The organism is Bacillus sp. NH11B (assembly GCF_001884205.1).
Lineage (GTDB): Bacteria > Bacillota > Bacilli > Bacillales > Bacillaceae_G > Bacillus_A > Bacillus_A proteolyticus.
Map to the genome: position 1 here is coordinate 57,672 of NZ_MAOG01000088.1, position 57,671 is coordinate 115,342.

Here is a 57,671-nt window from a genome sequence, read left to right on the forward strand (position 1 = left end):
GTGAAACAATGACATAATTCGTTACATATAAAAGCAAAAACTTTCCTCTTCGCTTTATATTTTCAATTGTCTCGCCTCTTAGCATTTCTTTAAAGATTTCTGCATCATCCGGTCGTTTTACTATTTTAGGATAAGTAATAACAACATCTTCAATCGTTTTTCCTGTTACAAGATTTTCAAGCGTCCGTCTAACATTTTCAACCTCTGGTAATTCAGGCATTTCATCACGTCCTTATTTCGCGTCGTACCAAGTTGGACCGTAAGAATAATCAACTTTCAATGGAACTGCTAGTTCAATTGCATGCTCCATTACTTCAGGTACAAGCTTCTCTAATATTTCAATTTCTTCTTTTGGTGCTTCAAATATCAATTCATCGTGTACTTGCAGAAGAAGACGTGCTTGTAATCCTTCTTCTTCTAGACGATCTGCCATAATAATCATCGCTTTTTTAATAATATCAGCCGCACTACCTTGAATTGGTGTATTCATAGCTGTACGCTCAGCAAAGCTACGTAAATTGAAATTACGACTCGTAATTTCCGGAATATAACGGCGACGATTTAATAATGTAACCACATACCCTTTTTGTTTCGCATCTTTTACGATTTCATCCATGTATTCTTGTACACCAGGGAAACTTTCTAAATACTTTTCAATAAATTCCGCTGCTGCTTTTCTTGTAATTCCTAAGTTTTGCGAAAGACCATAATCACTAATCCCATACACAATTCCGAAGTTAACTGCTTTTGCTTGTCGTCTCATGTTAGATGTTACTTCATCTTTCCCAACACCAAATACATCCATAGCTGTTTTCGTATGAATATCCATGTCATGTTGGAACGCTTCAACTAACCCAGGATCATTTGCAATATGAGCAAGCACACGAAGTTCGATTTGTGAATAATCAGCCGCGTACATGATCCATCCTTCTTCTGATGGAACGAATGCCTGACGAATCTTTCTTCCTTCTTCTAATCGAATCGGGATATTTTGTAAGTTCGGATCTGTTGAACTTAATCGACCTGTTTGCGTTAACACTTGATTGAAACGAGTATGGATTTTAGATGAATCTTCATGTACAACTTTCAATAAACCTTCAATGTAAGTTGAATTTAGCTTCCCTAATTGACGATAATGTAAAATATTAGGGATAATTTCATGATGATCCATAAGTTTATCTAATACATCCGCTGACGTAGAATAACCTGTTTTCGTCTTTTTAATAACTGGTAAGTTTAAGTTCTCAAACAGAATAACTCCAAGTTGCTTCGGTGAATTAATGTTAAATTCCGTTCCTGCAAGCTTATAAATTTCCTGTTCCATTTCCTTTAATCTACCTGCAAGTTCTTCTCCCATATTACGAAGACGCTCCGTATCAACTTTTACACCTTTTACTTCCATATCAGCTAATACACGTGCAAGTGGTAATTCTAACTCTGTAAACAGTTCATATTGCTCATTCTTTTTTAACTCTTCAATGAATGTTTGCTTTACATCATATAATACATGCACTTTACGAGCTACATGCTCCGCTACTACATCTAACTCTGGAACTGCACGCTTCGCACCTTTTCCGTAAACTTCTTCATCAGATTTCACGGCATGTGTTTCTTTCATTTTTGCTACGGCACGAAAATCTTTATCTGTATCAGCTGGATCAAGTAGATAAGCAGCAATTAATAAATCAAAATCAATTCCTTGAATATCTACACCTTTCCACTTAAGAGCAACGATAGCTCGCTTCGCATCAAATGTATGCTTTCTCATTTCTCCATTTGCAAGCCATGCTTTGAAAGTATCTGATTTAAGAGCAATGTCTGCCGAAATAAAGTAACAACCATTTTCATTTTGAATACCAAAACCTTGAATATCCGCTTTATGATAGTTATCTTCTTGCACTTCTACAATAAGCGCACTATCTTGCTGAAGCATTTCTTCTGTAACTTCTTCCACAATATCAAATGTAATATCATCTAATTCAGCTGGAGCTGTTTCTTCAGGCGTAACGCCTAACTTATTTAAAAGAGATGTAAATCCTAAATTCTCAAACATTGGAATAACATCACTTGGTTCATACCCTTTATATTCCATATCATCTACATGCACAGTAATTGGTGCATCTGTAATAATAGTCGCAAGTTTTTTACTCATAAGAGCTTGTTCTTTATTTGCTTCTAACTTTTCTTTTAATTTCTTTCCGCTCACTTGATCTAAGTTTTCATATACTGCTTCAACCGTTTCAAATTGCGTTAATAATTTAATGGCTGTCTTCTCACCAACACCTGGTACACCTGGAATGTTATCTGACTGGTCTCCCATTAAACCTTTCATATCGATAATTTGCTTTGGTGATAAGCTATATTTCTCAAATAAAGCTTCTGTCGTATATTCATCTACTTCTGTAATCCCTTTGCGCGGAATACATACAAGTGTATTATCGGAAACAAGTTGAAGTAAGTCTTTATCTCCTGAAATAACTTTTACATAAGCCCCTTGCTCACTCGCTTCCTTCGCTAGCGTTCCCATAATGTCATCCGCTTCATAGTTTTCTAATTCATAGCGCGGAACATTAAATGCATCAAGCATCTCACGAATAAACGGGAATTGCTCTGATAACTCTGGTGGAGTCTTTTGACGTCCTCCCTTGTAATCACTATACGTTTTATGACGGAATGTTGTTTTCCCCGCATCAAACGCCACAAGCATATGTGTCGGTTTTTCTTCCTCTAGTATCCTCATTAACATCATTGTAAAACCATAAATTGCGTTCGTATGTATACCTTTGTCGTTATTTAAAAGCGGTAGTGCAAAGAAAGCACGATACGCGATATTATTACCATCTACTAATACGACTTTTTTTTCCAAACTACAAACCTCCCCATACATATTTGAAACGATTTTTTCCACAGAAAAAAAACCGTTCCTGTCCTCTCTCTATATTAACATGACTAATAGAGAGAAGAAAAATAACGGCTATTTTCTATCATATATACAAACGTTTACTAACATAAAAGGGAAGTGACGAGAACAGCATAACTATTCTCGTCCAAAATTACTCCTTGGATGAAGGGGTTTTCATCTATTATATTAACAGAGCTTTATTAATATTTAATTAAGCCAATGTTAATATATTGTAAATATCCTTCATCCTATTTTTCAGTAGCTGATTTTGGTAAAACAACTGTAAATGTCGTTCCTTCCCCAACCTCACTATCCACCGTAATCGTACCTTGATGTGCTTCAACTAAATGTTTCACAATTGATAAACCAAGACCCGTTCCACCCGTATTCCTACTTCTCGCTTTATCAACTCGATAAAAACGTTCAAATATACGAGGGATTTCTTCTTTACTAATACCAATTCCAGTATCCGACACCTTTATATACGCATTATATTTATCCTCTAATAATTCAACTGAAACAACGCCGCCAGCCGGCGTATATACGATTGCATTATTAATTAAATTAATAAAGATTTGTTTTAAGCGGCTCGGATCTCCAATAACGGAAACTCGTTTCAATACATTCACTTGTAAAGAGATTTCTTTTTCTCCCGCTTTATTATCGAGCACCATGTGAATGTCTTCAAGAATCCCCTTCATATCAACCGTACCCATATTTAGTCTAAACCCTTGCTGCTCGATTTTTGATAAATCTAATAAATCTTCAATTAATCCTTGCATGCGCTCACTTTCTTTTAAAATAATATGTAAGAAATGTTCGCAGAATTTTTTATTATCCATCGCTCCGTCCAAGAGTGTTTCTGAAAAACCTTTAATAGAAGTAATCGGTGTCTTTAGTTCATGAGAAACATTCGCTAAAAAGTCTTTTCTCATTTGTTCTAATTTCTTTAGCTCAGTAATGTCATGGAATACAAGGACAATCCCTTTCCATTCATGGTTCGTCCCGATAATCGGTGCTCCATATACTTCGAAATGCTTTCGCTCAATTCCAAGCGGCAATAACATTTGTTTACGCACTTTCACTTCTGTCATAAAGATTTCTTCTACGAGCTCAATAATTTCCGTATGATGAAACGACTCATAGTATAAACGGTCTAAATATTCTTCGTCTGTTACGTGGAAGGTCTCCTTATAAGAACGGTTTACAAGGTTTATATAACCACGACTATCAATTAAAATCATTCCACTTCCCATATTTTCAATTAATGTATGCAAACGATCTTGTTGCATTTCTTGCTCAAGTGTCATCTCTTGTAAATTACGTGCTAAAATATTAATTGCTTTACTTAGCATTCCTGTTTCATCCGAATGACTTTCATAAGCGCGTGCTTTATAATTTCCCTTCGCTAATTCAATAGCCACTTTCGTAACGGATTCAATCGGCCTAATATATTGCCCTGTAATTTTCATACCTAAAAATACGACAACGAGACACGCGATAACAAATCCGATAATTAATAATCCCCACGTTTTTTGGTGAACGTCCCTCAAAGTATCGATTGTACTTTTCACCAAAATATATCCTTGTTTCCCTGCTACATCCTGAACGAACACAGCATGATAAAATTCATTCTTTTGATCCGTTTCTTTCGTAATAACTTTATTTCTTTGTTTTGCTGTTTCAGAAGAAAGTTCTTTAATCATCTCTTGACTAAATGCAGATTGTTGCCCTCCGCTATATTGAACTTTATTTTTTTCATCAACAAATATAATAGAAGCTGGTATTTGTTCTTCTAACTTTTCAAATACATACGGCTTTTTTAAAACAGATTCAAACCCTTGCTCCTCTGCTAATACAGCAACATATCTTGTCTCTTTTACCATTCTCTCTTTAGCATGATCTATATAGTAATTTTCAAATACAGTTTCTAATAATACACCTAGTCCAACTAAAATAAAAACGATAAGAGAAACAAATGTAAAAAGAAGCCTGGAGCGAAATTTATTCATCCCCTTTTGGCTCCTCTAATTTATAACCTAAACCACGTATCGTTTTAATGTACGTCGGTTTTTTCGTATTTTGTTCAATTTTATCGCGCAAATGGCTAATATGGACATCAACAATTCGAGTATCACCGGCAAAATCATAATTCCATACAGCACTCAATAATTGGTCACGAGTTAATACACGACTTTTATTTTTCGCGAGATACACAAGTAGTTCAAATTCTTTTGGTGTTAATTCAAGCTTTCTTCCTTGGAAATAAGCCTCATAAAACTCCGGTAAAATTTTAAGTTCTGCAATTATGATGCTATCTTCATCTGGTGCTTCTGCAACTTGTTCTTCTTGTTGTAATTTCGTACGGCGCAAAATCGCCTTCACACGAGCAACAACTTCCCTTGGACTAAACGGCTTCGTCATATAATCATCCGCCCCAAGTTCAAGACCGAGTACCTTATCAAATTCATCATCTTTTGCTGTTAACATTAAAATCGGTGTCATGACACGTTGCAATCGTAATTCTTTACAAACTTCCATACCATCCATTTTCGGAAGCATTAAATCTAATATAATTAAATCTGGACGTTCTGTTGTCGCTTTTTGAAGCGCCATTTCTCCATCCATCGCTGTTATAACTTCAAACCCAGCTTGTTGTAAATTAAATTCAATTAAAGTTAAGATAAATTCCTCATCATCAACTACTAAAATACGATTGTTCATTCTTTTCCTCCAAGTTATAGACTTGAAACCTTCTTCATCCTAGTATTTTCCCCGTTATTCTCATCATACTAGAAAACAAGGTCCCTCTCAATATAATTGTCTATTCATGGATTCAGATTGTGCTATCTTTATTCCATAATCGCGTTCCCCTCAGTTATCAAGTGGTTACCCAGACTTTATAGATACATCTATCCTTTTTAAAGTCTTTTTCCGTATGAACTATAAATTCTCTCTCTTGTCCTAAGAAAAATGCAAGAGCATACGCTATTTTATAATCCGGTGTTTCATATCCATCAAATACTCTCCCGTACATTTCATTCGCGATTGAATCGGCCCACACCTCAGCTTCTCTTATCGTTTCAAAGATTATGTCTTCTCTTTTCCATTTCACAGTCATACTGTTCACCCCCGTTTAAACAAAAAGTAGCGCTAGCATACCCTTAATAAGAATATGACCAGCGCTACTTTTATATCATTCTAACTTTCATTTTTAAAAATTATCTAATGCTTTTTCCATAATAGAAACAGATTTAAAAGGCGGTGTTACTGTTAATGAGCCTTTCACAACAGTATCTCCTTTTTCATCATGAGCAGATACAAGCATATCAATTGTATGTTCCTCCTCTGAAACAGCCACAACTTCAAAGTGGATTTGTAACGTTTCATAATGGTGAACATGTTTCACGAACGTAAGATCCTTCCTAGTAATATGACTACCTGGACCTGGTAAATATTTCGTAACCGCCGTTGTAATCAGCCCTGTTAGCATAATGCTTGGTACAATCGGCTTTTCATACGGAGTTTGGGATGCGTAATCATGCTGAATATATAATGGATTGGCATCATTCGTTAAACCTAAGTACAATAACAAATCTTTATCCTCAATTTTTTCAGTGATAGATAATTTCTCTCCTACTGTAATTTCATCCATTCTACGACCAATTTGAACTTTTTTCTTTAACATGTTACAACCCCCTCCGATTTTTTCACCTTATTATCCTACTAAAAGCGATACCTTATCCGAAATTTACTATGATGAGGGCAATATATAGTATAAGTCTATAGTTTCATTATAGGACACACTAAATGATAGCGTTTTCATATTATTTCAAAAAAACATTTCAATAAATAGTAGAAAAAGATTCGGGGCCCCGAATCTTTTTCCGCTTATATTTAATTATTAAACAAGAACTTTCATAACGTTACGTACAGATTCTACAGAGCGATCTAACGCTTCTTTTTCATCTTCAAGAAGTTCTAATTCAATAATTTTTTCAATTCCGTTACCACCTAGAATTACTGGTACCCCTAAGTAAAGGTCACTATAACCATACTCACCTTCAAGGTATGCAATAGCAGGTAATACACGGCGTTGATCTTTCAAGATTGCTTCTGTCATTTCAACTAAAGAAGCTGCTGGCGCATAATATGCACTACCGTTTCCTAATAAGCCTACAATTTCACCGCCACCTTTACGTGTACGTTCTACGATTGCTTCTAAACGCTCTTTTGGAATTAATGTTTCTAACGGAATGCCACCTGCATAGGAATAGCGTACAAGAGGTACCATATCGTCACCATGTCCACCAAGAACAAATCCTGTAATGTCTTTTACAGAAAGATTTAATTCTTGTGAAATGAATGTACGGAAACGAGCTGTATCTAATACGCCCGATTGACCGATAACACGCTCTTTCGGGAATCCTGCTTCTTTAAATACAGAATATGTCATTGCATCAACCGGATTTGTTAATACAACAATAATCGCATTTGGTGAATGTTTTGCAATGTCGCGCGTAATACTTTTCATAATTTTAGAGTTTGTTGCTACTAAATCATCACGGCTCATACCAGGCTTACGCGCAATACCAGCTGTAATAACGACAACGTCAGAATCAGCAGTATCTGCGTAATCAGATGTACCAATAATGTTAGCATCAAAACCTTGTACTGGGCTCGCTTCTAACATATCTAACGCTTTCCCTTTTGTTGGATTTTCCAGCTGTGGAATGTCCACTAATACAACATCTGCAAGTTCTTTTTGTGCTAATAAGAATGCCGTTGTTGCTCCTGTAAATCCTGCACCGATGACTGAAACTTTCTTGCGTTTGATTGTCATAATTTACCCCCCGCTTTAATTATGCGTTTTTGATTATCGCTACATCCATGTTTTTAATAAGTTCATTAGCGAACTCAGAACATTTCACTTCTGTTGCACCTTCCATTAAGCGTGCGAAATCATATGTTACTACTTTTGAAGCAATTGTTTTCTCAACTGAATCAGTTACTAAATTCGCAGCTTCGTTCCATCCTAAGTGCTCTAATAATAGTACACCTGAAAGAAGAACTGAAGATGGGTTTACTTTATCTAAACCTGCATATTTTGGAGCTGTACCATGTGTAGCTTCAAAGATAGCATGTCCAGTCACATAGTTAATGTTTGCACCAGGTGCAATACCAATTCCACCTACTTGTGCAGCAAGTGCATCAGAGATGTAGTCTCCGTTTAAGTTCATTGTTGCAACAACATCAAACTCACGTGGACGAGTTAAAATTTGTTGTAAGAAGATATCTGCAATAGAATCTTTTACGATGATTTTCCCAGCCACTTCTGCGTCTGCCATCGCTTTATTCGCTGCATCTTTTCCATCTTTTTCAACGATACGATCATATTCAGCCCAAGTAAATACTTTGTCGCCGAATTCTTGTTCCGCTACTTCGTAACCCCAGTTTTTGAAAGCACCTTCTGTAAATTTCATAATGTTTCCTTTATGAACTAATGTAACAGAAGAGCGTTTTTCGTTAATTGCATATTGAATTGCAGCACGAACAAGACGCTTTGTCCCTTCTTCTGAGATTGGTTTAATACCAATGCCAGATGTTTCTGGGAAGCGGATTTTATTAACACCCATTGCTTCTTTTAAGAAAGCAAGAACTTTTTCTGCTTCTGGAGAACCTTGTGCATATTCAATTCCAGCATAAATGTCTTCTGTATTTTCACGGAAAATAACCATATCAGTATCTTCCGGACGTTTTACAGGTGAAGGAACACCTTCAAAGTAACGAACTGGACGTAGACATACATATAAATCTAATTCTTGACGAAGTGCTACGTTTAGAGAACGAATACCACCGCCAACTGGAGTTGTAAGTGGACCTTTAATTGCGATTAAATATTCGCGAATTAAATTTAAAGTCTCTTCAGGTAACCACTCGCCTGTTTGGTTGAATGCTTTTTCCCCTGCAAGCACTTCTTTCCAAACGATTTTCTTCTCACCATCATATGCTTTCTCAACTGCTGCTTCTAGTACGCGAGATGCTGCTGCCCAAATATCAGGACCAATTCCATCTCCTTCGATAAATGGAATAATCGGATTGTTTGGTACATTCATAACACCATTAGTTACAGTAATTTTTTCACCTGTCGTCAATGTGATAACCCCCATGTTTGAAATTTCATATGTATGAAACTGAGGGAATAACCCCTCAGTTCAAACCGTTAGTCAAATTAAAATATTCTAATCATTACATCTTCCCAAAAAAATCAGACTTTTGAAAGCGTATTTTCACTATCAAAATAGTGTTTTTCGCTTATCGTTGTGCGATTGGAACATATACTTGATGCGTAGGTCCATTATAATCAGCACGCGGACGAATTAAACGGTTGTTTTCATATTGTTCTAGAATATGAGCTAACCAGCCTGACATACGGCTAATCGCAAAGATAGGTGTAAATAAGTCATGGTCAACTCCTAAACAGTGGTATACAGAAGCTGAATAGAAATCAACATTTGGTGGAAGACCTTTTTCTTTTGTTACAATGTCTTCAATTTTGATAGACATATTATACCATTTGTCTTCTCCTAAAAGCACGCATAATCTCTTAGACATTTCGCGTAAGTGTTTCGCGCGTGGATCACCATGCTCATATACGCGATGGCCAAATCCCATAATTTTCACTTTATTTTGAAGAGCATTATGAATATATGATTCTACATTTTCTTCTTCGCCAATTTCAGTTAACATCTTCATTACATTTTCATTTGCCCCGCCGTGAAGAGGACCTTTTAATGCGCCGATTGCTGCTGTAATACCAGAATACACATCTGAAAGTGTAGCTACGCAAACACGTGCAGTAAATGTAGAAGCGTTTAACTCATGATCTGCATGAAGTACAAGCGCCTTATCAAAAGCCTCAATTTCAACTTCATTTGGCTCACGATCATTTAACATGTACAAGAAGTTTCCAGCTAACGATAGATCTTTTCTTGGCTCAACAACATCTAAACCTTTGCGAATTCTTGCATAAGCAGCAATTAAAGTTCCTACTTGAGCCTGTAATTTAACCGCTTTCAAATAATTGGACTTCTCATCCATAATTTCAGCGCTCTCATCGTATAATGATAGCATGGAAATCGCAGTTCGTAAAACAGACATCGGATGCGCGATTTTTAAATCTACTTGTTTCAAATATGTTAAAATTTCACCTGGTACTTTATAGTATTCAGATACAGTTGCACTAAATTCCGCTAGTTCTTTTTCGTTAGGAAGCTTGCGGTGCCATAATAAGTACACTACTTCTTCAAATGTAGCATTCTCAGCTAAATCATCAATATTATACCCAACATAAGTTAATGTATCATCAATAATAGAGCTCACAGATGATGTTGTTGCTACTACCCCTTCTAAACCTCGAATAACAGTCATGACATTCTCTCCTTTTCCTGAAAATTCTCCCAACCTTGCTCCTTATATCTATTTGCTCCCCTTATAAATTATGAACGCTCGTTCACTCTTTAGGCAAGCAAAATGCACGTTCATGCAAATTTGTTGCGATGTTCCCCTCTTATTGTCCATTGCTACATGGAAAGCATGAGCGTGAATGTCTCCCCGAATCCTCACGCTCAGAACAACAAGTTAGTGAGGAAAATGAATCCCGAAGAGTTTATGATAAAAACAACATAAAACAATATCATTATAAAATTGTTTTATGTTGTTTTTATTTTATCTGGTGTATAGTCTCTGCTGTTATGTAACTTTTCAAAGTTTCTAATCCTATTATAAACAATTATCTGACTTTTGTGAACAGAAAGAATTCAAAAATTTTATATTACTATAAAATTCCTTATTTAAACATTTGTATAATACTCATAACTGCATAGGCAATTCCAGCCCCAATTAATGGACCTACAGCGACTCCATTAAATAAAGCTACAGCTATAATTGTCCCAAAAACAAGTGCAGTTGTAATATGAGGATCCGTCGTTAATAATTGCACCCCACCTTTCGCCAACAAAGCAACTGCCACTCCTGAGGCTAAAGCAATCCATGCATAGTATGATTTCGCCGCTTCTCCGAGTTGTTTAAACCCTATTTCCCCCGTCGCAATTGGGACGAGCACCGCAATTGTAATAACCGTCACACCAAGGTTAATTCCTTTCGTTTGTAAATAAGGAAAGACTTTATCACCTAAAAACGTAAACTTCAATAAAAATAAAACTCCAACAGCTACGGTAAGCGATTGGTTTTTAGCAATTAATCCTATAATAAGTAGTATGAATAAAAATAACGTTGACTGACTAATCATGATTGTACTTCCTTTCTGAAAATAATGAACTTGTTTCCAAACCAAAATACCTTTAAACCTATCGTTATACATGTCATATCGATGTCTATTTGCCAATGAGAATAAGCCAACAATTTCATTTTTGTATGCATTTTTAACTTACAAAATGAGACTGTAACCAAAAAAAATCAAAGCATATATACATTTTTGAAAACGATGGTCTCTCCTTTCTTTTCTAACAAGAAACAGGTAAAATAAAAAGAAGAGAAAATGAAGTTTTTACCATATAGTAGAAGCATCATCAACAAGCTTTTACAGTCGTTCATGTACTGAAAAAGCAGGAAAAATCCATCATTCCACTATAACATAAAGCGAAACTTTAATCAGTGAATCTCACTCGTTATAAGTTGAACGAATTAGGATAATACAAATTGGAATGGGAGGTACACATCTTTGAATCGAAACTTACTATATATGATATTGCGACTCATATTTGTCATTGTAGCAACGGTAGTTGGGTTCTATGTATTACTGTACATGTCAGGACTTATCTATCCTTTTATTATTGCTTTTGCATTCGCTTATTTGATTAATCCTGTCGTCAATTTCCTTAATCAAAAACTACAATTCCCTCGTGCATTAGCAGTACTCGTTAGCTTAATTCTCGTATTCGGGGCTATCGTCGGACTTGTTACATACCTTGTAACTGAAGCAATATCCGCCACAACATACTTACTTCAAATTGTTACAGTGAAGTTCCCAGATATCGTTGCATTCGCTCAACAATTTGCGCTTAATCATATTATGCCTCTCTACGATGATTTAATCTCTAAATTTAATCATCTCGGCGAACCACAACGATATACTATCACACAAAACATTCAAAACTTAGGCACTGAAGCAACGACACAAATGAAAGAACTTTTAACCGCTATTATAAGTGGATTAACAAATTTCATTAGCGCATTACCAACAACTTTAACTGTCCTTGTATTCATTTTATTGGCAACTTTCTTCATTAGTTACGATTGGCACCATCTTGCTCATAAAGTAAGAAAGCTTTTACCTAATCGTGTACACGGATACGGAAAAACTATTTTTGTCGATTTAAGAAAAGCTTTGTTTGGTTTTGTTAAAGCACAACTTACACTCGTATCTATGACAACTGTCATTGTACTAATCGGCCTTTTAATATTACGCGTGCCATACGCAATTACGATCGCGATTATTACAGGAGTTGTAGATTTACTCCCATACTTAGGAACTGGAGCCGTCTTCGTCCCTTGGGTTATATACGTATTTTTCACAGGCGACACCGCATTCGCCATCGGTCTTCTCATCTTATACATCGTCGTGATTGTCCAAAGACAAATCATGGAGCCGAAAGTACTTTCATCTAATATTGGACTTGATCCATTAGCGACACTCATCGCTTTATTTGTCGGCTTTAAGCTCTTTGGTTTTTTAGGATTAATCATCGGTCCAGTCACATTAGTACTACTTAACACATTACACAAAGCCCACGTTTTCCATGACTTATGGAAATTCATTAAAGGCTCACCATCAAAATAATATTTTCTAATTCACATACAACAAAAAACTTAACTGTAATCAGTGGGAATTTCCCACTGATTATTCATTGTACTTATTTTTATACTAACTACATTTCAAACGAGAGGATTTCCTAAAAAAGGATAATTTTCTTGTTTTTTTCATGAAAAACGCATATTTCGCGGTATTTTTACATTTTTATTCTATTTAATTTATAATTATTACTTACATTTATTACTTTTTATGTAAATGAATAAATATACAAAACAGAGCGAAATACTCCTTTAATCAGTAGTTTTTTCTCTCATCTAACTTTTTTCACACTAACAACACAAAAAAATATTACCCTGATGTAAAACTTCCAATCCGTAACCCCTGTATTCTACCTAGCATTAACTACCAGAGGTATAAATAGAAAATACAATAAAAAAATAACACTTAGATCGCTATAATCTAAGTGTTATTTCTGAACAATAATAGTAGCCTTCTTTCTCAATTTCCAATCAATCCATTTCATAACAATTGGCTTCAATAAAGCCCTCGTTACTGGGATAACAAAGATAAAACCTATTATATCCGTCACATATCCAGGAAGTACTAAAAGAATACCTCCTATAAAGACGAAAATACCATCCAGGACGGCATCACCCGGCATTTCTCCTCTATTTAACCTAAATTGAATCTCTCTAACTATTTTAAACCCTTGTCGTTTCGCCAAATACACGCCTACAATACCTGTAAATACAATCATAGCGAACGTAGACCATAAACCTATTACATGACTTGATCCAATTAAGACTGTAATTTCAATCGCCGGTATTAAAATAAGCAAGAATAGTAACCACTTCATAGCTCGCACTCCTTCATATTTCATTTCAAAGGTTTAAGTATCTTCCTTTCACCTTACCAACCCTCTTCTAAGCCCCTTACAACACCCATATAAGCCTCACAATAGATAAACAACCCTCTTCCGATGAACGTTATAACAAACGTTTCCTGGAGTGATTTCAGGCGTTTAAAGCTATCTCTATCTTTTTTTGTGTAAAAAAAAGAGAAGGACTCCGCTCCTTCTCTCCGTATTACTTCTTATAGCACTTCCGCATGTCCATTATAAACAATTCCGCGTGCTGCATCAACTGTTACTTCTTGGCCATTTTTTAAAGTTGTTGTTACGCTGTTTACACCAACGATAACAGGAATACCGATAGATACACCTACAACAGCCGCATGGCTTGTTAAGCCACCTTCTTCAACAACTAAAGCAGCAGCTTTTTCAATAGCAGGAATCATATCTTTATCAGTGCTTGTTGTAACAAGGATATCACCTTTGTTTACGTTCGCTACAGCTTCAGCAGCTGTTTTTGCTACAACTACTTTACCTTTTGCAGCTTTACGACCAATTCCTTGTCCTTTAGCAACTTCTTCACCAACAACGTGGATCTTCATTAAGTTTGTTGTACCAGTTTCAGCAACTGGAACACCAGCAGTGATTACTACAGTATCTCCAAGTCCGATTAGACCTGCATCCATACCTGTTTGAATTGCAGTATCTAACATTTCATCAGTAGACGCTGCACGTTTTCCAGCCATAAATGCTTGTACACCCCAAACAAGTGCAAGACGACGTCCTACTTGCTCATCAGTTGTTACAGCTACGATTGGAGATTTCGGACGGTATTTAGAGATCATTTTCGCAGTATATCCACTTTCTGTTGGAGCTACGATTGCAGCTACATCAAGAGCAAGTGCTGTGTGCGCAACAGATTGACTAATTGCATCTGTAATTGTTGGAGTGAACTCTTTAATACGTTTTTTGAACATATCTTCATATTGTAATGATTTTTCAACACGCACTGCAATGTTAGCCATCATTGTTACAGCTTCTACTGGGTATTGACCCGCAGCAGTTTCACCTGAAAGCATAATTGCATCTGTACCATCGAAGATTGCGTTAGCTACGTCACTTGCTTCCGCACGAGTTGGACGTGGGTTACGTTGCATAGAATCTAACATTTGCGTTGCAGTAATAACTGGTTTGCCTAATACGTTACATTTTTTGATTAGACGTTTTTGCACTAATGGTACTTCTTCTGGTGGAATTTCTACACCCATATCACCACGAGCAACCATTAAACCGTCAGAAACTTCTAAGATTGAATCGATATTGTCGATACCTTCTTGGTTTTCGATTTTCGGTACGATTTGGATGTATTGAGCGTCATGTCCTTCTAATAATTCACGAATTTCTAATACGTCAGATGCTTTACGCACGAAAGATGCTGCGATGAAATCAACTTTTTGTTCGATACCGAAAACGATATCTTTTACGTCTTTTTCAGTGATACCAGGAAGCTTAATGCTTACGTTTGGTACGTTAACACCTTTTTTATTTTTTACAGTTCCGCTGTTTAATACTTTTGTGCGGATGTTTCCGTCAGCTTTTTCGATTACTTCTAGTTCGATAAGACCGTCATCGATTAGAATACGAGAACCTGGGTCAACATCATCATAAAGACCAGCATAAGATACAGAGAATTTCTCTGCAGTACCTAATACTTGCTCAGTAGAAAGAACTACTTCTGCACCTGTTACAAGCTCAGCTTGTCCGTCTACGAAGTCATGAGTACGGATTTCTGGACCTTTTGTATCAAGTAAGATACCAACTGTTTTACCAGTTTTCTTTGAAGCTTCACGAATGTTTTTAATACGAGCGCCGTGCTCTTCATGGCTACCATGAGAGAAGTTTAAACGAGCAACGTTCATACCCGCTTCAATTAATTGCTCTAATTTCTCAATACTTTCACTAGCAGGACCTATAGTACATACAATTTTAGTTTTACGCATATTGCACCTCCGAAAATTATGAAACCGTTCCCAAATACAAGGCATTAAGCCGATTAGATGGATAATTCTTTAGATAATTGATACATATCTTTATCGATTGTATGCTTTTGAGCTAACGCTTCGATAATGTCATGATCAACAAGTTTATTGTTTTGGATACCTACACAGCGTCCACCTCTGCCATCAATTAGCAATTCAACTGCGCGCGCGCCAAGGCGACTTGCTAATACACGGTCTTGTGCACTTGGTGATCCACCACGTTGTACGTGACCTAATACAGTTACACGAGTATCAAAGCTTGTTGCTTCTTCAATGTGCTTACCGATGTCAATTGCACTTCCAACACCTTCAGCTACAACGATAATACTGTGCTTTTTGCCACGTTCACTACCGCGTTTCAGACGAGCGATAACATCTTCCATGTCATACTCTTCTTCTGGAATTAAGATTGTTTCTGCACCATCAGCTAAACCAGCCCATAATGCGATATCTCCAGCATGACGTCCCATTACTTCGATAACATATGTACGTTCATGAGATGTAGCTGTGTCACGAATTTTATCAATTGCATCAATAACAGTATTTAAAGCTGTATCGAAACCAATTGTGAAGTCTGTTCCAGGGATATCATTGTCGATTGTACCTGGTACACCTACACATGGGAATCCTTGCTCAGTTAATTTTTTTGCGCCTTGGTAAGAACCATCTCCACCAATAACAACAAGTCCTTCAATACCATGTTTCTTTAATTGCTCGATTCCTTTTAGTCGTACTTCTGGGTCTTTAAACTCAGGACATCTCGCTGTATATAATTTTGTACCACCACGGTGGATAATATCGCCAACAGAACCAAGTTCTAATTTTTCAATATGACCAGAAATTAAACCAGCGTATCCATGGTAAATACCATATACTTCAATATCATGGAAAATCGCTTTACGAACAACTGCACGAATGGCAGCATTCATACCAGGTGAATCTCCACCACTTGTTAATACACCAATACGTTTCATTTGTACTCACCTCATAAAGATTATTTGCCTTATAATAAAATAACACGAAAAAATATAAAAACACAATGGAGAAGATGTGTCTTTTCATAATAAAAACGTGCATTCGCGAAGAGGAACGCACGCTTTTCTTATTTTATCCCAATGGAAGCGTTTGAAAACGAAACTTGCCCAATTTTCATATATTTTTCATAACGTTTTTCGATTAATTCATCTTTCGAAATTCCGTTTAATTGTTCAAAAGTTTTTCTAATCATTAAGTCTATATTTTCTGACTGTTTTAAAAGATTACGGTGAGCTCCACCTTTTGCCTCTGGAATAATTTCATCAATTACACCTAATTCTTTCAAATCTGCTGCCGTAATTTTCATTGCTTCTGCAGCTTCCTTCGCTTTCCCCGCATCTTTCCAAAGAATTGCCGCTGCACCCTCTGGTGTAATAACAGAATAAGTGGAATTTTCTAGCATATGAATGTAATCTCCTACTCCAAGACCTAGCGCACCACCGCTACCACCTTCACCGATAACGATACAAATAACAGGTACCGTTAAACCTGCCATCTCAAATAGATTGCGGGCAATTGCTTCACTTTGTCCACGTTCTTCAGCTGCTTTACCAGGATAAGCTCCCTTCGTATCGATGAAACAAATAATAGGACGATTAAACTTTTCCGCTTGTTTCATGAGACGCAGTGCTTTTCGATATCCTTCTGGATGAGGCATCCCAAAATTACGACGAATATTTTCTTTCGTATCTTTTCCGCGTTGATGCCCAATTACAGTTACAGGCATCCCCTTATATTTCGCAATGCCGCCGACAATCGCTGCATCATCACCAAATAGGCGATCTCCATGACATTCAAAAAAATCAGTAAATAAGTGCTCAATATAATCGAGCGTTGTCGGTCGTTCTGCATGACGAGCAATTTGAACACGGTCCCATACTTTCATATTGCCGTATATATCTTCCTCTAAATTTTCTAGCTTGTCTTCCAAAATACGAATCTCCTCACTGAAGTCCATCTGGCTGTTTTTCGTATAGTCTTTCAGTTCACGAATCTTATTTCTTAGCTCAACAACTGGTTTTTCAAATTCTAGCTCTGCCATACAGCCATTTCCCCTCCTTGATGAACTTCTAAAATCTTGCGAAGTGATTCTTTCATATCATCACGATGCACAACCGCATCTAATTGACCATGGTCTAGTAAAAATTCTGCCGTTTGGAAATCCTCTGGTAGCTTCTCACGCACCGTTTGTTCAATTACACGTCTACCAGCAAATCCGATAAGTGCACCTGGCTCTGCAAGATTATAATCACCAAGTGAAGCGAAACTCGCTGAAACCCCGCCCGTCGTCGGGTGAGTCATAACAGAAATAAATAGTCCTCCTGCATTACTATGCTTTTTCAAAGCTACGCTTGTTTTTGCCATTTGCATTAAACTTAATATCCCCTCTTGCATACGGGCACCACCCGAAGCAGTAAAGATAATAAATGGAACTTGTAAGTCGTATGCCTTTTCAACCGCACGGGCAATTTTTTCTCCTACAACAGAGCCCATGCTCCCCATTCGAAAACGAGAATCCATTACTGCAATAACAACAAGCATGTCATCAATTGTTCCTTCACCAGTTACAACCGCTTCATTCAACTCAGTCTTCTTACGATCGTTTTCTAGTTTCTCTTCATATCCTGGAAACTCAAGTGGATTTAATGAAACCATCTCTTTGTCATACTCACGAAATGAGCCTTCGTCCAATATACTATTAAGGCGTTCCCATGCATTCATAGGATGATGATATCCACAGTTCACACATACTTTTAAATTTTTTAGAACTTCTTTCGTATACATGATTTTTTTACATTTCGGACATTTTGTCATAACGCCATCCGGTACATCTTTCCGTACTTGTTCTGAAGGTATTGCAGCGTACTTTTTCTTTTTCACGAATAAATCTCTTAGCACAATTTGACCCCCTTCGTTGAGAGCTAAGGTTAGCGTAAGAAGAAAATGGGGCTAACACCAAAGTTTGATGTTAGCCTTATCTTCTCAATCTGTCTAATAACCTCTCTCTTTACGTTTAACTTTAACCGCTATGCGGTAGAATGTTTGTCATAACGTGTCATGGTCATTTCGACAAATTTTATACATTACGAGTGAAACTGTATATTCTCTACTAATTCATCGTAAATTTTTAGTGCATCATTTTCTTGTTGCTCTTTCAAAGCAGCATAAAGCTTTCTATATATTTCGATAGAATCTCCTGAAATTTCACAAGAAAGCGTTGCAACGTAATCATTTACGATCATCCAAATGCGATAAAGTAAATAATTATCGAATTGTTCAATAAGTGTTTTAAAGAACGTTTGATGGAGCATTGGAATTGAGCTTTCATTTTCTTCAAGCACTTGGTGTAATTTACTTAGCACTTTAGAAAACGTTTCTTTCGGCAAATTACATACAATTCGAATCATATCTTTCTCAAGCAATCGTTTTGTTTGTAATAAATCACGAATTGTTTTCTCATCTTGCAGCAAGAACGGAGCAATTAATTGTACAAGGCCGTTATCGTAAAAGTTTCGAATAAACGTCCCCTCACCACGTCTCGTTTCAATTAACCCTACAAGTTCTAAAGCACGCAATGCTTCTCTTACAGAGGAACGTCCAACGTTTAAGCGTGAACTTAACTCACGCTCAGATGGCAAACGATCCCCCGCTACTAAACCATCCTCTTCCATTATGGAACGGATTTTTTTTACAATTTCGAGATATACTTTTGTATTTGATGATGTCAATGGAAATTCCTCGCTTATTCTTTACCAATCAGCGCTAATTGTTTTGTTTTCTCAGCGACTTCATTTGGATCTACTTGACGGCGAGCTACTCCTGTCTCCATTGCTGCTTTCGCAACGTAAGCCGCTACTTGAGGCGCTACACGCGCGTCAAATGGCGCCGGAATGATATGGTCCGCATTCAACTCATCCTCTGATACAAGCTCTGCAATAGCTTGTACAGCTGCCATCTTCATTTCTTCATTAATTTGTGTCGCATGTACATCAAGTGCACCGCGGAAAATACCAGGGAACGCTAGTACATTATTTACTTGGTTCGGGAAGTCAGAACGACCTGTTCCAACAACAGCTGCGCCCGCTGCTTTTGCCAATTCTGGCATAATTTCTGGAACCGGATTCGCCATTGCAAAAATAATTGCATCGTCATTCATTGTACGAACCATCTCTTCAGTTAATGCACCTGCTGCAGATACACCAATGAATACGTCCGCACCTTGTAAAACGTCAGCTAAAGAACCTTCAATACGATTCTTATTTGTATATTTTGCAACTTCATCTTTCACCGGATTCATACCTGTAGGGCGACCTTCATAGATTGCGCCTTTACGGTCACACATAATAACGTCACGTACACCATAGCGATATAAAAGTTTAATGATTGCAATACCCGCTGCACCTGCGCCATTTGCGACAACTTTAATGTCAGACATTTTCTTTCCAACTAATTTCAGCGCGTTCACAAGGCCCGCTACTGTTACGATAGCTGTTCCGTGTTGATCATCATGGAAGATAGGAATATTTGTTTCTTTTTTCAAACGTTCTTCAATAACGAAGCAGTTTGGTGCTGCAATATCTTCTAAGTTTACACCGCCAAAAGTTGGCTCCATTAATTTTACAGTTTCAACAATTTTATCTACATCGTTTGTATTTAAGGCAATCGGGAATGCATCTACACCAGCAAAGCTCTTGAATAATACAGCTTTACCTTCCATTACTGGAAGAGATGCTTCAGGTCCAATGTTACCAAGACCAAGTACAGCCGTTCCATCTGTAACAACTGCTACCATATTTCCCTTCATTGTATATTCATATACCTTACTTTTATCGTCATAAATTTCTTTACAAGGCTCTGCAACCCCTGGAGAATATGCAAGACTTAAATCTTTTGCATTTTCTACTTTTACTTTTGATACAGTTTCTAATTTTCCTTGATGCACTTTATGCATGTGAAGTGCTTCTTCACGAAGTGTTGACAAACTATCCACTCTCCTCAAATTATTCTTGCTGATATCAATTTCTCCAAGTGGTCTGACCACGAACACTACTACTATAATAATCGAAGTGTAGGGAAATTGTCCATTACATTTTCACAACGACATTTTCGTCGCCGACAATTTCACGAAGTGCTCCCAGACATTCTTCACTCGGATGAATTGATAAACTTCGAGATAATTGTACCATTTTATGTTCCTTTTCATAATAAATTAGTACTTTCGCAAAACCTGAATAGTCAAACAATATTTTTGTAACTTGATTTACAAGCTTTTTTTCATATTGAGACGGCAATTTCACGTAAACAGATGCGTATTTCATTTCTTCATAAACATCCATTTCTTCCAGCGGATATACTCCATTCACAATCCATTGCAACTTATGGTTTCTGTTCTCGATCGTACCATCAACTAAAACAATTGCCCCTTCTTGTAACCTGTCCGAAAAATGTATATACGTTTCCGGAAAAATAACGGCTTCCATTTCATCATTTTGATCACAGAATGTAATAAACGCCATCTTTTGCAACTTTTTCGTACGAATCACTTTTACACTTGTTATATATACGATCGCTCTTTGTACTTTTTTCTTATGTCGCATCGCCTGAGCGAGAGATGGGATTTCTAATTCTTTTCCTAACTTCGCATACTGCGCTGTCGGGTAGCTAGATAAATAAAAACCGAGGGCTTCTTTCTCTTTATTTAACTGTTCAATAAAGGATAGCTCTTCTCCTTGTACATATTTTGATTTTGGAACAGCATCTCCTAAATCACGTGCAAGGTTCGCGTACTCTAGCGCTCCTTTAAGACTTTTCCATAAATTCGTTCTCGAAACACCAAAATCGTCAAAACATCCCGACCAAACAAACGCTTCTAAATTTCGCTCCGTTACAAACTTTGATGGCATACGAAGACAAAATTCAAATAAATCTTCGAACATTTTCCCCTCACGTTCTTCGAGTAACGCCGTCACTGTAGCCATCCCGATATTTCGAATTGAAAGTAAGCTGTAACGTATCGCATTCCCTTCTATTTGGAAGTTATAACCACTTCTCTGAAGAGACGGCGGCAAAACATGAAACCCTTTTCGTTTCGTTTCTCGTATATACTGCACAATCTTATCTTCATTTCCAATTGCACTTGATAATAGTGCTGTCATAAATTCCAGCGTATAATTCGCTTTTAAGTAGGCAAGCTGATATCCGATCATACTGTAAGCTACAGCGTGACTTCGGTTAAAACCGTAATTCGCAAATCTTACAATTAAATCGTAAATTTGTTCTGAAGCCGTCTCATCGTATCCATTTTTCAAACACCCTTGAACAAAATGCTTACGTTCTTGATCTAAAATATCACGATTCTTTTTACTCACTGCACGGCGCAGTAAATCCGCTTCTCCAAGCGAAAACCCGGCTAACTTCGATGCAATTTGCATAATTTGCTCTTGATATACAATTACGCCATATGTTCTTTCTAAAATCGGCTTTAAGTCTGGATGTAAATATTCAATTCGTCGTTTTCCGTGCTTCGATTCAATAAAGGTTGGAATTTGTTCCATCGGTCCCGGTCTGTATAACGAGTTAACAGCAACTATATCTTCAAATTCATTCGGTTTTAACCCACGAAGCACATTTCGCATACCACCTGATTCAAGCTGGAACACACCTGTTGTATCCCCTCTTCCTAACAATTGAAACGTTTTTTCATCTTGAAGAGGTAAATTTCTTATATCAATGTGTTTCCCCGTTTTTTTCACAATAAACTTTATAATATTTTCAAGTAACGTTAAATTACGTAATCCTAAAAAATCCATCTTGAGCAACCCAAGCTCTTCTAATGCATCAGCTGGATATTGCGTAACATAAACATCGTTATGCCCTTCTTGAATTGCTACACTTCCCGTTAACGGTTCTTGACTCATAATAACGCCGGCTGCATGAATAGACGTATGACGCGGTAATCCCTCTACACGTTTTGCGATTTCAAACACACGCTCATGCAAAAGATTCCCTTGTATAAACTCGCGGAGTGACTGAGATTCCTCATATGCATCTTTTAACGTTATACCAAGCTTTGATGGGATAAGTTTTGAAAATATATCAATATCTCTTGGCGGAAGCCCCATTACGCGAGCGATGTCCCTAATTGCGGCTTTCGCTGCAAGAGTTCCGAACGTTACAATTTGAGCAACACGAAGCTGACCATATTTATCTTTCACATATCGAATCATCTCATCACGTCTTATATCTGGAAAATCAATATCAATATCTGGAAGTGTCACACGTTCAGGATTTAAAAACCTTTCAAATAGTAAGTCATATTCAATCGGATCAATATCTGTAATTTCTAATACGTAAGAAACGAGTGAACCAGCTGCCGATCCACGTCCTGGTCCTGTTAAAATATGATTTTCATGTGCGTATTTCATAAAGTCCCATACGATGAGGAAATAGTCACTAAATCCCATACTAGAAATCACATGTAATTCATGATTCAAACGCTGTATATGTACTTCTTTCGGCGTACCATATCGCTTACGCAAACCTTCTTCACAAATACGGCGCAAATACGTATCATTCGTCTCGTTAGATGGAACAGGAAATTTCGGTAATTGATTTACATGGAAAGGAATTTCTACTCGGCAACGCTCCGCGATTTTTATTGTATTTTGAATCGCTTCCTCAGCATGAGAAAATAGTGCTTCCATTTCATCCGATGACTTTAAATAATACTGATCCGTTTTCATTCTCGGCCTATCTGGATCAGTCATTTTTGTTCCGCCTTCAACAGACAATAAACATTCATGAACGAGTGCATCGCTTTGATTAATGTAGCGCACATCATTTGTTGCAACGACTGGAACGTTTACCTTATTAATAAATTCAGGCAGCTTTTCTTGTAAAAGCAGTTCATCTTGAATCGCATGATGCTGCAAACTTATATAAAAATTGCTGAACATATTTTGATACGTATGAGCTACTTCTTCAGCCTGACTCTCTTTGTCTTCTAATAATAACTGTTCAATCTCTCCGTCTTTCCCTGGTGAAATTGCAATTAATCCTTTCGCATAATGAGCCAGCCATTTCTTTGGAATACCCTCTTTTGACTTCGTCATAATGCTGCTAGAAATTTTCAATAAATTTTGATAGCCTATTTCATTCTCAGCAAGTAAGACGAGTGGATAAGACTTTTCTTCTTCTTCACTAAAAATAGAAGCTGTTAAGCCGATAATAGGCTGTATACCATTTTTCTTGCATGCTTTATAAAATGGAATAACTCCATACATAACATTTTCATCTGTAATGGCCAGCGATGAAAATCCAAGATCTTTCGCCCGAATGACAAGCTCATCAATTTTACAAGCACTTTTTAACAAACTAAAAACGGTTTGACATTGTAAATGCACAAACTTCACTGTTGTACCCTCTCTTTACCTATTTGACTACTTTTATTATAGGTGATGAGGAAAGCGGAAATCAAAACATACTTCTCATACTTTGTCCATATATATGAAGAAGAAAGGGGAATGACGATGGATGTAAGAGAACATACTTTTTTCTCTCTGCTTATTATTAGTTACTTTATTGCCTTTGGAGTTATACTTGGGGGTTCATTAATTGGCGGATTTGGTGCATTTCTCATTGGAAAACCAGCTCTAACTTATATTAATCAATTTGCCCAAAATTTAAGAATTTGGGCACTCGTTGCAGCGATTGGTGGAACGTTCGATACCTTTTATAGCTTTGAAAGAAGCTTCTTTGGCGGAGATATGAAAGATATCGTAAAACAAATTCTCCTTATTTTTTTTGCAACTGGTGGTATGCAAACTGGTCTTATTATTATTAAATGGCTGACGCAGGAACATGTATGAGAGTACCAAGTGCCAATACAGCCAAAAGATGGTATTTAGTTTTAGCAGGTGCTGCTGTTGGAGGCGTTTTGAGCTGGTTTATTTTTTTGTACATATATGGTGTTTTTCAGCAGGAACAAGCTAGTAAAATAGCGGAACAAAGAGAAATTATAGAAAAGCAAGAAGCAAAACTCCACGTCCTTCTCGAAGATCAAGAGAAATTGAATACAGAAAATAAGCGGCTCTTAACAATTCAAGAAATTAAAATAAAAATTATAAATCGAGAAAAATATGATTTAGACAACCTTACACTCGAAAACATGACCACTTCTATCCATAATGATCTCCAGCATCTTTTAACGAAAAACATTCAAAGCATCGCAAAAAATAAGGACCTACTCAAAAAAGTGATCGAAAATAAAACGTACAAACATTACGATCGTATATATCGCTTTAAAGTAGACACAGTCTCTTTTGATACCGTACTGGAAATTAGTATTGTTATAGAGAAAGAAAAATAAAGAAGGAGGGCCTCAGCGCCCTCCTTCTCTTTCGTCCAACATCCAATTTTTATCTACACAGCTCACGTAAATCAGCAAAAAGACGATCCGCTTCTTCCCAAGAAGATGCTTTTGCACCAGAAGCCATCGGATGTCCTCCGCCATTATATTGCATTGCTAATTTATTTATCACTGGTCCTTTTGAGCGAAGACGAACACGAATCACATCGTCTTCCTCTAAAAATAGAACCCATGCCTTTAATCCGTCAATATTACCAAGTGCTCCAACAACGCCGGATGCCTCAGAAGGAAGTACATCAAACTTTTCTAATACTTCTTTCGTTAATTTAATGTAAGCTGCCCCTTCTTCTACCATCGTAAAGTTTTGTAAAATATAACCGTTTAAACGAGCAATCTTTTCTTTCGTCTTATACATTTCATTGTATAAATCTGTGAATTTCACATCCATATCAACAAGCTCACTTACGTAACGAAGTGTTTTTGCTGTTGTATTCGGGAATAAGAAACGACCTGTATCTCCAACAATTCCTGCTAAAATAAGGCGGGCTGCTTCTTTTGTTATTTTTAATCCTTTATCTTTTCCATAGTTATAAAACTCATAGATCATTTCACTTGTAGAACTCGCTGTCGTATCTACCCACGTAATATCTCCGTACGGATCTTCATTTGGATGATGATCAATTTTAATTAACATCTTCCCTTTTGTATAGCGTTGATCATCAACACGTTCTTGGTTTGCTGTATCACAAACGATAACAAGCGCATTTTCGTATACACTATCTTCAATATCATCCATTACTCGTAAATATGCTAATGACGGTTCATTGTACCCAACCGTATAAATATTTTTCTCTGGAAACGATTCTTGTAGAATTGTACTAAGACCGCCCTGTGAACCTAATGCATCTGGATCCGGACGTACGTGACGATGAATAATAATCGTATCAAACTCTTTAATTGCTCCTAAAATTTGCTCATGCATATGTATAATCTCCTTTTTATTCAACTTCTTCACTTTATCCCCCATTATAACGGAAAATATTTCATACATGCGAACAATTGCTTTATAATAAAAGTTAGAAAGTTTAGATATTTCTTTTTCTTTGCCATTTTATACGAAGTGATGGGAGTGTGCATTATGCCAGTATTAGTCTTTTGTATTATCGTCTCATTTATGTTGTATCTTTTCTATAAAACAAAATTCTTTCGTACAAACCGTCCGATGGAGAAAGGGTGGCTCTCCGGAAAATCCGCAATGGCACTCGGCTTATTCGTCCTATTTTTCGGGATAAACCAATTCTTTTTAGAACTTTCAACTGCCCGTATTATTGTTGGTATTTTGTTTATTTTATTTGGCAGCGTGAGTACATTTAATGGATTCCGCCAATATAAACACTTTCTACCATTGGCAGTCAAAGAAGCCGAATCTTATAAAACAACGTAAAAAAGCATCAATATTGTGATGCTTTTTTACGTCCCTTAACTTTCAAAATCATATATGCAACAAACGCAGATGGTATATTAAAGGGATTGCCTTGTACGTGAAAATGTAATTGTTCTTCCTCAAAAGACATTTTTTCATATAGTTCTCGCTGAGATAATCCTGTTCGTTTCTTTTTTTCATGTAAACCTTGTAAGTATAAATACTGAAGCGGTATCATCACAAGAAAGTAAAATAGTGCGATTCCACCAAAAAAGAGTAATTCTGATGACATAAGGCATACCACCTTTCGAAACCCATTATCTTACAATACAATCATAACATAGTATAAACTCCAATTAAATTAATATTCTGTTTTTTAACCATATAATTACTTCCCCACATATGTATCCTGCTACTTCTTTGTCTTCCAGCTAAAATCCTCCCATATCTTTAGCAACAGCTTCAAAACCCAATAAAACAAAATAAAGTTAAAGAAAAACCCTAATGGATTAAACCAGACTTCCCAACCACTATAATAAACAAACGTTTCAGCTGGTACACCAAAATAAAGAAAATCAGACTCATTTTCTCCTACTATAGGAATAAAGGCGCCAATACTTGCGAAAATCAAACTTACAAAATACAATTTCTTTTTAATAACATTCATTCTTCTATGTGTTAATACATGAACAATTATGATACATACGACAACTAAAAAGAAAATTACCCCTCCCATTCAGCACCCCCTTATCGGTACGACATTTCCCCAACTTCAAATTGCGTATTATTTCTACTATGAATATGAAATAATACGCAATTTATTTTCTTTTTTTATTCTATCCTTTCAACAAAAAAAGATGGAACAAATCAAAACGATTTGTTCCATCTTTTTATTTATCGATTAACTGCACCATAAGTAACGCTTTCCCGACAACATTACCTTCATGATGCACTTCTACATCAACCTTACCAAATTTACGTCCAATTTCTAATACTTTCGGATGAACAGATACAACATTATCAATTTGAACTGGTTTTACGAAATAAATTGTTAAGTTCTCAACAATTAAATCGCTCTTCTTTTGCGCACGAATAACGCGATTCGTTGCTTCCGTCACAATCGTTGCGAATACACCGTAAGATAGCGTTCCGATTGAATTTGTCATTTGCGGTGTCACTGAAAATTGATATAAATGCTCATTTTTCGCTTCTTTCGGCGTCATAAATTGATTCGTTACAATATCATCGATTGTTTCACCGACTTGCGGTTGACGCTGAATCATTTGCAACGCCTGAAGTACATCTTGACGGCTAATAATCCCTTGTAGTTTATTTCCTTCATCAACAACTGGAAGTAACTCAATACCCTCCCACACCATCATACGCGCCGCAGCTGCGACGGACATTTTTCCATTCACCGTAATTGGATGCTTTGTCATTACTTTATCAATTGGCGTTTCTTTTGCAACACCAATCATATCCTTAGAAGTTACAATACCTAATACCTTTTTATTTTCATCAACAATCGGATATCTTCCGTGCATCGTCTCTTCGTTATACGCATGCCATTGCTGCACTGTATCATTTGGTTTTAAATATAACGTTTCTTCAATTGGCGTTAAAATATCTTCAACGAGTACAATTTCTTTCTTAATAAGCTGATCGTAAATCGCACGGTTAATTAGCGTTGCGACCGTAAATGTATCGTAACTACTTGAAATAATCGGCAGTTTTAATTCATCTGCTAATTTCTTCACATGATCTTCCGTATCAAATCCGCCCGTAATTAACACTGCTGCCCCAGCTTCTAGTGCTAATTGATGTGCGTTCGTACGGTTACCGATGATAAGTAAATTCCCTGCTTCTGTATAGCGCATCATCGCTTCTAATTTCATAGCCCCGATTACGAATTTATTTAATGTTTTATGTAGTCCTTCTCTGCCTCCAAGTACTTGACCATCGACAATGTTAACGACTTCTGCATATGTCAGTTTTTCGATATTCTCTTTCTTCTTTTGTTCAATTCGAATTGTTCCGACACGTTCAATTGTACTAACATACCCTTTATTTTCTGCGTCTTTAATTGCACGGTAAGCTGTCCCTTCACTTACACCTAAATCTTTTGCAATTTGCCTCACAGAAATTTTATGCCCTACTGGCAGGCTATTAATATGTTCTAAAATTTGATTATGTTTGGTAGCCAAATGGTTTCACCATACTTTCTTTTCCCTAAATTCTTCATGTGTTGTATTTTCAGTATACTATATTTTCAAAACTGTTACACTCTCTCTTTCTATACCTGTACTATTTTTTTTATAACAAAATGCTCCTTACATTACACCAGTCGTTCTATTACAACAATGTAATGGTATTGTCATCTCGTTCGATAGTTTGTCCAGACGCTTCAATATACAATTAAGACAAGAAATGAAACAAAGGAGCGGATAAATGATGAGAAAATTTTTAGAGGTTATAGGTGCTGTATTTTTAGCTTTCGTGGATGGAAAAAAAGTTGCGATGGAATTGAATGAAACACCTGAACAATCACTTCCAAAAAGAAAAGAATCACCAAAGCAACCACAAGCTTTCAAAGCTATACTGAACACGTAAAAACCCTTCACTTGTCTTTTCAAATGAAGGGTTTCTTTTTATAATGTAATACTTTCTCCAGCTTCTAATACTTTCCCTGTACAATTTTGTAGTTTTTCTACAAATTGATATGGATCTTGTTCGATAACTGGGAACGTATTGTAATGCATCGGTACAACTGTTTTCGCACCAATCCATTTTGCAGCTAAAACAGCGTCTTCTGGTCCCATTGTGAAATTATCGCCAATTGGTAAAAATGCTACATCAATGTTATTCAGTTCCCCAATTAATTTCATATCAGAGAATAGAGCGGTATCTCCTGCATGGTACAAAGTTTTCTCTTCTGCTGTAAATAAAATACCCGCTGGCATACCTGTATATGTAATCGTCTTATTTTCTTCATCAATATAACTAGAACCGTGGAATGCTTGTGTAAACTTCACTTTGCCGAAGTCAAATTCATGCGAGCCACCAATATGCATCGGATGTGTATTTACACCCTGCCAACTTAAAAATGTCGCTAATTCAAATGGTGCTACAACAACCGCATTATTTTTCTTCGCAAGCTCTACTGTATCTCCAACATGATCACCATGTCCATGCGATAAAAGAATCGCATCAACTTTTACATCTTCAGCCTTTAAATCTGTTTTCGGATTTCCCGTTAAAAATGGATCAATTAAAATAACTTTTCCATTCGTTTCAATCTTTACAACTGAATGCCCGTGATAAGATACTTTCATTATTACATTCCTCCCCTATTCACATTCACACTTTTTATTCTACATGATTTCTTAATTCCCTGTCTTTTCTAACATCTATTTACTTGTCATAACGCTTTCATCCGATGTAAAGTTATATTTGTAATTAAATATCTCGGGGGTGCCAATCGATGAATGCTAGATTAGAAAATTTAATGCAATGGCTAAAAGAAAAAAACGTAGAAGCTGCGTTCTTAACTTCTACACCAAACGTTTTCTACATGACGAACTTCCACTGCGAACCACATGAAAGACTACTTGGTATGTTTGTATTCCAAGAAAAAGAACCTATTTTAATTTGTCCTAAAATGGAAGAAGGTCAAGCCCGTAACGCTGGCTGGGCACATGAAATCATCGGATTTACCGATACTGACAAACCATGGGATATGATTGCAAAAGCAATTAAAGACCGCGGTATCAATGCAACTGCAGTTGCAATTGAAAAAGAACATTTAAACGTAGAACGTTACGAGGAATTAACAAAATTATTCCCAAATGCAGCTTTCAAATCAGCCGAAGAGAAAGTTCGCGAGCTTCGCTTAATTAAAGATGAAAAAGAACTTTCTATTTTACGCGAAGCAGCTAAAATGGCAGACTATGCTGTTGAAGTGGGTGTAAATGCAATTAAAGAAGATCGCAGCGAGCTAGAAGTATTAGCAATTATTGAACACGAATTAAAAACAAAAGGCATCCATAAAATGTCATTCGATACGATGGTATTAGCAGGTGCAAACTCTGCCCTTCCACACGGTATTCCAGGTGCGAACAAAATGAAACGTGGCGATTTCGTACTATTTGATTTAGGTGTAATCATTGAAGGCTATTGCTCTGACATTACACGTACAGTAGCATTCGGTGAACTTTCTGAAGAACAAACTCGTATTTATAACACTGTACTTGCTGGACAACTACAAGCAGTTGAAGCATGTAAACCAGGCGTTACACTTGGCGCAATCGATAATGCTGCTCGTTCTGTTATCGCAGATGCAGGTTACGGAGACTTCTTCCCACACCGACTTGGTCACGGACTTGGAATTAGCGTTCACGAATATCCAGATGTAAAAGAAGGCAACAATTCTCTATTAAAAGAAGGTATGGTCTTCACAATCGAACCAGGTATTTACGTACCAAACGTAGGTGGCGTTCGTATTGAAGATGATATTTACATCACAAAAGACGGATCAGAAATTTTAACGAAATTCCCGAAAGAATTACAATTTGTGAAATAAGAAAAAGGCAGCGTAATTGCTGCCTTTTTTTATTTCTCTACTATTTCAAATTTCTCTACTATCATTTTCGCTGGATAACTTTCAAGTATTTTAGAAGACCATACTTTTATTTTATCCCCTGTTTTTAATTGATTATATGCGTCTTTATCCTTAAAGCTCAACACTATATCTGATGGATGTTCTTTCTTCATTTGTTGTTCTATATAATGTTGCAACTCTACTTTTGTTTCAAACGTTTTATCACCGACAAAAAACACCGTGTCATTTCTTAATACAATATATCCTTCTTTAGGTATTACTTTTACCGCTACTTGTTTTGTAGTACACGCTGATAATACGAGTAGAAATACACTTAAAAAATATATATATAGAAATTTTCATATACCTATTCATTCCTAACTCCTTATCCTACACTATTTCCACTTTAACACCATCTTCTCTTCATACTTATCATCCCATTTAATCACAATCTCTATCGGTTCATCTTCAGATAAAGGCGCGCAACTTACACAAGAAGACTTCATTTCAACCTTTGCTCCTTTATGATTTTCTGACGTTTGTGTCATTGTACTAAAGGCTCCATTAATAGCAATCTCTAAATTTTTCAATTCTGTATTTCCATTTCCGCCTTTATATTGAAACGTAAACATGCCATCTTCACTGTCATCCTTAATATGGCCTTTATATTGCCCCTTCCAACTTTTACTCTCGCTAGAAAAAGTAACATATGAAATTGAGCAACTTCCTAAAAAGAAAATACTAATAAAAAAGAATAATGCTCTCTTCACAATGTCCCTCCATTCAAAAGCACTTATTTATTGTCTATTTCTTCCTCTTATTATACTATTAAAATACAGAATTTTCTAAAATAGGAGGTTTATATGTTACAACAACAGTTAGAAGAAATTCGTAATAATAATTACATAATTAATAACACCCTTAACATTGATTCTTTAAGTTCCAGTATGCTTGAACATATCGGTGTTACTGATAGCTATTTAAGGGACAAACTTATTTACTCTACTTTTTATCATCTCATCAAAAGGGACTACCTATCACACACACAATTACAGAAACTTTTATTAGAAAGCATCAGTGAAAAATATTTATTGTATAAAATTCATTCAGATGACGAAGATGCTGTATTTACCCGTGCATTTACAACATTATTAATCGCACTCATTATTGATGCTGATACAAATCATAATTTCTTATCACAGACTGATCTTTTACATGTAAAAGATCAATTAATTCTATATATGAACAATGAACATGATTTCCGTGGATATGTGAAAGACTACGGCTGGGCACATAGCATCGCTCATGCTTCTGATACATTTGAGGCGATTGTTCATAGTCCTAAACTGGAAATTTCACATTACGAAGAGATATTACAAACTTTATTACACAAAGTTTGTGTCCATTCTATTTACTACAAATATGAAGAAGACGAGCGTCTCGTTTATCCAATTGTCGCAATGCTACAAAATGGTCTAAAGGAAGAAGTACTCATATTAGCCCTTCATGACTTAGTAGCTCAATTACCCGTCAAAAAACAAACACTACATATTAAATCGTACGAGTTTCTATACGGAAATATAAAATCTTTCTTACGTAGCTTATTTTTCAGACTACGCACGCTTTCTATATGTGATAAAACCGAATACGAAATTGAAAAATTGCTCCAAGAGCTTCCAAAATATTATTAAAAAAGAAGGCACTTTAAAAAGTACCTTCTTCTATTTCACTAATATTTAATTGAAATTTCACAATCCAGACTGAGAAAAGATGGACAAGAATCGCAAACGCCATACATGCTCCACTCAAAAAGGTTAATATAGGATGCGAATACACATGCCCCAACCCATAAGACGCTCCTACGAAAAACAATGTTATGTAAATATATATCGCTCCATGTATTTGCCTCATATAAACCTCCTTTTCCCATATTATAACATAAATTTTCTGATTATTCACATTAATTACTTGTAATCAATATTTCTCAACTGTTACACCTCTAACAGCAGCCTTAATATATGGTGCTCCTTGTAAACTTTGTAAATCCTCTCTTTTGCCTGTTACAACTACACCGTATGTTGGTAAGTCTTCTGATTTGAAGTTTTTGATCTCATTATAGTTTATCCTAAAACCTTCTTGATATCCCCCTTTATTTTCACTTAAAGATTTCATAGATTTAATAAACTCCATAGAGTTTATTTTAATATCCTCGTACTCATCTTTCTTTCTATCAGCATAACTCCTCTGAAATCCAAACACAGCTTTTGATTTCTCTATTGATAATGATTCAAACGTCTCATGACTCATCTAGCTCTCCTTTCTATATACTCAACGTTTGAAAGCACAACATGTATACAGCCTTTCCGAAAAATTTTTCATAATAAAAAGCACATCCATTTTGATGCACTTCTCACAAAAATACTATTCTATTATTTCATCGCTTCCTTCACAACATCTTGAATCATAACGACTTCTGTTTTCATATCAAAAGCCGGCGCTTCTTCATCAATACACTCATACCAAAACGCTAAGTGCTTTTTATCAATTTCATGATGAGAATTTTCGACAAGAGCCCCGCCTTCTCCTTGCACAGAATACCAATATAAGTACTCTTCTCCATCTCTTATTTCCCGGAAAATTGTCTCAACGTACATCTTTTCGTCGTTTAGTGTCAAAAGCACTTCTTTCATATTGTCATTAAGAAGCTGCATCCATTCATCTACACGATGACTTTTACCTTGTTTCACTTTAAATCTTGTTAACTCCACATTCATTTTTATTCCCCCGTTTTCTTACGTACAAACAATCTATATTCTATTGGATTATTAAAACTTAATTTACTAGCTAATTTTTGCGAAGGAATATTATCTACATAACAATCCCAGCAAGGTGTAATATCATTTTTTATGCAATGTTCAATGAACCGCGTTGCAACAGCTTGAGCTAACCCTTTCCCTTGATGCGCTTCATGCGTTGCAATATCGATTTCAGCAAACTCATTCCCACTAAATATCGAAACACATTCCGCTACAATCATTCCTTCTTGTTCTATACAAAATCCAAAACCATCATTCAAAAACGCTTCAATTGATCCCCAATATTCTTTATAATATTCCTCTGTAAATTCATTGCTTTGTGCTATATCTTTTCTATCAATACGCTTCACTTCATATGTATTTTTGTTACAACCTCGTTTTCTCTCTTCATAAGTTACTCTTTGAAATTTCATTCGCGGGATGTTCCGAAGTACATTACTAAAACGCTCTTCAATCATCATTTCCCATTCTTCACTCGAAGTGAAGAGTGTAAATCTCTTCTCTATTTTTTCAATAGCCGTTTTTATATACGAAAATAAATCTTCGTTATAATTTTGATCATCAGTATCACCAAATAAATAATAGATACCGTTAGCTGTACTAATTAGTCCTGCTGTTAACTTCTCGTTTGCAAAAACCTCACCATCTATCATTTGATCACATACCGCATAAGCAAACGTCGTCGTTTTTGTATGACTTTCTAAAATCGGAAGGATTTTTCTATACTCGGCTACAGATAATTTTTTCATACTTGCTCTACTTTAATCGTATCAGCCTCTATATTTTCAAAACAAAGATTTACCGTTCTCTTTAATGCTCTTGTTCTATGAATCGTACATGCTGGAATTAAAATAGAATCATTTGGCTTTAATACCGCCGTTTCTCCATCTTCAAAATCGATAAGTAATTCTCCCTCTAACACAATAAATAATTCATCCGAATTAGAATGATAGTGCCAATCATATTCACCAGTAAATACAGCGATTCGTAAGCAATGACTATTTACATTTGAAACGACGAAGTTTTTATGTTGATCTTGAATGTCCTTCGTTAATTCTATTAAGTTCACAGTTTCCATATTTCGTCCCACCCTTTCATTAGTCGTTCTCCTGAAAAACTAACTTAGTCTCCGCCACCCCCGCAGTCGCCTCCACTATCACTTGAGCTGCTACAATCATTGTTACTGTCGTAACCAAATCCACTTGATGAGTTTGAAGCGTATGAAGATTTTTTTCTCTTTTTTTTCCTATCTCTCTTACTTTCATGACTAGGCCATACTGTAGCAAAGAGTATAACGAATAAGGCTAATTCTATTACGACAAGTATAAATTCTAGAATACTCTCAATAATATTGGGAGTTATCCCAAAACTGTAAAACACCCCAAGTGAATACATACACAAAATTACATACAGAGCCATACAAATATACCGAAATGTTTTTTCTATCATAATGACTACTTTTTTTGAAGTGGGTATGTTCTGTTCCTGTTTCTTCTTTATGTATTTCTGTCTCCTAGCTTGCTTTTTCTTCCTATTTTTGCTCCCCATTGAATCCCCTCTTTTATATTGTATAATTCTAAATTATCACAATAAAGGTCTGTTAACATTAAAAAATAACAATTTTTTACATGTTATTCCCCATAAAAAAAGACCCTCCTAAAAAGGAAGGTCCCGAACATATCTCTATTATGATAAAGCAGGAGCTTTTTCAAGAAGCTCTTTTGCATCAGCGTATTGTAAGCCGTGCGCTTCTGCCACTGCTTCGAATGTTACATAGCCATCTAATGTGTTAATACCTTTTAATAATGCAGTGTTGCCTAGGCAAGCAGCTTTGTAGCCTTTGTTAGCAATTTGTACTGCATATGGCACTGTTACGTTTGTTAATGCAAGAGTTGATGTACGTGGAACCGCACCTGGCATATTTGCAACTGCATAATGAACAACGCCATGTTTTTCGTAAGTTGGGTTGTCATGAGTTGTAATACGGTCAGTTGTTTCGAAAATACCACCTTGGTCAATCGCGATATCTACAACGACAGAACCTGGTTCCATTGATTGAATCATTTCTTCTGTTACAAGTTTTGGCGCTTTTGCACCTGGGATTAATACCGCACCGATTACAAGATCAGATTCTTTTACAGCTTCTGCAATGTTGTACGGGTTAGACATTAAAGTTTTTACTTGGTTTCCGAAAATGTCATCTAACTGACGAAGACGTTCTGCACTTAAGTCGATGATTGTTACATCTGCACCTAAACCTACTGCAATCTTCGCTGCGTTTGTACCAGCTTGACCACCGCCGATAATTGTTACTTTGCCGCGTTTCACCCCTGGAACGCCTGCAAGCAAGATACCTTTACCGCCTTTGTTTTTCTCAAGGAATTGTGCACCGATTTGTGCAGACATACGACCAGCTACTTCACTCATTGGTGCAAGTAACGGTAAAGAACGATTGTCTAATTGTACTGTTTCGTATGCGATTGATGCGACTTTGTTATCAATTAATGCTTTCGTTAATTCTGGTTCTGGAGCTAAGTGTAAGTATGTGAATAAAATTAAACCTTCGCGGAAATAGCCGTATTCACTTGCAACTGGCTCTTTTACCTTCATAACCATATCTTGATTCCATGCTTCTTCAGCAGTTTCAACAAGTTTCGCACCAGCTTGTACGTATTCTTCATCTGTAAAGCCTGATCCTATACCTGCTCCTTTTTGAACAAAAACTTCATGACCATTTTGTACTAAATGTACAGCTCCCGCTGGCGTCATTGCCACACGGTTTTCATTGTTTTTAATTTCTGTTGGAATACCGATACGCATTATTAGTTCCCCCTTGAGTTATGAAATGACCCCTGAATCATTTTTTAAAGCGCTTTCTACGCTCTTATATTCTAACATAATATCTCAATATTTGACAAAAAAATAATACAAGTTTTCCGATAGATTTAATCTTACATGAAAGGACAGTATTATCCGTACCTCTGAGTATAAAGGATAAACTGTCCAATTATTCGAAACTTCACTTTATTTAATTCTATCGATGTCTATGAATAACATCAACAGCACCTGTTACTTCAATAATCGTGCCCGTAATCATATCAGAATCGTCCTCACATAAAAACGAAATGGTTCTTGCGATATCTTCACCTGTTCCAGATCTACCAATTGGTGTGTTACTACCTTTCAGATTTCGTGCTTCTTCAATCGTTGCCTCTTTCATTTCACCAATTATATCACCAGGACATACCATATTCGCAGTAATACCGTATTCAGCTTCTTCGTATGCGACTGTTTTCGTTAAAGAAACAAGTCCGACTTTCGCAGCTGCAAAGGCTGAACGATAAATCCATCCAGGCGCGCTATCTGCCCCTTGAAATCCATAGTTAATAATACGGCCAAATTGCTGGTTTCTCATAATCGGTACGACAAGTTTTAATAAATGAAACACCGCTGTTAAATTACCCTGGATCATTTCATTCCATTCGTCTTCTTCGTAATCGACTAATTTTTTCCTTTCAAATACGTAAGGACCAGCATTATTAATTAAGAAGTCAATTTTGCCAAAACGGCTCATCGCTTCTTCTACCATTTTATGTAAATCTTCCTTTTTCGTGACATCAGCTTGCACGAATTGTAGACGCTCTTCCATATTTTTATATGTTTCTTTCATCGTTTCCATAGCAGCTATATCGCTATGGTATGTTACTGTTACTGAATATCCTTTAGCCAATAACTTTTCTGTTACTTGCTTTCCTAAACCTTTCGTACCGGCTGTAATGAGCGCGTGTCTCACAAACATGCCTCCTTTTAAATTGCTATACTCCATATGTAACAAGTTCTCGCTTCAATTACAACTAAAATGAATTAAAGCAAAGTTTTCAAAATTCTGTAACGTTTCCGACAAGCACATTACCAAAATTTGTTTTATAATTAAGTTGTAAACAGTTATAAAAATGATTGGGAGGAATTTACTATGAATAATACATATACAAATATTTTAATTGCGGTGGACGGTTCTAAAGAAGCAGAAAAAGCCTTTAAAAAAGCAATTCAAGTTGCAAAACGCAACAATGCAACATTAACAATTGCTCATATCGTTGATGTAAAAGCATACTCAGCAGTAGAAGCTTATAGCCGCGCAATTGCTGAACGTGCAAATCTATTTGCAGAAGACTTATTAGAAGACTACAAAAAAACTGCGCTTGAAGCTGGTCTTGAAAAAATTGAAACTGTATTAGAATTTGGTAATCCTAAATCTAAAATTTCAAAAGAAATCGCTCCAAACCATAAAGTGGATTTAATTATGTGTGGTGCAACTGGTTTAAATGCTGTTGAACGTTTCCTAATTGGTAGCGTCTCTGAACATATTATTCGCTACGCGAAATGCGATGTCCTTGTTGTTCGTGGTGATGAGGAGCAAGGTGATCTTTAATTTATAATAAAAAAACACCAAGTCCACATGGGCTTGGTGTTTTTCATTTCACATATTTCACTACAAATACGAGACAAGCTAGAACAACAATGACAACCGCAAACACATAAGGCGGAAGGAACTTCAAAGACCATAACGCCATCATTAACGTCGCAACCGTTAAGTACGTTTGCTTTGCATCTTCTGTCATTTTTTTGCGAAGCAAAAAAACATACAAATAACCAATTGGCGGCGTAATAAAACAAAGAATATATATGATTTTTGATTTTAAATACCACTTTTGTTCTCCGAGTTTCTTTAGATCTTCTTCTATCCTCTTACTCTCTTGTTCTCTCGCTTCTTCTTCAATCGGATCTTCCTCTTCTCCTCGCTTTTCTTTCATATAAGGAAGAAAATGCATGAAAAAATAACATGCAAATACAATTGCCCAAAATTCGATATTTAACCTTTCTAGCGGAATATGCTCACTTGCAAAAGCAGCCGTGATTACTAATGAAAAACAATACGTTGTCATCCAAAATGAACGTTTTCTCTTTTTTCGTTCAATTTCTTTTTTATCTTTTGCACCTTGTACTTTCTTTTTTCTCGAAAGCCATAAAGAAATACAGCAATCTACTACAAATAGAGTAAAGATAAATATCGCAACATGCACTGTTTCTACATTCTCAAATGAAAATATTGATGGGAATGCCACATGTAGCACAATTAATGTGTACAAAATTAACCCTATGAAATAAATACGTCTCATCTTCCATTCCTTTCTTATTTCCTAGCATTAGGTTAACATACATTTTTTAGAAATAGACGGACAAAATATATGTGTTTAGAAAAGGAGGATTTATATGGGAGATCATGAACGTATTATTTTAGATGTCAACGAGCAAGAGATTGAAATGTTAAATACAATATGCTCACATTTTAAAGAAAAACATGGCGTTGAACTAAGTCATGGTGCGCTGTTTCGAGATTTAATGGATATTGAGTATATTCGTATCACAGAAGATCGACATAAGTATGATTAATCAATGAAGCTTTAAGCCTAGAACATACTGTTCTAGGCTTAATTAAATCCACACGAAAAATGTTATAATTAGGAAAAAACAGGTGCGGAGGATGCTCTACTATGAAATCTGAAAATATCTCAAAACATTTTCACACATTACATGTGCAAAGAAACCAGTTCCTACCTAAGCTTCATTCACTATCACATGAACAACTATGGTATAGGAAAGAGGACAAAAAATGGTCTATTGGTGAACACTTTTATCACTTATATTTAATTACAAGGATGCTAAAAGTAGCGATTAAATTCTCTTTCACTCTTATCCCCTATGCCAAACTAAGAAGAAACACCCCATTCGCAACTGAAATTCATGACATTTATGCCGAATACAAGGAGAAGCATGGCAGAGGAATGAAAGCACCTTGGATTTTAATCCCTTCAAAAAAAGTTTATGATTCTATGAATGTAACAGAATTAGAAGACTTACTTTCACATGAAACAGATGAAATAAAAAAGCTAGTTCAAAATATAGAAGAAAATATTGCAGGACATATCGTATTTTTAGATCCAATTGCTCACTACCCTAACCTTATTCAATCTATTCAGCTATTAGCGATACATGAGAGGCATCATTTTATGATTATGAAAAACAATTATGAAATGATAGATACATACCTAAAAATCTAAACACAAAAAGGGAAGGTACTTCTAAAAAAGCACCTTCCCTTTTATATCATACATCATTTAACTTCCAACAAACTCTATAGTTAACCCCTTCGCCTTCTCCAAAGCTTTTTCAATTTGCTTAAACCCTGTCCCGCCAGCACTATTACGACGTTTCACAGCTGCGTAAGGTGAAAGAACTTCATATAAATCTTCTTCAAATAACGAGCTCATTTCTTTATATGTTTCCAGTGGTACATCTAATAAATAAATTCCTTTTTGCGTACAATGAAGAACTAGTTTCCCAACAATTTCATGAGCTTGACGGAATGGTAGTCCTTTGCTTGCTAAATAGTCAGCAATTTCTGTTGCGTTAGAGAAATCTTGCGTTACAGCTTGCCCCATTTTTTCTTTGTTTACAGTCATCGTTTCAAGCATGCCTGCCATGATATGAAGGCATCCTTCTACTGTTTTTACTGTATCAAACATTCCTTCTTTATCTTCTTGTAAGTCTTTATTGTACGCGAGCGGTAATCCTTTCATTACTGTAAGTAAACTGAATAAATTACCGTATACTCTGCCTGTTTTACCACGGATTAGTTCCGCCATATCCGGATTTTTCTTTTGCGGCATAATACTGCTTCCTGTTGCGTATTGATCACTCATTTCAATAAATTGAAACTCTTGGCTACTCCATAAAATAAGTTCTTCGCAAAAGCGTGATAAGTGCATCATGAGCATAGATGAGTTACTTAAAAACTCCAATATGAAATCACGATCGCTTACTGCATCTAAACTATTTTCATAGATGCCATGAAATCCAAGAAGCTCCGCATTATATTCTCGGTCAATCGGGAATGTTGTCCCAGCTAGCGCCCCTGCTCCTAATGGCGAAATGTTAATGCGTTTTAATGAATCTTCATAACGATTCACATCGCGCTCTAACATCCAAAAGTAAGCAAGAATATGATGTGCAAATGATATAGGCTGTGCACGCTGTAAGTGCGTATAGCCAGGCATAATTGTTTCAATATTATTTTCTGCTTGATGAACAAGAACAGTTTGCAATTGTTTTGTAGCTTTTATAATATGTTCTACTTTTTCATTTAAATACAAGTGCATATCTGTCGCTACTTGGTCGTTACGGCTTCTGCCTGTATGAAGTTTCCCTCCTACTTCACCGATCTTTTCGATTAACATCTTTTCAATGTTTAAATGAATGTCCTCAGCTTCAACTGAGAAATGTAACTTATTTTGTTTCGCTTCTTCTAATAAATATTGAAGACCTATCTTTATTTTCTCCGCTTCATCTTTCGTAACGATGCCTTGCTTTGCTAACATCGTTACGTGTGCGATACTCCCTTTTATATCTTGGTTAACCAATTGCTTATCAAAGGAAATAGAAGCTCCGAATTCTTCTACCCACGCTTCCGCTTCTTCTGTAAAACGTCCGCCCCAAAGTTTGCTCACGCTTCCACCTTCTTTTGATTCACTTGGCTGTATACTTTCGTAGGTAAACCAAATAATGAAATGAATCCGACTGCTGCATCATGATTAAATTCATCCTGGGCAGTATACGTTGCTAGCTTTTCATCGTATAAAGAGTACTCAGATTTACGCCCTTCTACAATCGCATGACCTTTAAATAATTTCACACGCACTGTACCTGTTACATTCTTTTGCGTTTCTTGTAAAAATGCATGAAGCGCTTGTTTTAAAGGGGAGAACCATAAACCGTTATAAATAAGTTCTGTTATTTTCTGCTCAATCACCGGTTTAAAATGTGCTACTTCTTTTACGTGTGTTAAATCTTCTAGCTCTTTATGTGCTGTGATTAACGTCATTGCTGCTGGGCATTCGTATACTTCACGAGATTTAATACCGACAAGACGATTTTCTACGTGATCAATACGTCCAACACCATGTTTTCCGGCAAGGGCATTTAACGTTTTAATTAGTTCTGACAGTGAATACGAAGTGCCATTTAAAGTCGTCGGTACTCCTGCTTCAAATCCAATTTCTACAAACTCTGGTTTATTCGGTGTATCTTCTAATGCTAATGTCATTTCGTATGCATCTTCTGGCGGCGCTGCCCATGGATCTTCTAAAATTCCACATTCGTTGCTGCGTCCCCATAAGTTTTGATCGATTGAGAATGGGCTATCTAAATTAATTGGAATTGGTACATCGTTTTCTTTTGCATATGCAATTTCTTCTTCACGTGACCATTTCCATTCACGCACAGGTGCAATCACTTCTAAGTAAGGATTTAATGCTTGAATAGAAACTTCAAAACGAACTTGGTCATTCCCTTTTCCTGTACATCCGTGTGCAACTGCAGTCGCACCTTCTTGTTCTGCAATTTCCACTAACTTTTTCGCAATAAGCGGACGAGATAATGCAGAGACAAGAGGATATTTCCCTTCGTATAATGTGTGTGCTTGCATCGCCATCAATGCATATTCATTCGCGAATTCTTCTTGAACATCCACCATATACGATTTAATTGCACCTACTGAAAGTGCTTTTTCTTTTACAAACGCTAAGTCTTTACCTTCCCCTAGATCCAAGCAAAGCGCGATGATATCATAATTCTTCTCTTGTAACCATTTAATTGCAACGGAAGTATCAAGACCTCCAGAATATGCTAACACAACTTTTTTCTTCTCCATTTTGCATCCCCCTAAAGAATAAATATTCATTTTCTTTTATAATAATTCACACTTTAACACCTTTTACAAAATGTATCAAGGGTCATTTTCAAATTTTTTCAAACAATTTCATCGAACTTCTTTCTGTTTTTATGTAAAATAGAGGCAGGAAAATGGAGGGATGTCTATGAAAAAGTATTTTATATACAATGAACATCTAGGAATTGAAGTGCCGAACATACAAGACGAATGGGAAGACATCTCTGAACAAGCGCAGCATTCTATTTTATTAAAATGGGAGCAAGTTCGTGGAAAGATTCCTGATCGCATAAAAGAACTCGAACACTCTATTAACGCAAAACAGCATCATTTAAATAACGAAGAAGACTTCGAAATTTCTTGCAAGCTTAATTCAGAAATTGCCGATCTCGCTTCCATCATTAATGACCTTTGGCTTTGGTATCGACTCACTCAAAATGTATCTGAGGGAAAAGCACACCAATGAAAAAAGCATGCCCCTCAATTACTTTGGGTCATGCTTTTTTGTCGTAACACGATTTACAATATATTTCTTGTGCTGTTTTCACCAAACACACATCAAACGGACCAACTAATATACTTCTTTCTTTTGGCAACTTTACAAAAGCAACTAGCTCTTCTTCATATTGAATCTTTTTCTGACATGAAACGCATATTAATTCTTTTCTTTTGAACATGTCTTTTAGCATATCTTCACTCTCCCTTTTATCTATCTATATTAATATAATCTCATAATGGTTAATATTTGTAAAAAAATGACACATCCAAAAGTGACTGATTCATATACTATGTACACAAGGAGGTCTCAAACTTATGCGAGCTTTCATTATTATCACTTTAACTTTTTTAAGTGTCATTAGCTGGGATGCATTTTTTAAAGATAAAAGTGATAAGAACAATACAACTGAATAAAAACCCATCTTTTCTTACTTATTGGACAAACTTTAAAAAACTGTCCAATCTTACCGAACAGCTTAGGCTTTTCTACAAAAATATTTAAACATAACAATTTTTGTAGATTCCCTCCGCTTATTGTCGGTTTCCATCCGCATACATTTTTTGAAAGTATGATATAATAATATAAATCTTGAAGGAAGGGATTTTGATATCATGATCGCTCGAAGGAGCATGTGGCATCGTATTGATGAATCATACACGTAGCGTATTTTTCAGCTCAGATACTTTAGTCTAGCGAAAAAAATACGAGAGTGGGGAAATTATGATTGCCCGAAGGATAATTTGGCAAAAAAAAGACTCTTCTTACACATAGCGTTTTGTTTAGGACTTAATTGTTACTAGCTAAACTAAACAAAACAAAGAAGAGCAGGATTGCTAAATGACGAATCCTACTCCACGTTTTGTTTAGTCGCTTTAAGACTTAAACTAAAACGAAGGTAGGGAGAATTGATGGACGAGAGGATTATTCGTTATTTCTTCAGCGACATATAGCGTAGTTAGTTTTACGTAAACTAACTGAAAGCTACATGTGAGCTCGTAGTTAGTTTACAACACCAAAAGGACTACTAACTACGGAAAGAAGGAATAACGATGAGGAACATCCAAAGTCGACAAATTATTAAAGAAATTTTTATGGTTTTAATCGGTTCATTTATTTTAGCAGCAGCGCTATATCACATTCACTTCCAAAACCACTTAACAGAAGGTGGCTTTGTAGGTATTGCACTATTTATCCAAAATTTTTATGATATTTCACCATCTATTTCAACTGTATTAATGGATATCCCTATTATTTTACTATGTGCTTCATTTTTAGGTAGAAAAATGGTTGGCTATTCATTCTTAGGTTCACTTTCATTCGGAGCATTTTATTCCCTTATGGAAAATTATTCTCCTTTTACGGTAGATTTATCAAATAATTTATTTATAGCTGCAGTAGTTGGCGGTGCGTTAGCTGGTATTGGACTCGGTTTTATATTGCGATTTGGCGGTGCAACCGGTGGAGACGATATTTTAACAATTGTATTAAGTAAACGAACTCGTTTTACAATTGGGCAAATTTTCTTCGTCTTTGACGCGATTGTTCTTGCGCTTTCATTATATTATTTAAATTGGACAGAAATTGCTTTTACGATTCTTTCGATTGCCGTCCAGGCAAAAACATTGGATTTAATTTACTATCCAAAAGCAGCAAAGAAAGCAACAAAGCAACCAGTATCAATTCCAATGTCCAAAAAACATGCAACAAACTAAAAAGCGAAAGGCTTCGGCCTCTCGCTTTTTTTACGCTCTTTTTTCTTTTTCGACTATGTGGCGCACTTGATAAAATCGATTCGCAAATTCAGTAACATTTCTTGTTAAACGATAGTTCACTGTAGATCCGATCGCCATTCCAATTACCGGAATACCTTGGAATAGCTTACGACGAAGCGCATAAATCGAAAATGTCTTCAAAATTTGCTTTAACACAACCTCAGTAGAAGCTGGTTGTAACACCGCTTCGTCTCCTTCATAAAAGAACGAATCTTCTTGCTCCAGTTCTTGCAATAAATTGTACCATGCGTACTGCTGAAGTCTTCCTGGTAGTAATGACGCATGAAACACCTTTAACGCAAGCATCATTTCATAAGGCTTGTTCACATCATGCCCAAATGATGTCGCAATAAGTTGTACAGCCTTTACATTTAACGCAATCATAACCGGAAAATCAGCTGTTAATAATAATAAACCACCAGCACCCGTTGCTCCGCCTTGTACGAATGAATATAGGCGATGACGTGCTGTTTGCTGCTCTGCTATGTATGTTAATTGATCAATAGATAATGATTTCAAATCTTCAAGTTGCTCAATTGATTCATCAAATAATCTCGACGTTCCTAAAATACGATTACGTGCATCTAGCTGTGATTGTGAACTTTGAATAAGCGCATGCAAATGAAAGAGCCATCCATCTGCTTTCGTAAAGAAATCTTTTCGTTTTTTCTCAGGTAATTTCGCAATTGTAGTATGCAACCACTTATCAAACATTTTTTGAAAATCGGTCGATTCTTGCTCAACTAATTGCGCTTCCCATTCCTTTATATTGTCTAAAATGGCTTGTTCTCGCTTCGATTGCACCGTAACAACCACCTCGTTTGATTTTTTTCCATTGTAACATATTTGCAAATATGCTTGTACATTACATGTTCTTTATTTACGGCATAAGTTGCAATAATCTATCCGAATACATGTTACTAATTTCTACTTAGCTACAGTATAATCGTCCTTATACGAAACAAATAAGGAGCGATTATACATATGTATCCACGTGCAAAAGCTTTTGGCATTGCTATACATCACAGTCGCCTTCTCGTACAAGAATATCATACAGGCGATGAAACATATTACCGACCTCTTGGTGGATCAATTGAACTTGGTGAAAAATCAGCACATACTGTTATTCGTGAATTTAAAGAAGAACTTCATACAGAAGTGAAAATTATCGATTATTTAGGTTGCTTAGAAAACATCTTTTCTCTAGATGGAGAAATTGGTCATGAAATCATCCAACTATATTCTTTACGCTTATTAGACACATCACTATATGAAATGGAAATAATGAATATACAAGATGAGCAAACAGTATCCTATGCAAAATGGATTCCCATTACTGCCTTCATTCAAAAGGAAAAAATACTATATCCGGATGGAATTTTAAAATATATACAAAAGAAAAAAGACGAGATCCTATAGGGTCTCGTCTTTCTTTTCATATATTAACCAATGTCTCCAAGACGTAGTACGTCACGAGCGATCATAACTTCTTCGTCAGTTGGAATTACGATAATTTTTACTGGAGAGTGCGGGAAGCTGATGAATGCTTCTTCACCAAAGATGTTATTGCGTTTTACGTCGAAGTATACGCCCATGTACTCAAGGCCTTCTAATACGCGCTCACGAATAACTGCACTGTTTTCACCGATACCAGCTGTGAAGATGATTGCGTCTACACCTTTCATACGAGCTGTGTAAGAACCGATGTATTTATGGATACGGCTTACGAACACATCAAGTGCTACTTTCGCACGGTGGTCGCCTTCTTCTTCTTTCGTGATGATATCACGTAGGTCACTAGAGTAACCAGTAAGACCTAACATACCACTCTTCTTGTTTAATACGTTAACTACTTCTTCTACTGTTTGGCCTGTTTTTTCCATGATGTATGGAATTAACGCAGGGTCAATGTTACCAGAACGTGTACCCATTGTTACACCAGCAAGTGGAGTGAAGCCCATAGAAGTATCGATAGATTTTCCGCCTTCTACTGCTGCAATACTTGCACCGTTACCTAAGTGACAAGAAAGTAGGCTTAAGCTTTCAAGTGGACGACCTAATAATTCAGCCGCACGCTCAGTTACATATTTATGAGAAGTTCCGTGGAAACCGTATTTACGGATGCCAAATTTCTCGTAGTACTCATATGGTAAGCTGTATAGGAATGCAGATTCCGGCATTGTTTGGTGGAATGCTGTATCAAATACTGCTACTGCTGGTACGTTTGGTAATACTTCTTGGAATGCTTTAATACCAACAAGGTTTGCTGGGTTGTGAAGTGGTGCTAAATCGCTTAATTCTTCGATATCAGCTAATACTTCATCATTAATTAAAACAGAATCAGCAAATTTTTCGCCGCCGTGTACAACACGGTGACCGATACCGCCAATCTCATCAAGAGATTTTACGATTCCGTTTTCAGTTAATTTCTTAAGAAGCATATTAACTGCTACTGCGTGATCTGGGATGTTTGTAATTTCTTTTTGTTTTTCGCCATCTACAGTAATAGTGAAGATACTATCTTCTAAACCGATACGTTCTACTAAACCTTTTGTTAATACTGTTTCACTTGGCATTTCAAATAATTGGAATTTTAAGGAAGAGCTTCCTGCGTTAATCGCGATGATTTTTGACATCTAGTCTTTCGCCCCTTTTTCTCTTGGTAGTTGTGTGGATCATTCCACAAACCGCTCGATTTTATCTAATTAAATTCACTTATTATGAAAACGTTTCATCATCAGTAAATTTTATACTCACGGTTTTAATTTAAACATCGTCCGACATATATTTCAAGTGAAAAAATTGTAACACCAAGAAAAAAAATATATTACAGATTTCAAAAAAATTCAGTTAAATCTTGTATATATTAAAAAATATGACAAATCTTATATAACTGTACTACATTAATTACTAACCCTGTTACATATATATCGTATTATTTATGTGTTGCAAACCAAGTATTCAATTGATCCATAATGTTCTCCATAGCCTTCATGTTAGAGAATTTAGGTAATTCCACTAGTAGTGCCTGTTTCGGCATTGTTACACCTTGGCCTTTCTTTTGGAGAACAAATATACTTTTTGCATTTTTCTCGTTTTTAAACATGGAAACAGGTAGCTGTAACAAACCTTGAATAAAGCATGTTTCTTTAATAAATGCATGTAGTTTCGGCGCTTGATCACTTTCAAAAATGAAGTTTGGTACTAAGAAGAATAAATACCCGCCTTCTTTCGTATGTTTCACACTTTGTTCAATAAATAAGTGATGCGCATATGACATTCCTTCATTTGCTTTTAACGTATATTCACTTGCACCGATTTCGTTTGGATAGTAACCAATTGGTAAATCTGAAACGACTGCATCAACTGGATCAATATAAAGTGGTGCTAATCCATCTTGGTGGAAGAATTCAATTGCATGCTTTTGTAAATTCGCATTTACTAAAGCAAGTTTAATTAGCACTTCATCCACTTCTACACCAAATCCACTCATTGCTATTTCTTCTTTGGCGCCATTAAACACTGTAGTCATTAAGTTACCTGTTCCAATTGCAGGGTCTAAAACAGTAATTTCTTTTTGACCTTGCATAAATTTATGGAATAAGTAGCTCATGAACATTCCAACTGCATCAGGCGTCATTTCATGATTCGCTTGCACGCCTTCTTTCATTCCTTTTAAAATGGCTAGCTGAAATGCTTTACGAATTTCTTCCCCTTTATATGTTTCTTCATTAAACGTACTATATTCACGATTCAACCTTTCAATTGTTGATTCGGATAATTCCTCTTGTAAAATCGCTCCCTCAAACAAGTTATCACCTGTTTCTACAAGCGCCTCTAAATATGTTACATCTAATTCTTTACGTAAAACTACCGTAGAAGAATCAAAAATAGAAAATAATGTTTCTACTGCCTGACTCACGTACATTCCTCCTTCTCTCTTTTACACATAACTTATATCATACCACAAAGTGATTTTTTCCAAAAAGAAAAAGCGACCTCTTGTAAAGAGCTCCCCTTCAAGTTGTTTATGATGTAACGTCTTTTCTCATATATTAGTACCATTGTGCAGCAATATATGAGAAAAAACGACCTCTTTATAAGAGGTCATTTCCTTCACATTACTTCGCAGATTTAGCTGCTTCTAATGCTGCTTCATAGTTTGGATGGCTTGTACCTTCGCCTACGTATTCTGCGTAAACTACTTTGTCATTGCTATCTACTACGAATACTGCACGAGCAAGTAAACGAAGTTCTTTCATTACTAGGCCGTAAGCTTCACCGAATGAAAGGTCACGGTGATCAGAAAGTGTCGCAACGTTTTCTAAACCGTTTGCTGCACACCAGCGTTTTTGAGCGAATGGTAAATCAGCGCTAATTGTTAATACTTTCGCGTTTTCAATACCTGCTGCATCTTGGTTAAAACGACGAGTTTGTGCATCACATACACCTGTGTCGATTGAAGGTATAACACTAATTAATTTCACTTCACCTTTGTATGTTTCTAAACTTACTGGAGATAAGTCATTTGCTAACACTTGGAAGTTAGGCGCTTGATCGCCAACTTTAACTTCTGTTCCAACTAAAGTCATTGGGTTACCTTTAAAAGTTACATTTGCCACTTAAAAATCCTCCCTTATTTAAACAAAATATGTACAATGTAAATGATAGTTTGTCCCTATCGATAATGCAAATAAAATCGCTTTATTTACAAAAAAATAAAGAAGCTAATCCATTGATTAGCTTCTTTACTCGTTAAATTTGAAATTCCGGATCATCTTCTTTTCGTTTATCCATCATTTCTTTCACTTTATCAACAGCTTGTGGTGCTAATTCAATTATTTTGTCAATGACATGTGTTTGTTTATCTAAATGTAAAACTTTCACACCTTCTCCATTTATAACGAGAAAGGCAACAGGATTAATGGAAACTCCACCACCGCTACCTCCTCCAAATGGATGACGACCTGAATGCTCTACCTTGCCAAATTCACTTCCACCAGCAGCAAAGCCAAAACTTACTTTCGAAACGGTAAGAATTACACTTCCATCTGCTGCTTTAATCGGGTCACCAACAATTGTATTTACATCAGTCATTTGTTTTAAATGCTGCATTGCGGTTGTCATTAAACCTTGAATTGGATGGTCCATTCTATATCCCCCCTATGCTTGAACAGATTTATCTGTCATACCAGACTTTTGTTTTCTCATAAACATGAGTAGTTTTACCGCTGTTTTCACAGTACGAAATATATGAAAGGAAGCTGTTAATTCACATCTTGATGCAAATCCCTTCCCTTGAAAAACAGGTGTAATTTCAAATTCTGGTACGTCGACAATATGCATATATTGTCCTACAACTCCAGCAGCCATTCCTTTTGTCCCCCATGCATACCCAGTGACAATTCCAGTACTAGCCGCATCGCCTGCTCCAATTTGTGAATGCCACTTCCAACCATTGATTTTCACTCGTTTGAGAAAATCTTTAACAATAGTATGAACTTCTTGAAGCTTTTTTATCAGTTCTCCAATGCTATCAAGTTGTGCCATAATTTTATTATCTATTCCGCCATCTTTCTCAGCTTTTTCGATTTTCTGCCCCGTTTTTTTCTGTTGTTTTTCAATTCTTTCCAATACATCAAACGTATATCGAATCATCCATATTTTCACTTGAAATAAACATTGCTTTTCCATTTCTGAATATAAAAACGTCACCTTAAGCGATATTTTCGATAATAGTATTAGCAAAATAAAAAGTAGAAGAATTATCATTCCAATTACGAGCCATTTCATTCGTACCATCCTTTCACTCCATACCCATTATCGACAAGTTTATTCATCATTAAACAACCTTTTATAAAATTGAATATAAAAATTTTTCTAAAAACAAAAAGGAATTTTGACATTTTATATCGAAATATACTATTTGAGCATATCATTCAGAACACACTCTGATGGTATGCAGCACTAAGACTAGAAAATTTAACTGCAGTGGAGGGATACATAATGGCAAATCGTCGCAATTTATTTTTCTTTTATGGTGATGACAAAGTAACACTCGTTGAAAAAATGAAACCAATATATCGTATTTTAGAGGAGAATGGATTTACCATATTAGATCATCCAAAAAATGCAAACGCTATCGTCAGCGTTGGAGATGATGGAACTTTCTTACAAGCCGTTCGTAAAACTGGTTTTAGAGAAGATTGCTTATACGCAGGTATTTCTACGAAAGATGAAATTTCTTTCTACTGCGATTTCCACATCGATCACGTTGATACAGCCCTTCAAGAAATTACAAAAAACGAAATTGAAGTGCGAAAGTATCCAACAATTAAAGTTGATGTAGATCACGGTACATCATTCCATTGTTTAAATGAGTTCTCATTACGCTCTAGCATCATTAAAACATTTGTCGTAGATGTACACGTCGACAATTTACATTTTGAAACATTTAGAGGTGATGGATTAGTTATCTCCACACCAACAGGAAGTACCGCTTACAATAAATCATTACATGGCGCAGTTGTCGATCCACTTATCCCATGTTTCCAAGTAAGTGAACTAGCATCTTTAAATAACAACACATACCGTACACTCGGATCACCGTTTCTTTTAAATCACGAGCGCACGTTAACTTTAACACTTAAACCAGATGGTAATGATTACCCTGTTATCGGAATGGATAACGAAGCACTTAGCATTAAGCAAGTGGAGAAAGCCGTTGTTCGTTTAAGCGATAAACAAATTAAAACTGTTAAATTAAAAAACAACTCTTTCTGGGAAAAAGTACAGAGAACATTTTTATAGTATTAAAATAACCGCCGAATTATGGGATCCCCATAATTCGGCGGTTATTTATTTCTCAGCTGAAGCTTAACGATGTTTCACAATTTTTTTGGAACAAGACAACAGTATATGAAATTATATTAACGATTTTCCGAATATATCTATCACAACTCATAATATATCAACGATTCCATCCGAAATATCGATTTACCGACAAAAAGTGACTACATCATCAACTTATCTAAAAAGAGGAAGCATCACCAAAATGTATTTTCGTAGCCGCTCCCTCAAACTTTTAGACGTTTTTTCTATAAACAATCTCCCCATCAATGACGGTCATTTCGGCCTGTACTTCTTTTATTTCTTCCGCCTCAATTTCAAAAACATCGCGGTCTAATATCGTAAAGTCTGCTTCATATCCTTTTATAATTTGTCCTCGCTTTGCTTCTTTTCCAATTGCATACGCACTTCCTGTTGTAAATAAAGAAACAGCCTCATATACCGTTAATCTTTCTTCTGGCATATAACATACGCCATCAATAAAACTTCTACGTGTAACAGCACTATATATACCTAAAAACGGATTTACTTGTTCAATTGGAGCATCAGATCCACCATTGCAATGTAACCCTGCGTCCAGCAATGTCTTCCAAGCGTATGCGTAACGAAGACGATGCTTTCCTAGTTTTTCAATGACTGACGGAAAATCTGATGAAACAAAGACCGGTTGAATATCAATAATAGCTGGCAAATGTTTCATTCTTTCAATCAACTCTTCACGAGCTAGCTGACAATGAATAATACGGTCACGTAACCCTTCTGCTGGTGGATATAATTCAAGCGCATCAATGACATGTTCTAGTGATAAGTCACCGATTGTATGAATCGCAACTGGCATATGTAAGTCTCGTGCTTTCTTCACTAAACCTGCAAGCTCTTCACGTGAAAAAATCGCAACTCCATTTGTTTCCTTCGCATCTTCATACGGTTCACTTAATAAAGCTGTTCTTCCGCCAAAAGATCCATCAGAAAAAAATTTCATCGCTCCAAATTCAATATAGTGCTCATTTTCATATTCCTTTCGCTCATTCGCTACTTCATGGTGAACGAGTAAATGCGCTTTAAATGGCATTTCTTTTATAACGTGCGAAAACGCATTGTACGTTTTTTTAAAGCCACCATAATAATTTAAGTCTTCCGTATGTCCGCCAACTAATCCGTATTGCCAGCAGTCTGAAATAGCTGTTTGCAGGGCTCTTTGCAAATACGCTCCATCTATTTCAGGTTGAACATGTTTAATTAACTCTTGTCCTTGTTCATATAAAAGCCCTGTTAATTTATTTAATGAGTCCCGGCCGACTTTTCCGCCTTTCGGGTCTTGCGTCATTTCTGTTATGTTCGCTTCTTGCAGTATGTATGAGTTCACCCATGTAACGTGGCGACAAACGCGCTTTAATAAAATCGGATGTTCTTTAGAGATTTCATCTAGGTCACGTACATGAACTTGTTTCGTATCTGTAAAATTATTTTCATTCCAGCCTTCTCCGATAATCCAAGAACCTTTTGGTGCTGCTTCTACTCGTTTCCGAACGAGAGTCAGCACTTCGCTATAAGATTTGCAATTTGATAGATCTAGACGAAGTAACCTCTCCCCATGGCCAATAAGGTGCATATGGCTATCAACCAGCCCTGGAATCATCGTTTTCCCTTTTAGGTCATATAACTTCACTTCTGAATATCGGTTTTCTAACTCTTCTTTATTCCCCATATCAACAATGACGCCATTTTCAACGTAAATAGCTTCAACTTTTTCATTCTCTTCTCGCATAGTGTAAATGGTGCCGCCATACCAAATTTCTCCCATATACTCATCCCCTTTTTCCTTTAGTCTACGAAATTAGAGCGTATAAAAAAAGCACCATTTCGATTAAAAATGGTGCTTTTCCAAAAATTATTTTTGTTCAGTAGTAGACGTTGTAATTTGCCATTCAATGCTAAATTTATCTTTTACTTGTCCGTATGCTGGGCTCCAGAAAGTTTCTTGAAGTGGCATAATAACTTCTCCACCTTCTTGTAACTTATCGAATACTTCTTTTGCTTTTTCTGCATTACTAATTTGAATTGCGATTGTTACTTGAGATCCGATCGCATGCCCTTGACCTGGGAATGTATCAGAAATCATAAGTTCCGTATTACCAACTTTTAAAGTAGCATGTGCAACGCGCTCTTTCGCTTCAGCTGGAATCGGGTATTCTGGATTTTCAGGCATATCACCAAAAGTTTGCATTACTTCTACTTTTGCATCTAACGCCTCTTTATAAAACTGTACAGCTTCTTGCCCACTACCATCTAAAACTAAGTACGGATTAATACCTAAAATCATACGGACACCTCTTTTTTTAATTTATAAAAATCGAACTTATGTTCGTTTTTATAATATCATACATGTAACATTTCATTCAACTATTTACTTCACTATTTTCAAAATTATTTTGAAGGTAGTTCCATCTCTTGTTTTCTAAGTTCAATACGGCGAATTTTTCCAGAAATCGTTTTTGGTAGTTCATCTACAAATTCAATTTTGCGAGGGTATTTATATGGTGCAGTCAGTTCTTTGACGTGTTGTTGGAGCACTGGAATTAATGTTTCTTCGTTCTTTTCTATATTCTCTCTTAATACGATAAATGCCTTCACGACACTTCCGCGAATTTCATCTGGACTTGCGACAACCGCACATTCTCTTACGTATGGATGTTTTACAAGTGCATCTTCTACTTCAAACGGCCCGATTGTATAACCAGAGCTAATAATGATATCATCTCCGCGTCCTTCAAACCAGAAATAGCCGTCTTCATCTTTTTTCGCCTTATCACCGGTAATATAATAATCACCGCGGAATTGCATCGCTGTACGCTCATCGTCTTTATAATATTGCTTAAAGAGGGCTGGTGTTTCAATGTGAACTGCAATATCACCAACTTCTCCTACCTGTACCGGAATACCTTCTTCATTTACGATATCAACATGGTTTCCTGGCGTTGGTTTTCCCATTGATCCTGGTCTAATATCCATCCCTTTCATTATCCCAACGAGCAATGTGTTTTCCGTTTGCCCATAACCGTCTCTTACCGTAATATCAAAATGCCTTTGGAACGTTTCAATGACTTCTCTGTTTAACGGCTCACCAGCTGATACAGCGCTATGTAACGCTTCTAAATTATACTCATTTAAGTTTTCTACCTTTGCCATTAATCTATACTCAGTCGGCGTACAACAAAGCACATTCACCTTATTATCGCCTAATAAACTCAAATACGTTTTCGGTTCAAATTTACCATGATATACAAATCCAGTTGCACCTGAACCGAGAGTTGCTACAAACGGGCTCCAAATCCACTTTTGCCAGCCAGGACTAGCTGTTGCCCATACAACATCATTCTCTTCAATTCCGAGCCAATTTGGGGCGCTCGTACGTAAATGAGCGTATGCCCACGCATGCGTATGAACGACACCTTTCGGATTTCCTGTCGTCCCTGACGTGTAAGATAAAAAGACCATATCTTCTTTATCTGTCTTCGCCATTTCTAACATGTCACTTTCTGTTTCTAATGCTGTTTTTAAATTCGTCCAACCATCTACTGAACGCTCGCTCAAGACGAATTTTTGAAGAGATTCCACCGCTTCTACGCCGTCAAATTGTCCAATATACGGTTCGTAACTTACGATAGCCTTTACTTCTCCGTGCCCAATACGATACTCAATATCTTTTTTACGCAACATTTCTGAGCTTGGAATAACGACAAATCCTGCTTTAATCGCAGCAATATACGTCATGTAAGCTTCAATTAAGCGCGGCATCATAATAAGGAGCTTGTCCCCTTTTTGTAAGCCACTTTTTATAAAAGCGTTTCCAATTCTATTCGCACCTTGCATTAATTCAAAATATGTAATCTCTCGTCTATTCCCTTTATCATCTTGCCAAATTAAAGCAAGCTTTTCTTTATCATTCGTATATTTCTCTATTTCCGAAACTAAATTATAAGACTGCGGCGCCAACAATTCCTCTCTCTTCATAAACATCCTCCTTTATTTCTATGCCTCCCTTATATAATAAAGAATTTTCAGTAAATTTTGAACCCTCTTCTTTTGACAATTTTTTTATATTTATGTCGAACCGTTGAATAAATTTATATCGATTTATTGATAAATAATGACAAAAAAGAAAGAGCGGGAGAACCCGCTCTTTCTAAGCCATCGTATATGGGATTATTTTTGGTAACCGCCTAATTGTTGCTCAGCTAGTGAAACTAGACGTTTAGTGATTTCGCCACCAACAGAACCGTTAGCGCGAGATGTTGCATCAGCTCCAAGTTGAACACCAAACTCTTGAGCGATTTCGTATTTCATTTGATCTAATGCTGCTTGAGCACCAGACACTGCTAATTTATTTGTGCTTGCCATGTTGTATCACCTCCTTGTGAGTATAGAGTGTGATAAACAACATGACTTCATACACATTTGAATGTGGTAATTTATGGGTTTAGAAAAGTTCTTCGAATTTTTCTTCTTCCGCCACTACTTCTATTGTTTGTAATACCATTGTTTCTTTGTTCGCTACAGCCTCTTCAATTAACGGCGCGAAATCGTACTTCGCTTCAAAACGATTTGCTTTCTCACGCTTCGGCTTCGTCGATGGACTTGCTGGTGTAAATACTGTACAGCAATCTTCATATGGACGAATTGAAATATCGTACGTTCCGATTTCTTCTGCAATTTTAATAATCTCTAATTTATCCATCGTAATAAGCGGACGAATAACAGGATAGTTTGTTACTTCATTAATCGTATGCATACTATCTAACGTTTGGCTCGCTACTTGTCCAAGACTTTCACCAGTTGTAATCGCAAGTGCGTTACGCTCCTCTGCGATACGCTCTGTAATACGCATCATCATACGACGCATAACTGTCATAGAATAGCTAGATGGAATTTCTTTATTAATCGTTTTTTGCACTTCAGTAAATGGAACAAGGTGAAGTGTTACGCGTTTACAGTATTTCGTTAACTCTTGTGCTAAATCGATTACTTTTTGTTTCGCGCGCTCACTTGTGAAAGGTGGGCTATGGAAGTGAACTGCTTCCACAGATACGCCGCGTTTCATCGTTAAGTAAGTTGCTACCGGGCTATCAATACCACCAGAAAGGAGTACCATTACTTTTCCGCCAACGCCAACTGGTAAACCACCAGCTCCCATGTGTTCACCACACATAATATAGCTGTAACCACTGCGAATTTCTATACGTACATTCACATCTGGATTATGAACATCTACTGTGATATCCTCTGTATTTTCTAAAATGTGCCCACCGATCTCTGGAAGTAATTCCATCGTCTTCATTGGGAATCGCTTATCAGAACGGTGCACTGTAATTTTAAATGTTTTCACATCGCCTTTTACTTGTGAGAAAGCTGCTAATGCACCTTTTTTAATATCTTCTAATTCTGATGGTACTTTCATCGCTAAGTTAAACTTATGAATACCGAATACATCTTTCAATCTTTCAGAAATTGCTTCATGATCTTCACCATTTAATTGGATGTACATACGATCATGTGTTGCATCGATTTTAATATTTGGGAATTTTTTCAGTTTGAACTTCACGTTATCCTTTAATGTGCTTACAAATTTAGAACGGTTCTTACCTTTTGTCGTCATCTCTCCGTAACGAACTAAAATATATTCATATGTCATCATATTTCTTTACCTCATCACTTCATATAATTTTGGCATTGTCTCTTTAACAATACCTTCAAATTGTTTTACTTCTTCCATCGTGTTTTCCGGTGCTAGACTAATGCGGATTGCGCTTGCAGCTGCGGCATGCGGTATTCCCATTGACACTAGTACTCGGCTCACTTCATTTGCTTTTGAAGAACAAGCAGACTTCGTTGATACAT

The 57,671-nt window shown here is 36.3% G+C and carries 61 protein-coding genes and 2 pseudogenes (2 of these 63 cut by a window edge); 14 read left to right on the top strand and 49 right to left on the bottom strand.

The annotated features are described in order from the left end of the window. From mutM to BAU27_RS12610, 10 genes are all read right to left on the bottom strand, one after another. Positions 1 to 220, bottom strand: the 5' portion of a protein-coding gene (gene mutM / locus BAU27_RS12560; protein WP_071748277.1) for a DNA-formamidopyrimidine glycosylase. It extends 611 nt beyond the left edge of the window; only the first 220 of its 831 coding nucleotides appear in the window; it begins with the start codon at positions 218 to 220; the stop codon falls past the left edge of the window. 12 nt (positions 221 to 232) lie between these two features. Beyond that, positions 233 to 2,866 (bottom strand): DNA polymerase I, encoded by a 2,634-nt coding sequence (polA, locus tag BAU27_RS12565; RefSeq protein ID WP_071771037.1) that lies wholly within the window; start codon positions 2,864 to 2,866, stop codon positions 233 to 235. A 284-nt stretch (positions 2,867 to 3,150) separates the two neighbouring features. Beyond that, complete coding sequence (gene phoR, locus BAU27_RS12570) at positions 3,151 to 4,914, bottom strand: sensory box histidine kinase PhoR (protein ID WP_071748279.1); 1,764 nt, start codon at positions 4,912 to 4,914, stop codon at positions 3,151 to 3,153. Further along, the gene (gene phoP, locus BAU27_RS12575) at positions 4,907 to 5,626 is read right to left on the bottom strand and encodes a two-component system response regulator PhoP (protein WP_071748280.1); all 720 of its coding nucleotides are present in this window, start codon (positions 5,624 to 5,626) and stop codon (positions 4,907 to 4,909) included. The genes phoR and phoP overlap by 8 nt, the downstream gene beginning before the upstream one ends. Before the next feature lie 157 nt (positions 5,627 to 5,783). Beyond that, positions 5,784 to 6,017 carry a hypothetical protein gene (locus BAU27_RS12580; protein ID WP_071748387.1) on the bottom strand — a complete coding sequence of 78 codons (234 nt, stop codon included), beginning with the start codon at positions 6,015 to 6,017 and terminating at the stop codon, positions 5,784 to 5,786. A gap of 99 nt (positions 6,018 to 6,116) precedes the next feature. After that, complete coding sequence (locus BAU27_RS12585) at positions 6,117 to 6,590, bottom strand: MaoC/PaaZ C-terminal domain-containing protein (RefSeq protein WP_070145080.1); 474 nt, start codon at positions 6,588 to 6,590, stop codon at positions 6,117 to 6,119. Between the two features lie 216 nt (positions 6,591 to 6,806). Further along, the gene (gene mdh, locus BAU27_RS12590) at positions 6,807 to 7,745 is read right to left on the bottom strand and encodes a malate dehydrogenase (protein WP_070145081.1); all 939 of its coding nucleotides are present in this window, start codon (positions 7,743 to 7,745) and stop codon (positions 6,807 to 6,809) included. A 19-nt stretch (positions 7,746 to 7,764) separates the two neighbouring features. After that, a complete protein-coding gene (gene icd / locus BAU27_RS12595) occupies positions 7,765 to 9,057 on the bottom strand; it encodes an NADP-dependent isocitrate dehydrogenase (RefSeq protein WP_000206900.1) in 1,293 nt (430 codons plus the stop codon). 160 nt (positions 9,058 to 9,217) lie between these two features. After that, entirely contained in the window at positions 9,218 to 10,366 is a 1,149-nt protein-coding gene (gene citZ / locus BAU27_RS12600; RefSeq protein ID WP_116733522.1) for a citrate synthase, read from the bottom strand. 385 nt (positions 10,367 to 10,751) lie between these two features. After that, the gene (locus BAU27_RS12610; RefSeq protein WP_002112200.1) at positions 10,752 to 11,213 is read right to left on the bottom strand and encodes a DUF441 domain-containing protein; all 462 of its coding nucleotides are present in this window, start codon (positions 11,211 to 11,213) and stop codon (positions 10,752 to 10,754) included. Positions 11,214 to 11,645: 432 nt separating this feature from the next. On the opposite strand from BAU27_RS12610, the gene ytvI reads away from it, so the two are divergent. Then, positions 11,646 to 12,764: a sporulation integral membrane protein YtvI gene (gene ytvI, locus BAU27_RS12615; RefSeq protein ID WP_071748283.1), complete on the top strand. Its 1,119-nt coding sequence runs from the start codon at positions 11,646 to 11,648 to the stop codon at positions 12,762 to 12,764. A 439-nt stretch (positions 12,765 to 13,203) separates the two neighbouring features. Here the strand turns inward: ytvI and BAU27_RS12620 are convergent, their stop codons facing one another. From BAU27_RS12620 to dnaE, 8 genes are all read right to left on the bottom strand, one after another. Beyond that, the gene (locus BAU27_RS12620; protein ID WP_000871641.1) at positions 13,204 to 13,593 is read right to left on the bottom strand and encodes an FxsA family protein; all 390 of its coding nucleotides are present in this window, start codon (positions 13,591 to 13,593) and stop codon (positions 13,204 to 13,206) included. Between the two features lie 236 nt (positions 13,594 to 13,829). After that, positions 13,830 to 15,587 (bottom strand): pyruvate kinase, encoded by a 1,758-nt coding sequence (pyk, locus tag BAU27_RS12625; RefSeq protein WP_071748284.1) that lies wholly within the window; start codon positions 15,585 to 15,587, stop codon positions 13,830 to 13,832. 53 nt (positions 15,588 to 15,640) lie between these two features. Continuing rightward, on the bottom strand, positions 15,641 to 16,600 hold the full coding sequence (gene pfkA, locus BAU27_RS12630; protein WP_071748285.1) for a 6-phosphofructokinase: 960 nt from the start codon (positions 16,598 to 16,600) through the stop codon (positions 15,641 to 15,643). A 128-nt stretch (positions 16,601 to 16,728) separates the two neighbouring features. Further along, the gene (gene accA, locus BAU27_RS12635; protein ID WP_000818790.1) at positions 16,729 to 17,703 is read right to left on the bottom strand and encodes an acetyl-CoA carboxylase carboxyl transferase subunit alpha; all 975 of its coding nucleotides are present in this window, start codon (positions 17,701 to 17,703) and stop codon (positions 16,729 to 16,731) included. After that, a complete protein-coding gene (gene accD, locus BAU27_RS12640; RefSeq protein ID WP_071748286.1) occupies positions 17,691 to 18,560 on the bottom strand; it encodes an acetyl-CoA carboxylase, carboxyltransferase subunit beta in 870 nt (289 codons plus the stop codon). The genes accA and accD overlap by 13 nt, the downstream gene beginning before the upstream one ends. A 185-nt stretch (positions 18,561 to 18,745) precedes the next feature. Beyond that, positions 18,746 to 19,390, bottom strand: coding sequence for a FadR/GntR family transcriptional regulator (locus BAU27_RS12645; protein ID WP_071748287.1), 645 nt, complete (start codon positions 19,388 to 19,390; stop codon positions 18,746 to 18,748). Positions 19,391 to 19,404: 14 nt separating this feature from the next. Beyond that, on the bottom strand, positions 19,405 to 20,613 hold the full coding sequence (ystJ, locus tag BAU27_RS12650) for an NADP-dependent malic enzyme (protein ID WP_165444500.1): 1,209 nt from the start codon (positions 20,611 to 20,613) through the stop codon (positions 19,405 to 19,407). 133 nt (positions 20,614 to 20,746) lie between these two features. Further along, positions 20,747 to 24,073: a DNA polymerase III subunit alpha gene (dnaE, locus tag BAU27_RS12655; RefSeq protein WP_071771038.1), complete on the bottom strand. Its 3,327-nt coding sequence runs from the start codon at positions 24,071 to 24,073 to the stop codon at positions 20,747 to 20,749. A 42-nt stretch (positions 24,074 to 24,115) separates the two neighbouring features. Between dnaE and BAU27_RS12660 the strand changes: the two genes are divergently transcribed. Next, positions 24,116 to 24,529 carry a YtrH family sporulation protein gene (locus tag BAU27_RS12660; protein ID WP_002034291.1) on the top strand — a complete coding sequence of 138 codons (414 nt, stop codon included), beginning with the start codon at positions 24,116 to 24,118 and terminating at the stop codon, positions 24,527 to 24,529. Next, positions 24,526 to 25,029 (top strand): sporulation membrane protein YtrI, encoded by a 504-nt coding sequence (ytrI, locus tag BAU27_RS12665; RefSeq protein ID WP_071748289.1) that lies wholly within the window; start codon positions 24,526 to 24,528, stop codon positions 25,027 to 25,029. The genes BAU27_RS12660 and ytrI overlap by 4 nt, the downstream gene beginning before the upstream one ends. A 49-nt stretch (positions 25,030 to 25,078) precedes the next feature. Here ytrI and BAU27_RS12670 read toward each other — a convergent pair whose 3' ends face one another. After that, positions 25,079 to 26,011 (bottom strand): DHH family phosphoesterase, encoded by a 933-nt coding sequence (locus BAU27_RS12670; protein ID WP_071748290.1) that lies wholly within the window; start codon positions 26,009 to 26,011, stop codon positions 25,079 to 25,081. 156 nt (positions 26,012 to 26,167) lie between these two features. Between BAU27_RS12670 and BAU27_RS12675 the strand changes: the two genes are divergently transcribed. Continuing rightward, complete coding sequence (locus BAU27_RS12675; RefSeq protein WP_071748291.1) at positions 26,168 to 26,473, top strand: YtpI family protein; 306 nt, start codon at positions 26,168 to 26,170, stop codon at positions 26,471 to 26,473. A gap of 7 nt (positions 26,474 to 26,480) precedes the next feature. Here BAU27_RS12675 and BAU27_RS12680 read toward each other — a convergent pair whose 3' ends face one another. The 3 genes from BAU27_RS12680 to BAU27_RS12690 form a co-directional block, all read right to left on the bottom strand. Then, on the bottom strand, positions 26,481 to 26,744 hold the full coding sequence (locus BAU27_RS12680) for a DUF3949 domain-containing protein (RefSeq protein WP_071748292.1): 264 nt from the start codon (positions 26,742 to 26,744) through the stop codon (positions 26,481 to 26,483). A gap of 120 nt (positions 26,745 to 26,864) precedes the next feature. Then, entirely contained in the window at positions 26,865 to 27,188 is a 324-nt protein-coding gene (locus BAU27_RS12685; RefSeq protein ID WP_071771039.1) for a hypothetical protein, read from the bottom strand. Positions 27,189 to 27,342: 154 nt separating this feature from the next. Next, the gene (locus BAU27_RS12690; protein WP_071748294.1) at positions 27,343 to 28,656 is read right to left on the bottom strand and encodes a CBS domain-containing protein; all 1,314 of its coding nucleotides are present in this window, start codon (positions 28,654 to 28,656) and stop codon (positions 27,343 to 27,345) included. Positions 28,657 to 28,900: 244 nt separating this feature from the next. Between BAU27_RS12690 and BAU27_RS32340 the strand changes: the two genes are divergently transcribed. Further along, complete coding sequence (locus BAU27_RS32340) at positions 28,901 to 29,062, top strand: hypothetical protein (RefSeq protein WP_071748295.1); 162 nt, start codon at positions 28,901 to 28,903, stop codon at positions 29,060 to 29,062. A 38-nt stretch (positions 29,063 to 29,100) separates the two neighbouring features. Here the strand turns inward: BAU27_RS32340 and BAU27_RS12700 are convergent, their stop codons facing one another. Beyond that, complete coding sequence (locus BAU27_RS12700) at positions 29,101 to 29,784, bottom strand: metal-dependent hydrolase (RefSeq protein ID WP_071748296.1); 684 nt, start codon at positions 29,782 to 29,784, stop codon at positions 29,101 to 29,103. A gap of 149 nt (positions 29,785 to 29,933) precedes the next feature. Between BAU27_RS12700 and pepQ the strand changes: the two genes are divergently transcribed. Next, entirely contained in the window at positions 29,934 to 31,031 is a 1,098-nt protein-coding gene (gene pepQ, locus BAU27_RS12705; RefSeq protein WP_071748297.1) for a Xaa-Pro dipeptidase, read from the top strand. 29 nt (positions 31,032 to 31,060) lie between these two features. Here pepQ and BAU27_RS12710 read toward each other — a convergent pair. Both BAU27_RS12710 and BAU27_RS12715 read right to left on the bottom strand, forming a co-directional pair. Next, positions 31,061 to 31,424 (bottom strand): annotated as a pseudogene (locus BAU27_RS12710) (DUF3221 domain-containing protein). Between the two features lie 20 nt (positions 31,425 to 31,444). Then, entirely contained in the window at positions 31,445 to 31,822 is a 378-nt protein-coding gene (locus BAU27_RS12715) for a hypothetical protein (RefSeq protein WP_083595987.1), read from the bottom strand. A gap of 90 nt (positions 31,823 to 31,912) precedes the next feature. Here BAU27_RS12715 and BAU27_RS12720 point away from each other — a divergent pair, with 90 nt between their 5' ends. Then, the gene (locus BAU27_RS12720; RefSeq protein WP_071771042.1) at positions 31,913 to 32,740 is read left to right on the top strand and encodes a DUF2785 domain-containing protein; all 828 of its coding nucleotides are present in this window, start codon (positions 31,913 to 31,915) and stop codon (positions 32,738 to 32,740) included. A 13-nt stretch (positions 32,741 to 32,753) separates the two neighbouring features. Here BAU27_RS12720 and BAU27_RS12725 read toward each other — a convergent pair whose 3' ends face one another. From BAU27_RS12725 to BAU27_RS12760, 8 genes and pseudogenes are all read right to left on the bottom strand, one after another. Then, entirely contained in the window at positions 32,754 to 32,960 is a 207-nt protein-coding gene (locus BAU27_RS12725; RefSeq protein ID WP_071748301.1) for a hypothetical protein, read from the bottom strand. Between the two features lie 63 nt (positions 32,961 to 33,023). After that, positions 33,024 to 33,317, bottom strand: a pseudogene (locus tag BAU27_RS12730) (anti sigma factor C-terminal domain-containing protein); the annotation flags it as partial. Positions 33,318 to 33,478: 161 nt separating this feature from the next. Then, positions 33,479 to 33,823, bottom strand: a complete 345-nt coding sequence (locus BAU27_RS12735) for a DUF6176 family protein (RefSeq protein WP_071771043.1) — start codon at positions 33,821 to 33,823, stop codon at positions 33,479 to 33,481. Between the two features lie 2 nt (positions 33,824 to 33,825). Continuing rightward, on the bottom strand, positions 33,826 to 34,614 hold the full coding sequence (locus BAU27_RS12740) for a GNAT family N-acetyltransferase (RefSeq protein WP_071748304.1): 789 nt from the start codon (positions 34,612 to 34,614) through the stop codon (positions 33,826 to 33,828). Next, entirely contained in the window at positions 34,611 to 34,943 is a 333-nt protein-coding gene (locus BAU27_RS12745; protein WP_071748305.1) for a cupin domain-containing protein, read from the bottom strand. Before BAU27_RS12745 ends, BAU27_RS12740 begins: the two co-directional genes overlap by 4 nt. 44 nt (positions 34,944 to 34,987) lie before the next feature. Then, complete coding sequence (locus BAU27_RS12750) at positions 34,988 to 35,413, bottom strand: hypothetical protein (RefSeq protein ID WP_071771044.1); 426 nt, start codon at positions 35,411 to 35,413, stop codon at positions 34,988 to 34,990. A 138-nt stretch (positions 35,414 to 35,551) separates the two neighbouring features. Continuing rightward, a complete protein-coding gene (gene ald / locus BAU27_RS12755; RefSeq protein ID WP_071748306.1) occupies positions 35,552 to 36,685 on the bottom strand; it encodes an alanine dehydrogenase in 1,134 nt (377 codons plus the stop codon). Between the two features lie 214 nt (positions 36,686 to 36,899). Beyond that, on the bottom strand, positions 36,900 to 37,691 hold the full coding sequence (locus BAU27_RS12760) for an SDR family oxidoreductase (protein WP_071771045.1): 792 nt from the start codon (positions 37,689 to 37,691) through the stop codon (positions 36,900 to 36,902). Positions 37,692 to 37,838: 147 nt separating this feature from the next. Between BAU27_RS12760 and BAU27_RS12765 the strand changes: the two genes are divergently transcribed. Then, positions 37,839 to 38,297 carry a universal stress protein gene (locus BAU27_RS12765; protein ID WP_001066672.1) on the top strand — a complete coding sequence of 153 codons (459 nt, stop codon included), beginning with the start codon at positions 37,839 to 37,841 and terminating at the stop codon, positions 38,295 to 38,297. 43 nt (positions 38,298 to 38,340) lie between these two features. Here BAU27_RS12765 and BAU27_RS12770 read toward each other — a convergent pair whose 3' ends face one another. Continuing rightward, positions 38,341 to 39,045 carry a hypothetical protein gene (locus tag BAU27_RS12770; RefSeq protein ID WP_071771046.1) on the bottom strand — a complete coding sequence of 235 codons (705 nt, stop codon included), beginning with the start codon at positions 39,043 to 39,045 and terminating at the stop codon, positions 38,341 to 38,343. Positions 39,046 to 39,139: 94 nt separating this feature from the next. Between BAU27_RS12770 and BAU27_RS12775 the strand changes: the two genes are divergently transcribed. Both BAU27_RS12775 and BAU27_RS12780 read left to right on the top strand, forming a co-directional pair. After that, complete coding sequence (locus BAU27_RS12775; protein WP_070145106.1) at positions 39,140 to 39,319, top strand: ProA domain protein; 180 nt, start codon at positions 39,140 to 39,142, stop codon at positions 39,317 to 39,319. A gap of 101 nt (positions 39,320 to 39,420) precedes the next feature. Continuing rightward, positions 39,421 to 39,987: a DinB family protein gene (locus tag BAU27_RS12780; protein ID WP_071771047.1), complete on the top strand. Its 567-nt coding sequence runs from the start codon at positions 39,421 to 39,423 to the stop codon at positions 39,985 to 39,987. A 57-nt stretch (positions 39,988 to 40,044) separates the two neighbouring features. Here the strand turns inward: BAU27_RS12780 and argH are convergent, their stop codons facing one another. Both argH and BAU27_RS12790 read right to left on the bottom strand, forming a co-directional pair. Beyond that, positions 40,045 to 41,433 carry an argininosuccinate lyase gene (argH, locus tag BAU27_RS12785; RefSeq protein WP_071771048.1) on the bottom strand — a complete coding sequence of 463 codons (1,389 nt, stop codon included), beginning with the start codon at positions 41,431 to 41,433 and terminating at the stop codon, positions 40,045 to 40,047. Continuing rightward, positions 41,430 to 42,635, bottom strand: a complete 1,206-nt coding sequence (locus BAU27_RS12790; RefSeq protein ID WP_071748311.1) for an argininosuccinate synthase — start codon at positions 42,633 to 42,635, stop codon at positions 41,430 to 41,432. The genes argH and BAU27_RS12790 overlap by 4 nt, the downstream gene beginning before the upstream one ends. 166 nt (positions 42,636 to 42,801) lie before the next feature. Between BAU27_RS12790 and BAU27_RS12795 the strand changes: the two genes are divergently transcribed. Beyond that, on the top strand, positions 42,802 to 43,119 hold the full coding sequence (locus BAU27_RS12795; RefSeq protein WP_071771049.1) for a radical SAM protein: 318 nt from the start codon (positions 42,802 to 42,804) through the stop codon (positions 43,117 to 43,119). A 28-nt stretch (positions 43,120 to 43,147) separates the two neighbouring features. On the opposite strand, the gene BAU27_RS12800 is transcribed toward BAU27_RS12795, so the two are convergent. After that, entirely contained in the window at positions 43,148 to 43,342 is a 195-nt protein-coding gene (locus BAU27_RS12800) for a hypothetical protein (protein WP_071748313.1), read from the bottom strand. Positions 43,343 to 44,201: 859 nt separating this feature from the next. Between BAU27_RS12800 and BAU27_RS12805 the strand changes: the two genes are divergently transcribed. Continuing rightward, complete coding sequence (locus BAU27_RS12805) at positions 44,202 to 44,864, top strand: YitT family protein (RefSeq protein ID WP_071748314.1); 663 nt, start codon at positions 44,202 to 44,204, stop codon at positions 44,862 to 44,864. Between the two features lie 30 nt (positions 44,865 to 44,894). Here the strand turns inward: BAU27_RS12805 and BAU27_RS12810 are convergent, their stop codons facing one another. Then, positions 44,895 to 45,728: an EcsC family protein gene (locus BAU27_RS12810; protein WP_071748315.1), complete on the bottom strand. Its 834-nt coding sequence runs from the start codon at positions 45,726 to 45,728 to the stop codon at positions 44,895 to 44,897. Between the two features lie 180 nt (positions 45,729 to 45,908). Here BAU27_RS12810 and BAU27_RS12815 point away from each other — a divergent pair, with 180 nt between their 5' ends. Further along, entirely contained in the window at positions 45,909 to 46,343 is a 435-nt protein-coding gene (locus BAU27_RS12815) for an NUDIX hydrolase (protein WP_071771050.1), read from the top strand. Between the two features lie 23 nt (positions 46,344 to 46,366). Here the strand turns inward: BAU27_RS12815 and ackA are convergent, their stop codons facing one another. The 5 genes from ackA to BAU27_RS12840 all read right to left on the bottom strand — a co-directional run bounded on the left by ackA (position 46,367) and on the right by BAU27_RS12840 (position 50,726). Continuing rightward, the gene (gene ackA, locus BAU27_RS12820; RefSeq protein ID WP_071748317.1) at positions 46,367 to 47,560 is read right to left on the bottom strand and encodes an acetate kinase; all 1,194 of its coding nucleotides are present in this window, start codon (positions 47,558 to 47,560) and stop codon (positions 46,367 to 46,369) included. Positions 47,561 to 47,859: 299 nt separating this feature from the next. After that, entirely contained in the window at positions 47,860 to 48,846 is a 987-nt protein-coding gene (locus BAU27_RS12825; RefSeq protein WP_071771051.1) for a class I SAM-dependent methyltransferase, read from the bottom strand. Positions 48,847 to 49,045: 199 nt separating this feature from the next. Continuing rightward, the gene (gene tpx, locus BAU27_RS12830) at positions 49,046 to 49,546 is read right to left on the bottom strand and encodes a thiol peroxidase (protein WP_071748319.1); all 501 of its coding nucleotides are present in this window, start codon (positions 49,544 to 49,546) and stop codon (positions 49,046 to 49,048) included. Between the two features lie 133 nt (positions 49,547 to 49,679). Then, complete coding sequence (ytfJ, locus tag BAU27_RS12835; protein WP_000350005.1) at positions 49,680 to 50,075, bottom strand: GerW family sporulation protein; 396 nt, start codon at positions 50,073 to 50,075, stop codon at positions 49,680 to 49,682. 12 nt (positions 50,076 to 50,087) lie between these two features. Then, positions 50,088 to 50,726: a DUF2953 domain-containing protein gene (locus BAU27_RS12840; RefSeq protein ID WP_071748320.1), complete on the bottom strand. Its 639-nt coding sequence runs from the start codon at positions 50,724 to 50,726 to the stop codon at positions 50,088 to 50,090. Positions 50,727 to 50,930: 204 nt separating this feature from the next. Here BAU27_RS12840 and BAU27_RS12845 point away from each other — a divergent pair, with 204 nt between their 5' ends. Next, positions 50,931 to 51,734: an NAD kinase gene (locus BAU27_RS12845; RefSeq protein WP_071748321.1), complete on the top strand. Its 804-nt coding sequence runs from the start codon at positions 50,931 to 50,933 to the stop codon at positions 51,732 to 51,734. A gap of 274 nt (positions 51,735 to 52,008) precedes the next feature. Here BAU27_RS12845 and BAU27_RS12850 read toward each other — a convergent pair whose 3' ends face one another. The 6 genes from BAU27_RS12850 to BAU27_RS12875 form a co-directional block, all read right to left on the bottom strand. Then, on the bottom strand, positions 52,009 to 53,577 hold the full coding sequence (locus BAU27_RS12850; protein WP_071771052.1) for an amidohydrolase: 1,569 nt from the start codon (positions 53,575 to 53,577) through the stop codon (positions 52,009 to 52,011). An 87-nt stretch (positions 53,578 to 53,664) separates the two neighbouring features. After that, on the bottom strand, positions 53,665 to 54,096 hold the full coding sequence (locus BAU27_RS12855) for a VOC family protein (RefSeq protein WP_071771053.1): 432 nt from the start codon (positions 54,094 to 54,096) through the stop codon (positions 53,665 to 53,667). A 104-nt stretch (positions 54,097 to 54,200) separates the two neighbouring features. After that, positions 54,201 to 55,787: an acyl-CoA synthetase MbcS gene (gene mbcS, locus BAU27_RS12860; protein ID WP_071748324.1), complete on the bottom strand. Its 1,587-nt coding sequence runs from the start codon at positions 55,785 to 55,787 to the stop codon at positions 54,201 to 54,203. 192 nt (positions 55,788 to 55,979) lie between these two features. After that, positions 55,980 to 56,174, bottom strand: a complete 195-nt coding sequence (locus tag BAU27_RS12865) for an alpha/beta-type small acid-soluble spore protein (protein ID WP_000168891.1) — start codon at positions 56,172 to 56,174, stop codon at positions 55,980 to 55,982. Between the two features lie 79 nt (positions 56,175 to 56,253). After that, positions 56,254 to 57,468, bottom strand: a complete 1,215-nt coding sequence (gene thiI, locus BAU27_RS12870; protein ID WP_071771054.1) for a tRNA uracil 4-sulfurtransferase ThiI — start codon at positions 57,466 to 57,468, stop codon at positions 56,254 to 56,256. A 6-nt stretch (positions 57,469 to 57,474) separates the two neighbouring features. Further along, positions 57,475 to 57,671: the final stretch of a cysteine desulfurase family protein gene (locus BAU27_RS12875; protein WP_071748326.1), read on the bottom strand. 946 nt of this gene lie beyond the right edge of the window; the window shows 197 of its 1,143 coding nt (coding positions 947–1,143); its start codon lies off the right edge, out of view — the gene reads right to left on this strand; the stop codon is at positions 57,475 to 57,477.

Excerpts from the sequence above, each read along its gene's own strand:
- phoR (WP_071748279.1), bottom strand. The coding sequence starts at position 4,914 with ATGAATAAATTTCGCTCCAGGCTTCTTTTTACATTTGTTTCTCTTATC.
- phoP (WP_071748280.1), bottom strand. The coding sequence starts at position 5,626 with ATGAACAATCGTATTTTAGTAGTTGATGATGAGGAATTTATCTTAACT.
- BAU27_RS12585 (WP_070145080.1), bottom strand. The coding sequence starts at position 6,590 with ATGTTAAAGAAAAAAGTTCAAATTGGTCGTAGAATGGATGAAATTACA.
- mdh (WP_070145081.1), bottom strand. The coding sequence starts at position 7,745 with ATGACAATCAAACGCAAGAAAGTTTCAGTCATCGGTGCAGGATTTACA.
- BAU27_RS12610 (WP_002112200.1), bottom strand. The coding sequence starts at position 11,213 with ATGATTAGTCAGTCAACGTTATTTTTATTCATACTACTTATTATAGGA.
- BAU27_RS12620 (WP_000871641.1), bottom strand. The coding sequence starts at position 13,593 with ATGAAGTGGTTACTATTCTTGCTTATTTTAATACCGGCGATTGAAATT.
- pyk (WP_071748284.1), bottom strand. The coding sequence starts at position 15,587 with ATGCGTAAAACTAAAATTGTATGTACTATAGGTCCTGCTAGTGAAAGT.
- pfkA (WP_071748285.1), bottom strand. The coding sequence starts at position 16,600 with ATGAAACGTATTGGTGTATTAACAAGTGGTGGAGATTCACCTGGTATG.
- accA (WP_000818790.1), bottom strand. The coding sequence starts at position 17,703 with ATGGCAGAGCTAGAATTTGAAAAACCAGTTGTTGAGCTAAGAAATAAG.
- ystJ (WP_165444500.1), bottom strand. The coding sequence starts at position 20,613 with ATGCATAAAGTGCATCAAGGAAAATTAGAAACTGTATCAAAAGTAAAA.
- ytrI (WP_071748289.1), top strand. The coding sequence starts at position 24,526 with ATGAGAGTACCAAGTGCCAATACAGCCAAAAGATGGTATTTAGTTTTA.
- BAU27_RS12670 (WP_071748290.1), bottom strand. The coding sequence starts at position 26,011 with ATGCATGAGCAAATTTTAGGAGCAATTAAAGAGTTTGATACGATTATT.
- BAU27_RS12675 (WP_071748291.1), top strand. The coding sequence starts at position 26,168 with ATGCCAGTATTAGTCTTTTGTATTATCGTCTCATTTATGTTGTATCTT.
- BAU27_RS12680 (WP_071748292.1), bottom strand. The coding sequence starts at position 26,744 with ATGTCATCAGAATTACTCTTTTTTGGTGGAATCGCACTATTTTACTTT.
- BAU27_RS12685 (WP_071771039.1), bottom strand. The coding sequence starts at position 27,188 with ATGGGAGGGGTAATTTTCTTTTTAGTTGTCGTATGTATCATAATTGTT.
- BAU27_RS32340 (WP_071748295.1), top strand. The coding sequence starts at position 28,901 with ATGATGAGAAAATTTTTAGAGGTTATAGGTGCTGTATTTTTAGCTTTC.
- BAU27_RS12700 (WP_071748296.1), bottom strand. The coding sequence starts at position 29,784 with ATGAAAGTATCTTATCACGGGCATTCAGTTGTAAAGATTGAAACGAAT.
- pepQ (WP_071748297.1), top strand. The coding sequence starts at position 29,934 with ATGAATGCTAGATTAGAAAATTTAATGCAATGGCTAAAAGAAAAAAAC.
- BAU27_RS12720 (WP_071771042.1), top strand. The coding sequence starts at position 31,913 with ATGTTACAACAACAGTTAGAAGAAATTCGTAATAATAATTACATAATT.
- BAU27_RS12725 (WP_071748301.1), bottom strand. The coding sequence starts at position 32,960 with ATGAGGCAAATACATGGAGCGATATATATTTACATAACATTGTTTTTC.
- BAU27_RS12735 (WP_071771043.1), bottom strand. The coding sequence starts at position 33,823 with ATGAATGTGGAGTTAACAAGATTTAAAGTGAAACAAGGTAAAAGTCAT.
- BAU27_RS12740 (WP_071748304.1), bottom strand. The coding sequence starts at position 34,614 with ATGAAAAAATTATCTGTAGCCGAGTATAGAAAAATCCTTCCGATTTTA.
- BAU27_RS12745 (WP_071748305.1), bottom strand. The coding sequence starts at position 34,943 with ATGGAAACTGTGAACTTAATAGAATTAACGAAGGACATTCAAGATCAA.
- BAU27_RS12750 (WP_071771044.1), bottom strand. The coding sequence starts at position 35,413 with ATGGGGAGCAAAAATAGGAAGAAAAAGCAAGCTAGGAGACAGAAATAC.
- ald (WP_071748306.1), bottom strand. The coding sequence starts at position 36,685 with ATGCGTATCGGTATTCCAACAGAAATTAAAAACAATGAAAACCGTGTG.
- BAU27_RS12760 (WP_071771045.1), bottom strand. The coding sequence starts at position 37,691 with ATGGAGTATAGCAATTTAAAAGGAGGCATGTTTGTGAGACACGCGCTC.
- BAU27_RS12765 (WP_001066672.1), top strand. The coding sequence starts at position 37,839 with ATGAATAATACATATACAAATATTTTAATTGCGGTGGACGGTTCTAAA.
- BAU27_RS12770 (WP_071771046.1), bottom strand. The coding sequence starts at position 39,045 with ATGAGACGTATTTATTTCATAGGGTTAATTTTGTACACATTAATTGTG.
- BAU27_RS12775 (WP_070145106.1), top strand. The coding sequence starts at position 39,140 with ATGGGAGATCATGAACGTATTATTTTAGATGTCAACGAGCAAGAGATT.
- BAU27_RS12780 (WP_071771047.1), top strand. The coding sequence starts at position 39,421 with ATGAAATCTGAAAATATCTCAAAACATTTTCACACATTACATGTGCAA.
- BAU27_RS12790 (WP_071748311.1), bottom strand. The coding sequence starts at position 42,635 with ATGGAGAAGAAAAAAGTTGTGTTAGCATATTCTGGAGGTCTTGATACT.
- BAU27_RS12795 (WP_071771049.1), top strand. The coding sequence starts at position 42,802 with ATGAAAAAGTATTTTATATACAATGAACATCTAGGAATTGAAGTGCCG.
- BAU27_RS12800 (WP_071748313.1), bottom strand. The coding sequence starts at position 43,342 with ATGCTAAAAGACATGTTCAAAAGAAAAGAATTAATATGCGTTTCATGT.
- BAU27_RS12805 (WP_071748314.1), top strand. The coding sequence starts at position 44,202 with ATGAGGAACATCCAAAGTCGACAAATTATTAAAGAAATTTTTATGGTT.
- BAU27_RS12815 (WP_071771050.1), top strand. The coding sequence starts at position 45,909 with ATGTATCCACGTGCAAAAGCTTTTGGCATTGCTATACATCACAGTCGC.
- ackA (WP_071748317.1), bottom strand. The coding sequence starts at position 47,560 with ATGTCAAAAATCATCGCGATTAACGCAGGAAGCTCTTCCTTAAAATTC.
- ytfJ (WP_000350005.1), bottom strand. The coding sequence starts at position 50,075 with ATGGACCATCCAATTCAAGGTTTAATGACAACCGCAATGCAGCATTTA.
- BAU27_RS12840 (WP_071748320.1), bottom strand. The coding sequence starts at position 50,726 with ATGGTACGAATGAAATGGCTCGTAATTGGAATGATAATTCTTCTACTT.
- BAU27_RS12845 (WP_071748321.1), top strand. The coding sequence starts at position 50,931 with ATGGCAAATCGTCGCAATTTATTTTTCTTTTATGGTGATGACAAAGTA.
- BAU27_RS12850 (WP_071771052.1), bottom strand. The coding sequence starts at position 53,577 with ATGGGAGAAATTTGGTATGGCGGCACCATTTACACTATGCGAGAAGAG.
- BAU27_RS12855 (WP_071771053.1), bottom strand. The coding sequence starts at position 54,096 with ATGATTTTAGGTATTAATCCGTACTTAGTTTTAGATGGTAGTGGGCAA.
- mbcS (WP_071748324.1), bottom strand. The coding sequence starts at position 55,787 with ATGAAGAGAGAGGAATTGTTGGCGCCGCAGTCTTATAATTTAGTTTCG.
- BAU27_RS12865 (WP_000168891.1), bottom strand. The coding sequence starts at position 56,174 with ATGGCAAGCACAAATAAATTAGCAGTGTCTGGTGCTCAAGCAGCATTA.
- thiI (WP_071771054.1), bottom strand. The coding sequence starts at position 57,468 with ATGATGACATATGAATATATTTTAGTTCGTTACGGAGAGATGACGACA.